Origin of the sequence: Stutzerimonas stutzeri (genome assembly GCF_002890895.1) — a bacterium.
Taxonomy (GTDB): domain Bacteria; phylum Pseudomonadota; class Gammaproteobacteria; order Pseudomonadales; family Pseudomonadaceae; genus Stutzerimonas; species Stutzerimonas stutzeri_AB.
On sequence record NZ_POUL01000006.1, the window covers coordinates 1 to 57,671 of the forward strand.

The 57,671-nt window shown below is 59.5% G+C and carries 54 protein-coding genes and 1 other RNA gene (1 of these 55 running past the window's edge); 23 read left to right on the forward strand and 32 right to left on the reverse strand.

Annotated elements, in window-relative coordinates:
* Positions 1-337: 337 nt before the first annotated feature.
* From msrQ to CXK96_RS12575, 6 genes are all read right to left on the reverse strand, one after another.
* Positions 338-976, reverse strand: a complete 639-nt coding sequence (msrQ, locus tag CXK96_RS12550; protein WP_102836793.1) for a protein-methionine-sulfoxide reductase heme-binding subunit MsrQ — start codon at positions 974-976, stop codon at positions 338-340.
* On the reverse strand, positions 976-1,992 hold the full coding sequence (gene msrP / locus CXK96_RS12555) for a protein-methionine-sulfoxide reductase catalytic subunit MsrP (RefSeq protein ID WP_102836794.1): 1,017 nt from the start codon (positions 1,990-1,992) through the stop codon (positions 976-978). Before msrP ends, msrQ begins: the two co-directional genes overlap by 1 nt.
* 60 nt (positions 1,993-2,052) lie before the next feature.
* Positions 2,053-2,886, reverse strand: coding sequence for a CDP-diacylglycerol--serine O-phosphatidyltransferase (gene pssA, locus CXK96_RS12560; protein WP_102836795.1), 834 nt, complete (start codon positions 2,884-2,886; stop codon positions 2,053-2,055).
* Between the two features lie 149 nt (positions 2,887-3,035).
* Positions 3,036-4,052 (reverse strand): ketol-acid reductoisomerase, encoded by a 1,017-nt coding sequence (gene ilvC, locus CXK96_RS12565; RefSeq protein ID WP_102836796.1) that lies wholly within the window; start codon positions 4,050-4,052, stop codon positions 3,036-3,038.
* 46 nt (positions 4,053-4,098) lie between these two features.
* Positions 4,099-4,590, reverse strand: coding sequence for an acetolactate synthase small subunit (gene ilvN, locus CXK96_RS12570; protein ID WP_073298694.1), 492 nt, complete (start codon positions 4,588-4,590; stop codon positions 4,099-4,101).
* Between the two features lie 2 nt (positions 4,591-4,592).
* Positions 4,593-6,317 carry an acetolactate synthase 3 large subunit gene (locus CXK96_RS12575; protein WP_102836797.1) on the reverse strand — a complete coding sequence of 575 codons (1,725 nt, stop codon included), beginning with the start codon at positions 6,315-6,317 and terminating at the stop codon, positions 4,593-4,595.
* A 403-nt stretch (positions 6,318-6,720) separates the two neighbouring features.
* On the opposite strand from CXK96_RS12575, the gene CXK96_RS12580 reads away from it, so the two are divergent.
* Entirely contained in the window at positions 6,721-7,152 is a 432-nt protein-coding gene (locus CXK96_RS12580; protein WP_102836798.1) for a DUF4124 domain-containing protein, read from the forward strand.
* A gap of 39 nt (positions 7,153-7,191) precedes the next feature.
* Here CXK96_RS12580 and CXK96_RS12585 read toward each other — a convergent pair whose 3' ends face one another.
* Genes CXK96_RS12585 through mrcB form a run of 3 tightly spaced genes read right to left on the reverse strand, consistent with a single transcriptional unit; the run spans position 7,192 to position 10,604 of the window.
* Positions 7,192-7,524: a YqcC family protein gene (locus CXK96_RS12585; RefSeq protein WP_102836799.1), complete on the reverse strand. Its 333-nt coding sequence runs from the start codon at positions 7,522-7,524 to the stop codon at positions 7,192-7,194.
* Entirely contained in the window at positions 7,524-8,237 is a 714-nt protein-coding gene (locus tag CXK96_RS12590; protein WP_102837052.1) for a hypothetical protein, read from the reverse strand. Before CXK96_RS12590 ends, CXK96_RS12585 begins: the two co-directional genes overlap by 1 nt.
* Positions 8,238-8,291: 54 nt before the next feature.
* The gene (gene mrcB, locus CXK96_RS12595) at positions 8,292-10,604 is read right to left on the reverse strand and encodes a penicillin-binding protein 1B (protein ID WP_102836800.1); all 2,313 of its coding nucleotides are present in this window, start codon (positions 10,602-10,604) and stop codon (positions 8,292-8,294) included.
* Between the two features lie 153 nt (positions 10,605-10,757).
* Here mrcB and CXK96_RS12600 point away from each other — a divergent pair, with 153 nt between their 5' ends.
* From CXK96_RS12600 to CXK96_RS12615, 4 genes are all read left to right on the forward strand, one after another.
* The gene (locus CXK96_RS12600; RefSeq protein ID WP_102836801.1) at positions 10,758-12,320 is read left to right on the forward strand and encodes a bifunctional aminoglycoside phosphotransferase/ATP-binding protein; all 1,563 of its coding nucleotides are present in this window, start codon (positions 10,758-10,760) and stop codon (positions 12,318-12,320) included.
* A 151-nt stretch (positions 12,321-12,471) separates the two neighbouring features.
* On the forward strand, positions 12,472-13,224 hold the full coding sequence (locus CXK96_RS12605) for a class I SAM-dependent methyltransferase (protein WP_102836802.1): 753 nt from the start codon (positions 12,472-12,474) through the stop codon (positions 13,222-13,224).
* 8 nt (positions 13,225-13,232) lie between these two features.
* A complete protein-coding gene (locus CXK96_RS12610) occupies positions 13,233-13,505 on the forward strand; it encodes a TfoX/Sxy family protein (RefSeq protein WP_102836803.1) in 273 nt (90 codons plus the stop codon).
* Between the two features lie 105 nt (positions 13,506-13,610).
* Positions 13,611-14,408 (forward strand): cyclic nucleotide-binding domain-containing protein, encoded by a 798-nt coding sequence (locus tag CXK96_RS12615; RefSeq protein ID WP_102836804.1) that lies wholly within the window; start codon positions 13,611-13,613, stop codon positions 14,406-14,408.
* A 237-nt stretch (positions 14,409-14,645) separates the two neighbouring features.
* Here CXK96_RS12615 and CXK96_RS12620 read toward each other — a convergent pair whose 3' ends face one another.
* Genes CXK96_RS12620 through CXK96_RS12630 form a run of 3 tightly spaced genes read right to left on the reverse strand, consistent with a single transcriptional unit; the run spans position 14,646 to position 17,345 of the window.
* Positions 14,646-15,530 (reverse strand): ChaN family lipoprotein, encoded by an 885-nt coding sequence (locus CXK96_RS12620; RefSeq protein ID WP_102836805.1) that lies wholly within the window; start codon positions 15,528-15,530, stop codon positions 14,646-14,648.
* A gap of 10 nt (positions 15,531-15,540) precedes the next feature.
* Positions 15,541-16,308, reverse strand: a complete 768-nt coding sequence (locus tag CXK96_RS12625) for a heme ABC transporter ATP-binding protein (protein ID WP_102836806.1) — start codon at positions 16,306-16,308, stop codon at positions 15,541-15,543.
* Positions 16,308-17,345, reverse strand: a complete 1,038-nt coding sequence (locus CXK96_RS12630) for a FecCD family ABC transporter permease (protein WP_102836807.1) — start codon at positions 17,343-17,345, stop codon at positions 16,308-16,310. The genes CXK96_RS12625 and CXK96_RS12630 overlap by 1 nt, the downstream gene beginning before the upstream one ends.
* Before the next feature lie 131 nt (positions 17,346-17,476).
* Between CXK96_RS12630 and CXK96_RS12635 the strand changes: the two genes are divergently transcribed.
* The 14 genes from CXK96_RS12635 (at position 17,477) to CXK96_RS12700 (ending at position 34,182) form a co-directional block, all read left to right on the forward strand.
* A complete protein-coding gene (locus CXK96_RS12635; RefSeq protein WP_102836808.1) occupies positions 17,477-17,800 on the forward strand; it encodes a Rieske (2Fe-2S) protein in 324 nt (107 codons plus the stop codon).
* A gap of 71 nt (positions 17,801-17,871) precedes the next feature.
* Entirely contained in the window at positions 17,872-19,653 is a 1,782-nt protein-coding gene (locus tag CXK96_RS12640; RefSeq protein ID WP_102836809.1) for a protein-disulfide reductase DsbD, read from the forward strand.
* 152 nt (positions 19,654-19,805) lie between these two features.
* Complete coding sequence (gene aroQ / locus CXK96_RS12645) at positions 19,806-20,249, forward strand: type II 3-dehydroquinate dehydratase (protein ID WP_102836810.1); 444 nt, start codon at positions 19,806-19,808, stop codon at positions 20,247-20,249.
* 79 nt (positions 20,250-20,328) lie between these two features.
* Positions 20,329-20,784, forward strand: coding sequence for an acetyl-CoA carboxylase biotin carboxyl carrier protein (accB, locus tag CXK96_RS12650; protein WP_102836811.1), 456 nt, complete (start codon positions 20,329-20,331; stop codon positions 20,782-20,784).
* Positions 20,785-20,801: 17 nt separating this feature from the next.
* The gene (accC, locus tag CXK96_RS12655; RefSeq protein WP_102836812.1) at positions 20,802-22,151 is read left to right on the forward strand and encodes an acetyl-CoA carboxylase biotin carboxylase subunit; all 1,350 of its coding nucleotides are present in this window, start codon (positions 20,802-20,804) and stop codon (positions 22,149-22,151) included.
* Positions 22,152-22,293: 142 nt separating this feature from the next.
* Positions 22,294-23,175: a 50S ribosomal protein L11 methyltransferase gene (gene prmA / locus CXK96_RS12660; RefSeq protein ID WP_102836813.1), complete on the forward strand. Its 882-nt coding sequence runs from the start codon at positions 22,294-22,296 to the stop codon at positions 23,173-23,175.
* 96 nt (positions 23,176-23,271) lie between these two features.
* Positions 23,272-24,564: a DUF3426 domain-containing protein gene (locus tag CXK96_RS12665; protein WP_102836814.1), complete on the forward strand. Its 1,293-nt coding sequence runs from the start codon at positions 23,272-23,274 to the stop codon at positions 24,562-24,564.
* Between the two features lie 198 nt (positions 24,565-24,762).
* On the forward strand, positions 24,763-25,776 hold the full coding sequence (dusB, locus tag CXK96_RS12670; RefSeq protein WP_102836815.1) for a tRNA dihydrouridine synthase DusB: 1,014 nt from the start codon (positions 24,763-24,765) through the stop codon (positions 25,774-25,776).
* Complete coding sequence (gene fis, locus CXK96_RS12675) at positions 25,773-26,093, forward strand: DNA-binding transcriptional regulator Fis (RefSeq protein ID WP_021208373.1); 321 nt, start codon at positions 25,773-25,775, stop codon at positions 26,091-26,093. Before dusB ends, fis begins: the two co-directional genes overlap by 4 nt.
* 82 nt (positions 26,094-26,175) lie before the next feature.
* Entirely contained in the window at positions 26,176-27,780 is a 1,605-nt protein-coding gene (gene purH, locus CXK96_RS12680) for a bifunctional phosphoribosylaminoimidazolecarboxamide formyltransferase/IMP cyclohydrolase (protein ID WP_102836816.1), read from the forward strand.
* Between the two features lie 88 nt (positions 27,781-27,868).
* Positions 27,869-29,161: a phosphoribosylamine--glycine ligase gene (purD, locus tag CXK96_RS12685; RefSeq protein WP_102836817.1), complete on the forward strand. Its 1,293-nt coding sequence runs from the start codon at positions 27,869-27,871 to the stop codon at positions 29,159-29,161.
* Between the two features lie 115 nt (positions 29,162-29,276).
* Positions 29,277-32,075, forward strand: a complete 2,799-nt coding sequence (locus CXK96_RS12690; protein WP_102836818.1) for a hybrid sensor histidine kinase/response regulator — start codon at positions 29,277-29,279, stop codon at positions 32,073-32,075.
* 321 nt (positions 32,076-32,396) lie between these two features.
* Positions 32,397-33,347, forward strand: a complete 951-nt coding sequence (locus CXK96_RS12695) for a lysylphosphatidylglycerol synthase transmembrane domain-containing protein (RefSeq protein ID WP_102836819.1) — start codon at positions 32,397-32,399, stop codon at positions 33,345-33,347.
* A gap of 88 nt (positions 33,348-33,435) precedes the next feature.
* A complete protein-coding gene (locus tag CXK96_RS12700) occupies positions 33,436-34,182 on the forward strand; it encodes a VC0807 family protein (protein WP_102837053.1) in 747 nt (248 codons plus the stop codon).
* 9 nt (positions 34,183-34,191) lie between these two features.
* Here CXK96_RS12700 and CXK96_RS12705 read toward each other — a convergent pair whose 3' ends face one another.
* Complete coding sequence (locus CXK96_RS12705) at positions 34,192-35,091, reverse strand: AEC family transporter (protein WP_102836820.1); 900 nt, start codon at positions 35,089-35,091, stop codon at positions 34,192-34,194.
* Positions 35,092-35,222: 131 nt separating this feature from the next.
* Positions 35,223-36,149, reverse strand: coding sequence for a dTDP-4-dehydrorhamnose reductase (gene rfbD, locus CXK96_RS12710; RefSeq protein WP_102836821.1), 927 nt, complete (start codon positions 36,147-36,149; stop codon positions 35,223-35,225).
* Positions 36,150-36,524: 375 nt separating this feature from the next.
* Here rfbD and CXK96_RS12715 point away from each other — a divergent pair, with 375 nt between their 5' ends.
* The 3 genes from CXK96_RS12715 to CXK96_RS12720 all read left to right on the forward strand — a co-directional run bounded on the left by CXK96_RS12715 (position 36,525) and on the right by CXK96_RS12720 (position 37,707).
* Entirely contained in the window at positions 36,525-36,923 is a 399-nt protein-coding gene (locus CXK96_RS12715; protein ID WP_102836822.1) for a Rho termination factor N-terminal domain-containing protein, read from the forward strand.
* A gap of 11 nt (positions 36,924-36,934) precedes the next feature.
* Positions 36,935-37,066 (forward strand): hypothetical protein, encoded by a 132-nt coding sequence (locus CXK96_RS20980; protein ID WP_256061618.1) that lies wholly within the window; start codon positions 36,935-36,937, stop codon positions 37,064-37,066.
* A 107-nt stretch (positions 37,067-37,173) separates the two neighbouring features.
* On the forward strand, positions 37,174-37,707 hold the full coding sequence (locus CXK96_RS12720) for a ferritin-like domain-containing protein (RefSeq protein WP_102836823.1): 534 nt from the start codon (positions 37,174-37,176) through the stop codon (positions 37,705-37,707).
* A gap of 81 nt (positions 37,708-37,788) precedes the next feature.
* On the opposite strand, the gene lpxC is transcribed toward CXK96_RS12720, so the two are convergent.
* The 18 genes from lpxC to rsmI all read right to left on the reverse strand — a co-directional run bounded on the left by lpxC (position 37,789) and on the right by rsmI (position 57,182).
* The gene (gene lpxC, locus CXK96_RS12725; protein ID WP_102836824.1) at positions 37,789-38,700 is read right to left on the reverse strand and encodes a UDP-3-O-acyl-N-acetylglucosamine deacetylase; all 912 of its coding nucleotides are present in this window, start codon (positions 38,698-38,700) and stop codon (positions 37,789-37,791) included.
* 111 nt (positions 38,701-38,811) lie between these two features.
* The gene (gene ftsZ / locus CXK96_RS12730) at positions 38,812-39,999 is read right to left on the reverse strand and encodes a cell division protein FtsZ (protein WP_102836825.1); all 1,188 of its coding nucleotides are present in this window, start codon (positions 39,997-39,999) and stop codon (positions 38,812-38,814) included.
* Between the two features lie 47 nt (positions 40,000-40,046).
* Entirely contained in the window at positions 40,047-41,294 is a 1,248-nt protein-coding gene (ftsA, locus tag CXK96_RS12735; RefSeq protein ID WP_102836826.1) for a cell division protein FtsA, read from the reverse strand.
* A 12-nt stretch (positions 41,295-41,306) separates the two neighbouring features.
* Positions 41,307-42,164, reverse strand: a complete 858-nt coding sequence (locus CXK96_RS12740; protein WP_102836827.1) for a cell division protein FtsQ/DivIB — start codon at positions 42,162-42,164, stop codon at positions 41,307-41,309.
* A gap of 3 nt (positions 42,165-42,167) precedes the next feature.
* Positions 42,168-43,112 carry a D-alanine--D-alanine ligase gene (locus CXK96_RS12745; RefSeq protein ID WP_102836828.1) on the reverse strand — a complete coding sequence of 315 codons (945 nt, stop codon included), beginning with the start codon at positions 43,110-43,112 and terminating at the stop codon, positions 42,168-42,170.
* Complete coding sequence (murC, locus tag CXK96_RS12750; protein ID WP_102836829.1) at positions 43,109-44,569, reverse strand: UDP-N-acetylmuramate--L-alanine ligase; 1,461 nt, start codon at positions 44,567-44,569, stop codon at positions 43,109-43,111. Before murC ends, CXK96_RS12745 begins: the two co-directional genes overlap by 4 nt.
* Positions 44,562-45,632 carry an undecaprenyldiphospho-muramoylpentapeptide beta-N-acetylglucosaminyltransferase gene (murG, locus tag CXK96_RS12755; protein WP_102836830.1) on the reverse strand — a complete coding sequence of 357 codons (1,071 nt, stop codon included), beginning with the start codon at positions 45,630-45,632 and terminating at the stop codon, positions 44,562-44,564. The genes murC and murG overlap by 8 nt, the downstream gene beginning before the upstream one ends.
* On the reverse strand, positions 45,622-46,854 hold the full coding sequence (gene ftsW / locus CXK96_RS12760; RefSeq protein WP_102836831.1) for a putative lipid II flippase FtsW: 1,233 nt from the start codon (positions 46,852-46,854) through the stop codon (positions 45,622-45,624). Before ftsW ends, murG begins: the two co-directional genes overlap by 11 nt.
* A complete protein-coding gene (murD, locus tag CXK96_RS12765) occupies positions 46,854-48,197 on the reverse strand; it encodes a UDP-N-acetylmuramoyl-L-alanine--D-glutamate ligase (RefSeq protein ID WP_102836832.1) in 1,344 nt (447 codons plus the stop codon). The genes ftsW and murD overlap by 1 nt, the downstream gene beginning before the upstream one ends.
* A 6-nt stretch (positions 48,198-48,203) precedes the next feature.
* Positions 48,204-49,286 carry a phospho-N-acetylmuramoyl-pentapeptide-transferase gene (gene mraY / locus CXK96_RS12770; protein WP_102836833.1) on the reverse strand — a complete coding sequence of 361 codons (1,083 nt, stop codon included), beginning with the start codon at positions 49,284-49,286 and terminating at the stop codon, positions 48,204-48,206.
* Complete coding sequence (locus tag CXK96_RS12775; protein ID WP_102836834.1) at positions 49,286-50,662, reverse strand: UDP-N-acetylmuramoyl-tripeptide--D-alanyl-D-alanine ligase; 1,377 nt, start codon at positions 50,660-50,662, stop codon at positions 49,286-49,288. Before CXK96_RS12775 ends, mraY begins: the two co-directional genes overlap by 1 nt.
* Positions 50,655-52,118: a UDP-N-acetylmuramoyl-L-alanyl-D-glutamate--2,6-diaminopimelate ligase gene (locus CXK96_RS12780; protein WP_102836835.1), complete on the reverse strand. Its 1,464-nt coding sequence runs from the start codon at positions 52,116-52,118 to the stop codon at positions 50,655-50,657. Before CXK96_RS12780 ends, CXK96_RS12775 begins: the two co-directional genes overlap by 8 nt.
* A complete protein-coding gene (locus CXK96_RS12785) occupies positions 52,118-53,848 on the reverse strand; it encodes a peptidoglycan D,D-transpeptidase FtsI family protein (protein ID WP_102836836.1) in 1,731 nt (576 codons plus the stop codon). The genes CXK96_RS12780 and CXK96_RS12785 overlap by 1 nt, the downstream gene beginning before the upstream one ends.
* The gene (gene ftsL / locus CXK96_RS12790; protein ID WP_200637112.1) at positions 53,845-54,114 is read right to left on the reverse strand and encodes a cell division protein FtsL; all 270 of its coding nucleotides are present in this window, start codon (positions 54,112-54,114) and stop codon (positions 53,845-53,847) included. Before ftsL ends, CXK96_RS12785 begins: the two co-directional genes overlap by 4 nt.
* 17 nt (positions 54,115-54,131) lie before the next feature.
* A complete protein-coding gene (gene rsmH, locus CXK96_RS12795; protein WP_102836838.1) occupies positions 54,132-55,079 on the reverse strand; it encodes a 16S rRNA (cytosine(1402)-N(4))-methyltransferase RsmH in 948 nt (315 codons plus the stop codon).
* Positions 55,076-55,531, reverse strand: a complete 456-nt coding sequence (gene mraZ, locus CXK96_RS12800) for a division/cell wall cluster transcriptional repressor MraZ (protein WP_102836839.1) — start codon at positions 55,529-55,531, stop codon at positions 55,076-55,078. The genes rsmH and mraZ overlap by 4 nt, the downstream gene beginning before the upstream one ends.
* Positions 55,532-55,822: 291 nt before the next feature.
* An RNA gene (gene rnpB / locus CXK96_RS12805) (RNase P RNA component class A) lies at positions 55,823-56,181 on the reverse strand.
* 95 nt (positions 56,182-56,276) lie between these two features.
* On the reverse strand, positions 56,277-57,182 hold the full coding sequence (gene rsmI, locus CXK96_RS12810) for a 16S rRNA (cytidine(1402)-2'-O)-methyltransferase (RefSeq protein ID WP_219807532.1): 906 nt from the start codon (positions 57,180-57,182) through the stop codon (positions 56,277-56,279).
* Between the two features lie 91 nt (positions 57,183-57,273).
* Here rsmI and CXK96_RS12815 point away from each other — a divergent pair, with 91 nt between their 5' ends.
* Positions 57,274-57,671: the start of a penicillin-binding protein activator gene (locus CXK96_RS12815; protein WP_102836841.1), read on the forward strand. It continues 1,369 nt past the right edge of the window; only the first 398 of its 1,767 coding nucleotides appear in the window; the start codon lies at positions 57,274-57,276; its stop codon lies off the right edge, out of view.

Consider the following 57,671-nt stretch of genomic DNA (forward strand, 5'->3'; position numbering starts at 1 on the left):
CATTCTACAGCAGCCTTGTTTCTCGTCAAGCTGTTTTTGAAGAAGTTTTTCTTTCTTCTCAACCGCTTGCGCTTCCGATCAACCTAGCGTCTCTCGTCAGCGGGAGGCGAATCATACAGCGTTCAAAACCGCTGTCAACCACCTCTTTCAACCGCTCCCGATCAACCCGACCGAAGCCACTAACAGAGCCAAACCACCTCCCTGCCAGCCCGGCGCATTCTACTCGAATTCGCCATCCGTGCAAGCCTTGATTTTCGCTAACTTCTTGATTTACAAGAGGTTTCGCCAAAGGCCTGCGCCGGAGAAGGTGCGCATTATAGGCACTCAGATTCCCACGTCAACGGTTGTTTTTGTTTTTATTCGCTAACGGATCGCCATGCCATTTGGCATTGATTCCGACCAAGGCGCGCTCAACTGCCGGAACTCGCGCTGCAAGCAAAATCGCTGCGAGGGTGGCGTACAAGCTCCACTGGCCCGCGTCGGATCTCACAACCCAAAGCATGTGAAGCAATGCGACGACTAACGCCGGATAGACAATGCGGTGCAACTTCTTCCAGCGCTCACCGAGCTTGCGCATGCTCCAGCGCGTTGACGTCAGCGCGAGTGCTGACAGGCCTACCAGGGCGATAACCCCTAACGCTATATATGGGCGCTCAACCAACTCGGCAGCAAAATCGCCAAATTGCAAACCCAAGAGAAAGTATAGATAAGCAGCTAAATGAAGTACGGCGTAACCGAACGCCCAAAGTCCGACCTGCCTTCGAAACACAATCCAGCCGGACCAGCCAGTCAAAGACCTCAACGGCGTCATCGCCAGAGAACACAGCAGAAGAACCAAAGCGCCTTGGCCGAGATTATCAACTAGCACTTTGCCGGGATCCGGGCCCAGCGCGGCTACCGCGGCGAGATACAGCCAGTAGCACGGCACGCTAGCTATGGAACAGAAAAGCAACAACCTCCACCAGGGATAGCGCATCAATAGTGCTTTCTCAGATCCATCCCAGCGTATAAGTGTGCGACGTCCTCTTCGTAGCCGTTGAACATCTGGGTCTCGCGGACATTTGGGCTGAACAGGCTCCCCGGAAGCCGTCGCTCGCGTGCCTGTGACCAACGCGGGTGGGAGACCTTGGGATTAACGTTGGCGTAAAACCCGTATTCCTGCGGAGCCATAGATTCCCAGGTGGTCGCTGGCTGTTCACGAACGAAACTGATTCGAACGATCGATTTGATGCTTTTGAACCCGTACTTCCATGGCACTACGAGACGTAATGGCGCACCGTTCTGGTTTGGCAACACTCTCCCATACATCCCAACGGCTACCAAGCTCAGCGGGTGCATGGCCTCGTCCATTCTCAAGCCTTCAACATACGGCCAGTCGATCAGTGAAAAACCAGTACGCATACCAGGCATCTGTTCTGGACGAGCCAAGGTCTCAAAGCGAACATATTTAGCATCGGATGTCGGCTCCAGACGACTGATCAGATCAGCAAGCGGAACCCCTAGCCACGGTATGACCATCGACCAGGCTTCGACGCAACGTAAACGATAGATACGTTCCTCAAGCGCGGCGTTCTTAACAAGATCTTCAATCGAATATTTGCCCGGCTTCGCCAATTCTCCGTCGACCGTCACGAACCAAGGTTCCGTAACAAGCTGCGGCGCGTGACGCGCTGGATCACCCTTATCCGGGCCGAACTCATAGAAATTGTTGTAATGCGTAGCATCTTGATAGGGGGTAATGGCTTCGTTTTTTACCGTTACCGCTTTCCAATGTGCCTGTCGTAGCTTTTCGTCAAACCAAGCGGGCGAGTCCGCTGGTTCCACGCCCGCATAGCGCGCCGGGCTGGCTTCAGCTTCGGCTATAGCGGGCAGCCCTGCGGCTGCTATTGAGAAAGCCGCTCCCTGAACGAACTGACGACGGTTCAGATAGAGCGCTTCGGGGGTTATCTCTGATTCGAGACAATCACTGCGACGCGGCGTCTTGATAAGCATGATGTACTCCGCTGTCCGAGGCTGTATGAACAAGCACTAGACAGCGGATCATCTCAAAAATCAACTTTCTGCGCGCTTGCGGCGACGCATCAGGAACTGTACCGGTCCAGAAACGGAGTAGGCGAGGAAGATCAGAAGCAAGATACGCGGCGGATCACTGAACACCACGGCGAACACCAATACAACGACCAGTATCGCCACAAAGGGCACCCGCCCTTTCAGATCGAGATCCTTAAAACTGTAGTACTTGATGTTGCTGACCATCAGCAGGCCCGCGGCAGCTACCAGCAGCGCAAACAACATGATTACCGCCAAGGGCAGATCGAGACCGCGGATTCCCGGTTCGTCGAGCGCCCAAACCGCCCAGACCGATCCAGCCACAACCCCTGCAGCGGCAGGACTCGCCAGACCAATGAACCACTTCTTATCCACTTTGCCAATTTGGGTGTTGAAGCGCGCAAGCCTCAAGGCTGCGCAGGCAACGTAGATGAAGGCCACGGTCAACCCGACATTTCCGAGACTCGACAGCGCCCACTGGTAGGCGAGAACGGCCGGAGCTAGACCGAAAGCGACCATGTCCGACAGCGAATCATATTCCGCACCGAATGCGCTCTGGGTGTTGGTCAAGCGCGCGACTCGGCCATCCAGACTATCGAGCACCATCGCGACAAAGACCGTAGCAGCAGCGACGTAGAAGTTGCCATTGATAGCCGTGACAATGCAGAAAAAACCGGCAAACAGATTGGCCGTGGTGAAAAGGTTGGGGAGCAGATAGATGCCCCGATGGCGAACCTTGCGACCTTCGGCGTCCTGGCTCTCTTCGATATGCTCGTCGATCGGCAGAAGACTTTCCGTTTCGATGGATTTGTTCGGCTCTTCGGGATGCTCACTCATGCAAATTCACCTTACAGCAGGTTTGAATAATTTCGACAGGCCCTAGCACAACGGGTTCACCCTAGGCCAAACACCGGTTTATACCAGAGACACACAGCCAAAACGAAAAAACGCGGCCGAGGCCGCGTCCTTTCGAGCAATACCGATGATCAGTTCTTGCTCTTATCAACGATCTTGTTAGCAGCGATCCACGGCATCATGGAGCGAAGCTTCTCACCAACCACTTCGATGCCATGGGCCGCGTTGTTACGGCGATAAGCCGTCATCGATGGGTAGTTCGCAGCGCCTTCAGTGATGAACATCTTGGCGTACTCGCCGTCTTGAATGCGCTTCAGGGCATTACGCATCGCGGCGCGCGACTCGGCGTTGATGACCTCGGGGCCTGTTACGTACTCGCCATACTCGGCGTTATTGGAGATCGAGTAGTTCATGTTGGCGATTCCGCCTTCAAACATGAGGTCGACGATCAGCTTCAGCTCGTGCAAGCACTCGAAATAAGCCATTTCCGGCGCATATCCGGCTTCTACCAGTGTCTCGAAGCCAGCTTTGACCAACTCGACGCAACCGCCACACAGAACTGCCTGCTCGCCGAACAGATCGGTTTCGGTCTCGTCCTTGAAGGTGGTTTCGATAATGCCGGTACGACCGCCGCCGACACCCGATGCGTATGAAAGAGCGACGTTCTTGGCGTTACCGGAGGCGTCCTGGTAAATCGCGATCAGGTCAGGAATACCACCACCTTTAACGAACTCGGAGCGAACGGTATGACCCGGCGCTTTTGGTGCAATCATGATCACGTCAAGATCGGAACGCGGTACGACCTGGTTGTAATGAATGGAGAAGCCGTGGGCAAACGCCAGCGTGGCGCCCTTCTTCAGGTTCGGCTCGATCTCGTCACGGTACAGGCGGCCCTGGAACTCGTCGGGAGTCAGGATCATAACGACATCGGCAGCGGCAACGGCGGCAGCAACGTTATCGACTTTCAAACCATGGGCTTCGGCCTTAGCGACCGACGAGGAACCGGCACGCAGGCCAACGGTTACGTCTACGCCGGAATCTTTAAGATTGCATGCGTGGGCATGGCCCTGGGAGCCGTAGCCAATGACAGCGACTTTCTTGCCCTGAATGATGGAGAGGTCGCAATCTTTATCGTAAAAAACTTTCATGGAATTACCCCTGTTGCTGGCCGGTCGGGCCATTCGATAAGTCGTATTAGATGCTCAGCACTTTGTCGCCACGGGAAATACCCGTAACGCCACTGCGCACCACTTCCAGAATCGATGCCGTACCGATGGCCTGGATGAAACTGTCCAGCTTGTCGGTCGTGCCGGCCAGCTGGATGGTATAAACATTGGAGGTCACATCGACGATCTGCCCACGGAAGATGTCGGTGGTCCGCTTGACTTCGGCGCGCTGTGCGCCGGTTGCCTTCACCTTGATCAACATAAGCTCGCGCTCGATGTGAGCACTTTCGGACAGATCGACCAGCTTAACGACCTCTACCAACTTGTTGAGGTTCTTGGTGATCTGCTCGATTACCTCCTCGTGCCCCACCGTCGTCAGCGTCAGTCGAGAAAGCGTCGGGTCTTCGGTCGGGGCGACGGTCAGGCTTTCAATGTTGTAGTTACGCTGCGAGAACAGCCCGACCACACGCGACAAGGCACCTGGTTCGTTTTCCATCAGCAGAGAAATGATGTGTCTCATGATCAGGTCCGCTCCGTCTTGCTGAGCCACATGTCGCGCATGGCGCCGTCTTTGATCTGCATCGGGTAGACGTGCTCACTGGTATCGACAGCGATATCCAGGAACACCAGGCGATCCTTCAACGCGAAGGCTTCTTCCATCTTGGACTTCAGATCTTTCAGATCGGTGATGCGCATCCCCACATGCCCGTACGCCTCGACCAGCTTGACGAAATCGGGCAACGACTCCATGTAGGAGTGGGAGTAGCGACTGTTGTACTGCATGTCCTGCCACTGGCGAACCATGCCCAACGCACCGTTGTTGAGGTTGATGATCTTGACCGGCAGGTCGTACTGCAGGCAGGTCGACAGCTCCTGAATGTTCATCTGAATGCTGCCTTCACCCGTAACACAGGCGACGTCGGCTTCAGGGAAGTTCAGCTTTGCACCCATCGCGGCCGGAAAGCCGAAGCCCATGGTGCCGAGGCCACCAGAGTTCAACCAGCGATTCGGCTTATCGAACTTGTAGTACTGGCACGCAAACATCTGGTGCTGCCCGACGTCCGATGCCACATACGCATCACCCTTGGTCACTTCACACAGGGTTTCGATAACGGCCTGTGGCTTGATGATGGTGCCGTCACCCTTGTCGTATGGGAACAAGCCTCGGTTGCCGCGCCATTCCTCGATCTGCTTCCACCAGCTGGCAACAGTCTCGGCATTGGGTGCCTGGCCGATCTCCTTGACGATGGCAACCATTTCGGTGAGCACACTGTCGACCGGGCCAACGATCGGAATGTCGGCCTTGATGGTTTTGGAAATGGATGCCGGATCGATATCGATGTGGATGATTTTGGCGTTCGGGCAGAACTTCGTCGCACCGTTGATTACGCGGTCATCAAAGCGCGCGCCTACAGCCAGGATGACATCGGAATGATGCATTGCCAGGTTGGCCGTATAGCTACCGTGCATACCCAGCATGCCGACGAACTGCCGGTCGCTGCCCGGATAGCAGCCCAAGCCCATGAGGGTATTGGTAACCGGCAGATTGAGCATCTTGGCAAGCTCAGTGAGTTGCGAAGATGCATCACCCATGATCACGCCGCCACCGGCGTAAATGATCGGACGCTTGGCAGCCAGCAGAAGCTCTGCCGCTTTGCGAATCTGACCAGAATGCCCACGAACGGCCGGGCTGTATGAACGCAGCTTGGCTTTCTTCGGATAGACGTATTCGAACTTCTCGGCGGGATTGGTCATGTCTTTCGGAATGTCGACAACGACAGGACCGGGACGACCGGATTGCGCCAGGTAGAACGCTTTTTTCATCACTTCGGGAATTTCCGAAGGATGTTTGATCATGAAGCTGTGCTTAACGATGGGGCGGGAAATACCGATCATGTCGGTTTCCTGGAAAGCATCAGTGCCCACCATATTGCTGGCAACCTGCCCCGAGATGACCACCATCGGGATCGAGTCCATATAAGCGGTGGCAATACCGGTGATGGCATTGGTCGCGCCAGGGCCGGAGGTGACTAGCACTACACCCGCCTTGCCGGTGGCACGCGCATAGCCGTCGGCCATGTGAGTAGCAGCCTGCTCATGACGAACAAGGATATGCGTAACTTCCTTTTCCTTGAACAGCGCATCATAGATGTGCAGCAAGGCGCCGCCCGGATAGCCGTAGATGTACTTAACGCCTTCGTCGCGCAAGAAGCGGACGACCATTTCAGCGCCGGATAAAAGTTCCACGTTATTCACCTCTAGAACGCCAGATAGCCGCTCCGCGTCGGACCGGCCAGAATTAGGTTTACTACTAAGCAGTGCATGAGCGACGGTGGTCGCCGACTACGTCAGCTACTGTCAAAGCGAGTACTAGGGAAGCCCCAAAGTGTTGCGGGGCGCCCCTCCCAGCGCGAGGTAACGCGTTGCGGATGTTGCAGGTCGGCGCGGGTATGCACCTCATGATTGAGCGAAAGGCTCGCTTGCGGCGGCCTCTCAGAACAGCAAGCATGGAATTGTTCGGATTAGGCTTGGTCAAGTCAAGTCCGCTGTTGCCCTTCGGCTGCATTCAGCTGTGATCCAGCGCAGAATGAAGCCCCCTGCCTTTTGCGTATAGTACCGGCTTGGTTTTGCATCCACTGAAGGGAAAAGCATGCGTTTGACCATTCTCGCAGGCGGCCTGCTGCTTGCACTGAGCAGCAGCATCATGGCCGGCCAGGTTTACAAGTGGGTCGACGCCAAAGGCGTTACGCATTTTGGAGCACAGCCGCCCCAAGGCATGCCGGCCGAAACGCTTAATACGGCCATCGCCCCGCCAAAGCCAGCCGTGGCCGAAGGCAACGCACCGGAATACTCAGGCGAGTCCGAACAGCGCGACATTGACCGCAAGGTGAAGCAACAGGTTGCAGAGCAGGAAGCCGAGCGGCAACGTTATTGCACTACCCTGCGCACCAATCTGGCACAACTGCAAAACAACCCGCGCGTGCGCGTAGAAGAAGACGGCGGCACTCGGCGCCTGAATGAAGAAGAACGCCAGGCGCGTATTGGCGAAACCCAGCAGAAGATCGCCGACAGCTGTAACTGAACGCAGCGGACAACGCCTGCCTATAAAGGCCGGCGTTGCTTAGCCTTCGCCCCCACTGATTAGGAGATCGAAGGTTTCAAGCGCTTCAAACAGCCCACCCACGCGCTGCGGCTGATCTTGATAAACCATTTCAGCCATCGCCAAAATTCCCGACACGGCTGGCAATGGCTGACCGTGCTCCAGAATGTGCTTCATTCGCGGCAGAAAAATCCACTGCAACCACTGATCGAACGCCAGTGTATCGACGCAGAACGGCTCCTGACTGGCAAGCGCTTCAGGCGCAGGCGGCGACGACGCCCAAACCCCAAGTAACCGAAGCTCGCGCTCAATCAGTAGCAACTGGTCTGCCAACGCCGGCACTCGACTATCCATCACATCGAAACCTTGGCCCGCTCGCGCGCCTGCGCAGCGCCTGCAGCATTTCCCTGACGCTCACGCGCCTGCGCGATCAGCTCCCAGAGGCTTGCCTGCAGGGCTGGCCGGTCGCTCGCATAGCTCAGCCCACGCCGAGACAGTTGTTCTGCCTGAATGGCATCCCCTTGCGCCAGACGGACCTGAGCCAACCGATAGAGCACCTGTGGTTCGCGCGGGGCGATTCGCTGAGCCCGCTCGAGACTGGACGCAGCTCCGTTCAGGTCACCTCCTCCCTGTTGTTGCTGCGCAGTGGTAAGCAACGCCAGCACCGGCCCATCGAGCTGTTCATCAGCTGACAAGGTTCCACTGCTTGACGGGATTCCGCTAGGCATTGGCGGTCGCTGGACCGGGGCGGGCATTGGCGCGGACTGAGCGGGCGGGGTCCACTGTCCAGTCCCACCGGCAGGCGCTTGCGCAGATCCCCCAGAGAAAGCGACATCAGGCGCGCCATAGGTTTGCAATGGCTCGGAGCTTTGCTGGGGCACCATGACCATAACGCCCGAGTCTGCAGGCGCAGATTGCCCACTGGTAACCGGTGCGTTAGCACGGCGGCTGGGCTGACGCGCGGAAACCTCCTCCGATACCGGCGCCCCCGAATCGACGACGGGTATCGCGCCGCGCTTGACCGATGCGCAGCCCGGCAGCAGTGCCGCCGCCAACAATACGATCATCCATTGCTTGTTCACAGTTCAGACCTCTTGATAAACCAACCGGCCAGCCGCCACCTATGGCAACCAGCCACGAACCCAATCCATAACCGATTCAGCCGGGGCCTGGATTCCGCAGCCAGGACCCGGAGCAGGCTCGCTTCCGCGGATATAAGGCATCTGTACGGCGCCCGGGCAATTTTCCAGCGTCCCCTCTCCGGTCCGTGCATCGACCCAGGCCATGGACACATTATCCGGCACGGGCATCTGCAGCGGTAATGGGTCGGCACGACGCATGAAGTCCGCCCATACCTGCAACGCGCCTGTGGCACCGGTTAACGAAGTTTTGCCGTTGTCATCGCGCCCCAACCAGACCACTGCGAGCAGATCCTGACTGAAGCCTGCAAACCAGCTGTCACGTGAATCGTTGGTGGTACCGGTCTTGCCTGCCAGTGCCAGCGATTTAGGAACCTGATTGTAGACAGAACGCCCAGTCCCCTCGACCATCGTTCGCTGCATGGCATATTGGGTCAGGTAAATAGCGCCAGGATCGAATCGCTGTTCGATCTTGAACGGATAGCGGCTAAGGGGTTCGCCATCGGCCGCAACGACACTGCGGATGGCCCGCAACGGAGTATTGAAGCCGCCACTGGCGATCGTCTGGTAGACGCCGGCGACTTCGATAGGGCGCAATCCGCCCGCCCCCAGCAACATCGACGGATAAGCCGGCCAATCGGGCGAAGCGCCCAAGCGCGCCAGCGTCTTTAGCACATGCGGCACGCCTAGATCCAAACCAAGCCGCGCGGTCGACAGGTTGTAGGAATTCGCCAGGGCCTGATAGAGGTAGACCGTGCCATGAGCGGAACGCCCGTAATTCTGCGGCTTCCAAACCTTGCCGTCGGTACCTTTAACCGAAAACGGCTCATCCTCAAGCAGGCTGGTCAAGGTGTATTGGCTGGGCTTTTCAAGGGCAGCAAGATAGATCGCCGGCTTGATCAGCGACCCAATTGGCCGCGATGCATCCAGCGCCCGGTTGAAGCCGGCAAAGCCTGGATGACGACTGCCCAGCATGGCCTGCAGCTCGCCGGTTTCCGGGTTGGTGACCAGCATCGCGCCTTCTACGCCTTCGGCTGCCTTGCCCAGACGCTTCAGCGTATCGGTCATGGCCTTTTCAGCCTTGGATTGAATGATCGGATCAAAGCTGGTGAAAACCCTCAGCCCTTCCTCAGTGAGGTCTTCGTCGCGATAGTCCTCTCGCAACTGCCGCTTTACCAAATCGAGAAACGCCGGGTATGAGCTGTCGGCCAGACTGCCACGCTGCGTCACGCCGAGCGGCGCCTGCCTCGCCTGAGCAGCTTCCTCGGGACTGACCACCTGCTGCTCAGCCAGCAGATCGATGATCAGATTGCGTCGTTCCATGGCGCGCTCAGGATGACGGCGAGGGTTGTAGTAGGTCGGCCCCTTGACCATGCCGACCAACAGGGCCACGTGCTGCAGTTTTAGCTCTGCGAGTGGCCGTCCAAAGAAGTACTGGCTTGCCAAACCGAAGCCATGAATGGCGCGACGACCGTCCTGACCAAGAAAGACCTCGTTCAGATAGGCCTCGAGAATCTCCGGCTTGTCGTAGTGGAGTTCAAGCAGCACCGCCATCATGGCTTCGGTAGCCTTGCGGCTGAGACTGCGCTCGTTGGTGAGATAGAAATTCTTCACCAATTGCTGCGTCAGTGTGCTGCCTCCCTGACGCACCTCCCCGGCGGTAAGGTTGACCCATACGGCACGCGCAATGGACTTAGGCGACACGCCAAAATGATCAAAGAACTCCCGATCTTCGACCGCGACCAGTGTTTCCACCAGATACGGCGGCACTTGATCGAGCTTGATCAGAATCCGGTCTTCGTTGTGCGCAGGGTAAAGCCCACCCACGACCAATGGCTCCAGCCGCGCCACCGGCAGCTCGCCGCCGTCCATGCGTGCCAGTCCCGCAACGAAGTCCCCGGAAAAACGCACCCGGATACGCTGAGACTCTTCTGCGCCCTCATAAAAGCGGAAGCCTCGTGTATGCATTTCAACCGCGTTACTGGCGACCGAAACAGTTCCTGGCCCACTCACCGATTTTTCTCGGCGGTAGCCCAACGCATCGACCTCGGTGAGAAAGTCATCCTTATCGAGTTTTTGCCCGACAAACAATTCCAGCGGCCGGGCATAGACCGTCGCAGGAATCGTCCAGCGCTTGCCAGAGAATTTCTCCTGCACCACGGCATCGAGATACACCGCAACACCGGCCAGCAGCACCAGCGCAACGATGGAAAGTTTGATAATCCAGCCTAGCCATGGGCGAGAGGCACCGGAACGGCGTCTGGAGCGGGAACGAGACGAGCGTGATTTAGTCATGGCGGCGCATTATACGCACTTTGATTTGCGCCGAAGACGGCCTCTTGGCGGTTTGCACGCTTACCGTGGATGGACATAATGGAGCGTTTCCGACTGTGTGAACTGTCTCCCAAGTGCTCACACACCCGTCCAACAAACCTACAAGGAGTGACCGTGAGCCAAGCACTGATTGCTGCACTGCAGAATCCAGCCCTGTACCCTCACCCGGTCGACGGCTTCAAAGTCATCGAGACCCATATTTCCTGGGTCATCCTTACCGGAACGTACGCCTACAAGATGAAGAAACCGGTTGATTTCGGCTTCCTCAATTTCACCGACCTCTCGGCTCGCAAACATTACTGCGAGGAAGAGTTGCGCCTGAACCAGCGCATGGCGCCAGAACTGTATCTTCAGGTCCTGCCTGTCACCGGCAGCGTCGAGCAACCGGAGATCGGCGGGAATGGCGAGCCAATCGAATACCTGTTGCAGATGCGCGAGTTTCCACAAACGCAACTGATGGCAGAGGTACAGGCCCGGGGTGAGCTGACGGACAATCACATCGACGCCCTCGCCAAGCAAATCGCCGAGTTCCACCTGAGCATCCCTCAGGTGGCTGCGGATCATGCGCTGAACAGCGCCGATGGGATCGTCGCGCCGATGCGGCAGAACTTCGAACAGATTCGTCCGTTGCTCACCGAACAAGCAGACCTGCAGCAACTCGACGCCCTGCTGGACTGGACCGAAACCAGCATCGCCCGCCTGCAGCCCTTGCTCGAGCAGCGCAGCCAGCAAGGTTTCATCCGCGAATGCCACGGCGACCTGCATTTGGGCAACGCTACGATCATCGAAGACAAGGTAGTGCTGTTCGACTGCATCGAATTCAACGAGCCATTTCGCCTGATCGACATCGCTTCCGACGCAGCTTTTCTGGCGATGGACCTGGAAGATCGTGGTTTGAAGTGTCAGGCACGGCGCTTTATCAACGGCTGGCTGGAACGCACCGGAGACTATGCCGCGCTGCAGTTGCTCAACCTCTATAAGGCGTATCGCGCGCTTGTTCGGGCCAAGGTAAGCCTGTTCCGATTGCATCAGGAAGAAGACGCCGTTCAGCGCCGGATCGTCCTGCGCCAGCATCGCAGCTACGCCAATCTGGCCGAAAGTTATAGCGCCATTCCATCCCGCTTCCTTGCCATCACCCACGGCGTATCGGCGGTCGGCAAGAGCCAGGTTGCGCTGCGCCTGGTCGAGGCTCTGGGAGCGATCAGGATTCGTTCGGATGTTGAACGCAAACGACTCTATGGCCAGCAGCCAGAGTCACAGGCTTCTGAGCTAAACGCCGGCATTTACGATGCCGAGGCCGGCGATGCGACCTATCAGCGACTGCACTCGCTGGCTGAGAACGCGCTTAGCGCAGGCTTCTCGGTGGTGATCGACGCCACCTATCTCAGACATCAGTATCGCCAAGCCGCCTGGCAGGTCGCAGAGTCGACCGGTGTGCCCTTTATAATTCTCAGCTGCGAGGCGCCTGACGCAGTCATCGAACAGTGGCTCACCCAGCGCCAGGCTGAGGGTGGCGATCCGTCCGATGCCACACTGGCCGTAATCAAAGCACAACAGTCTTCTCGCGAGTCGCTGAGCGAGAGCGAGCAATTGCTCAACCGGCAGATCAGCACACCCGAGGCGGGAAGCCTCGACGCCTTGGTCAGTGACATTCGTCAACGCCTGCCGGGCCTCTGACAACCGGGCTGACTGACATCTGTACAGAAAAGTGTCATCCAGGCACCGCTGAGGGCAGAACCCGGCGGTGCTTCTATACTTGTACAGGTCTGTCAGCGGAAGTCGGCCATGCCTCACAGTGTTCTGCCTTTGACGCCGCTGGACCGTTGCCATGGGTGACAGCGTCCAGCTCTTTTCAATTCGTTCTGACGATTACGCGCAGTTCCGCCCAGCGTATCCCAACAGTCTATTCAATTGGCTCGCCGAACAGTGCTCGACGCCCCGCTGCGCGATTGACGTTGCGTCGGGCACGGGTCAGGCCGCGCGCGCACTAGCAAGCCATTTCGACCGAGTGGTGGCATGCGACGCCAGCATTGAGCAACTGACCGGCACTGCCGACTGGCGATCTGCGGAGCGATTTGCTGCGCAAGCCGAGCGCCTACCGCTGCGCGATGGTGTGGCCGACGTGATGGTGGTCGCACAAGCTTTGCACTGGTTCGCTACGCCGGCCTTCTTTGCCGAAGCAAAGCGGGTTTTGTCAACAGACGGTCTGTTCTGCGCCTGGTGCTACAGCTTGCTTCATATCGAACCGTCGCTGGATGCGCTGATCGGGCAGCTGCATAGCGATACGCTTAGCGGTTACTGGCCCCAGGGACGCGCCAGCGTCGATGCCGGCTACCGAGACATTCAGGTGCCATTCGAAACTTTTCAACCTCCGGCATTCGCTATCGAAATCCACTGGAGCCTGCGACAGCTACTGGGCTATCTGCGTACTTGGTCGGCAGTGAAGCGGTGGCAGCAGACCCACGACCAAGACCCAGTCACTGAACTGGAATCTGAGTTCAAGCGCCTGTGGGGGAACCCAGAACGCGTACGCCGGGTTCGCTGGCCGCTTCATTTCCTCGCCGGCTACCCAGGCCGATAGGAGCAATCATGCACGACGAGCTGTTGACCTTGAGGAATCTCGGCAAAACATCCGCGCAGTGGCTGCACGCCTCAGGCATCCACACGGCCGATGATCTGCGTCGGCTCGGCGCGGTCAGCGCTTACAGTGCGGTTAAATCCAGAGGCTTCAGCGCATCAAGAGTGCTGCTATACGCCATCGAAGGCGCATTGCGTGACGTCAACTGGAAGGAACTGCCGGACACCCTGAAGACCGAGCTGAACCAGCACCTGGCCCGGCACGATTACCGAGACAAGAGCTAGCTCACAATGCGCGCCGGACGAGATTTACTCTCGTCCGGCGCGGCCTTATGGTGAGCGCGCGCATCGCTCCAACTCAGTGAGCCCGCTTGTCCAAGGATTGCCGACATGTATCTACTCGGGGAACAACCGGCCTATGCCGATCAACTGATCAACCGCTTGCAGGGGATCCCCGCGCAACTGCTCGAAGGCCTCGCCCCCTCAGCACCTACTATCGAGATCAAGGGTTCCAACGACCTGGCGCAGGATCTACCCGAGCAGCACCTGTTCATCATCGACAGCGGGCTGCTGCATGCACTGGTCGATGAAAGACCGCTGTTTTACATGCAGGAAGGCGACCTGCTTGGGCTGCGTCAAGGAATGGAACTGCCGCTTTGTCGTTACCGCAGCGAGGAAGCGATTCGCCTGATTCCCTATTCGCGCAGCGAGGTGTTTCGCCACATTCATACCGACCAGCGTCGTCAGGAACTTTATACCCAGTACCTGATTGGGCAGACGGCGCTGTTGTCAGACGCATTGGCGCGCCTTAAGCAACCCGAGATCCACCCCACAACCGGTTTCCAGCATTTTGCCGCGGGCGACGAGTTGATTCGCCAGGGGGACGATGCGGACAACGTGTTCATCATCATCGATGGCCACGCCGAGGCTTTTGTAGATGGCCAGAAGGTTGGCGACGTGCAGCGTGACGAGATTTTCGGGGCGATGGCCGTCTTCACTCAAGAGAAGCGCAGCGCGACCGTCGTCGCCACCGCCGCCTGTACCGTCATGCTTATTCCCAAGGATCAGTTTCTCGGCTTGATGCAGAGCAACCCCAAGATTGCCCACAGCCTGATAGAAAGCATGGCCAGGCGCATCGACTTGCTGAATAAAGAGGTCACCCAGCTGCGCATGCCCCTTTCTGCCTAGCGCCAAGAGACCCCGACGAAAGCCGAGAAGATTTTATTTGAATTCCCCTATTGACCAATGAATGAGAATTGTTATTATTAGCACCACTGGTCGCAAGATCAGCCGGTAAGCTGAAAGAACGGGCAGTCGGACTTTCAGGTTATCTCCTCATCAGGCTAATCACGGTTTTGACCCGGCTCTTGCCGGGTCTTTTTTTGTCCGCGCAAAAACATTGGCTCCGCGTAAGCGTTATGCCAACTACTCGGTCGCTTTCTGAAGTCCGGCACAATGGTCCTGCTGCGGCTGAGCGGGGGTATACCAGACGAAATCTGCATGACCGGCGCGAACCACATCCTCCACCTCCGCAAGTATCAGTACACGGGTGGTCACTCGACCGTCATGGCTCTCAAGATGCAGCGGCACGCCGAGATCTCGCCGGACGTGAAAAGCACCGGCCAACAACATCGCCGGCTTCGGCGCAGCATCCAGCTGGTCAGCCATTCGCTGGTCGCGCTGCTGCTGCACCGCCAGCATGGCAGGCAGCTGCGTCTCGGGCAGCATGCCGCAATGTGAAATCCGAATCTGCTCAAGCAAGGTCCGCTGCACCTCATTGTCAGCGGACGCACCGGTCAGCGTGGGTATACGGCGATAGACCCGCATGATCTCCGCTCTGTCGAGATTGGCCGACATCAACGGATACGGCTGCGCCAGCGCATGCCTGACCACCGGTGCGTACTGCTTCCAGTCCCAGCCGTTTTGCCAGTCCAGCGCAGCCGCCAGATCCGCCGGCCATTTCCCGCGGTCAATCAATGCCTTCACCTGCACAACATCATCCTGCTGATCCGGATTCAGCATTTCCAGCAACAGGCTGCCCTGACCCCGATGCTGCGCCAACGCCTGAAGAAGCCAGAGCTGCAGAGCATGATGGTCCGGGTTGTCATGTCGCTCTCCAACCAATACCTGATCGACCTTGGCCAGCTCGTCAATCAACCGTTTCGGCGAGATATGCTCGCCGCTTCGCAAATCGACAATCCGCCCCAGATCGGGATGTTCACGCCCCTCCGGGCTTTGCCAGGTCGGCAAGAGCGGCTGCGATTGGCAGGCAGTGAGCAGAAGCATGACGAGGAGCAATAGCAATCGCATGGGGTAATCCTCAGCGGGCAATAACTAGCGGATGGCCTCGTTCCGGGTGTCGCTGGATCAGCACATCGAGACCGAACACCGACTTCAGCGGGGCGGCCTGCAACACCTGCTCGGGCGTACCGCTCAGTTGCACATGTCCGTCAGCCATCAACAACAGGCGATCGCAGTAGCGCGCCGCAAGATTGAGATCATGCAGGATAACCAGTACCGCGCCGCCCAGCTCGGCAAACTGGCGAATCGCGTGCAAGGTGCTGTGCTGATGCTGCGGATCGAGCATGGCTGTAGGCTCGTCGAGCAACAGTACCTGCCCGGTACGACCAGGCCAGAGCTGGGCGAACACCCGAGCGAGGTGCACGCGCTGCTGCTCGCCTCCGGACAGTGACAAGTAGCTCCGCTGCGCCAGATGCTGCGCATCTGCCGCACGAAGCGCAGCCGCCACGATCGTCCGGTCGGCTTCAAAACCCGTGTCATGGGGTAAACGCCCCAGGCCAACCACTTCATCGACACGAAAACCAAAACTCAAGGTTGAGCTCTGCGGCAGTACTGCCAGGCAACGGGCGCGCTCGGGGCCATGCCAGTCGTGCAAAGGCTTCTGATGCAGCAGCACCTCGCCAGCGTTGAGAGGCAGCTCTCCACTCATCGCGCCAACCAAAGTGCTTTTACCTGCACCGTTTGGCCCCAGCACCCCTAGGACCTCGCCCTGTTCAAGCCTGACGTCAACGTCAACAAGAACGTTGGATGCTCCTCGCCGAACGCAGCCCCCCTGCAAACTGAGCATCAGTGAGGCTGCCGCAATAGCAGATAGAGAAAGAAAGGCGCACCCAGCAGCGCAGTGACAATCCCGATCGGCAGCTCCGCAGGCGCCAGCATAAGCCGAGCAAGAAGATCGGCAAGGAGCAGCAGACTGCCCCCTGCCAACGCCGAAGCCGGTAACAGCAATCGGTGGTCGGGGCCAATCAGCAGCCTGACAAGATGGGGAACCACCAAACCAACAAACCCGATCATTCCTGCCGCCGCTACCGCTGCGCCGACGCTGAGTGCCGTGCAGAACACCAGCTCGCGCTTGAGGCGCTCGACATCAAAGCCCAGATGACGCGCCTCCGACTCACCCAACAAAAGAGCGTTTAGCGCCCGCGCCCGGCGAGGTAGCCAGAATGCCACGGCCGCTGTCACCAGCAAGAGTGGCCAGAGCCGTGCGTAGCTTGCGCCGTTAAGGCTGCCCAGATTCCAGAAGGTCAAGGTACGTAACGCATTGTCGTCAGCTACATAGGTGAAAAGCCCAATCACTGCGCCCGCCAGAGCAGTCAGCGCAATACCGGCGAGCAGCATCGTCGCGACATGGGTACGCCCATCCCGCCGACCGAGGCGATAAACCATCCAAGTGACACCTAGGCCACCGAGAAATGCGCTGACCGACAACAGATAGGGCTCCAGCAAGGGAGAGATCCCGCCGACCAGCTCACCCCCGACGATGGTGGCCGCGGCGCCTAGCGCGGCACCGCTTGAAACACCGACCAACCCGGGGTCGGCCAGTGGATTACGAAATAAACCCTGCATGGCGACGCCGGACAACGCCAGCACCGCGCCCACGCTCAAGCCAAGCAAGGCGCGTGGCAATCTGATCTGCCCTAGGATCAGCACAGCCTGGTCGGCGCCCTCATCTCCCGTCGATAAGCCAAACAGCTGCAATAGAGCTTGCAGGATGTCCACCAGCGGCAGATGGACCGGTCCAAGCGCCAGCGACAACCAGAAAGCGATCAGCCACACGAGGCCCAGCGAAAAAAACAAAGGGCGTGCAGATAGCACTGGGCTCATCAAAAGTTTCGCCAGTTGAGGTTCGAGCCGAAGGATAAAAGCCAGCCACTCACTCCGCCAGCGCTATCAGCTGTTCGCCACCCCTGTCGCAACCGATTGGGTGATAATCCTTCGCAAATCAGGAGGGCCCGATGATTCGATTGTGTGAGACCACAGACGTGATGGAGGGGCAAAGCAAGGGTTTCGAACGAGAAGGACAGCGCCTGCTGGCGATTCGCAAGGATGGGACGCTATATGTCTACAAGAACCGTTGCCCACATCGCGGAATCCCGCTGGAGTGGCTGCCAGACCAGTTTCTTGACAGCAGCGGCAGCCTCATCCAATGCGCGACCCACGGCGCGCTGTTTCTTATCGATAGCGGCGAGTGCGTCGCTGGCCCCTGCGCTGGACAAGCACTGCAGGCACTGCCGTACGTCGAGCAAAACGGCACCATCTGGTTACAGAACGTGCGCTAGTGCGACGTTGCGTACGAGCGACGATTGGCCGCGTTGGGTATCATGCGGCCACTGCTTCTCGTGAGATGACCATGCGCCGTTTGCTGAGTCTGCTGATCCTGTTGTTCGCCCTCCCCGCTGTTGCCGGCCTGTTCGACAGCCGCCCCAGCTCGACGCTTGGGGGGCTGAACAACAGTGCTGACTTCCTGCCGGTACGCGAAGCGTTTCGCCTGAACCTGGTCGATTCATCGCCGGAACAGGTCAAGCTGCGCTTCGTCGCAGCGGAGGGCTATTACCTCTACCGCCACCAGTTCAAATTCAGGACCAATACGCCCGGCGTTGTTATCGGCGAAGCGAACCTGCCCGCGGGAGAGCAAAAGACCGACGACTACTTCGGCGAAGTCGAAGTCTATTACGGCGTACTCGACGTCGAACTACCAATTCGCAACCCGCAGAACCAGCCCTTTTCCTTACTGGTGACCTATCAAGGCTGTGCAGACAAGGGTTTGTGCTATCCGCCGGAGACCGAGTCCATCGATATTGGCGGCACGCCGAAGGCCGCATCTGCGGCGACGGATACAAGCATTGCAACTGAGACCACTGCCGGGCTGTCCTGGCGCTCGCTGGCGTTGTTCTTTCTCGCAGGACTGGGGCTGACGTTCACGCCCTGCGTGTTGCCCATGTTGCCGATCCTTTCCGGTGTCGTTTTGCGCGGGCAGATCGGAGGAATGCGCAGCTTTGGTCTGTCGCTCGCGTACGTCCTGCCAATGGCGGCCGGCTTCGCCGTGCTTGGCGCGCTGATGGGCATGTTCGGAGCTGAACTGAATCTGCAGGCCCGCTTGCAGTCGCCCTGGATTCTGGTGCCGTTCGCGCTGTTTTTCGTCGCCTTTGCCTTGGCCATGTTCGGACTGTTCGAGTTACGTTTGCCGCAAGCGATGGGCCACCGCCTCGAGCGCATTGCTGGCAATGCCAGAGGCGGTTCATTCCTCGGTGCCGCGGTGCTCGGTACGGTTTCCAGTCTGCTGGTTTCGCCATGCGTGTCGGCACCGCTTGCGGGCGCCTTGCTGTATATCAGCGCCAGTGGCGATGCGCTGGGTGGCGGCCTCAAGCTGTTCGCCCTTGGCTTAGGAATGGGCACGCCACTGATTCTGTTCGCCATTGGCGGCGGCGCCCTGCTTCCCAAGAGCGGCCCATGGATGGTCACGGTACGCAACGTCTTTGGTGTGATGCTCTTGGCGGTTGCCGTGTGGATGCTCGAGCGAGTATTGCCAGGCCCGCTAGCGCTGGCGCTGTGGGGCTTGCTGGCTGCCGGCTCGGCACTGTTCCTAGGCACACTGGAATTTGGTCTCAAGACACCCCGACAGAAACTCGCACAGCTGCTGGGCCTGGTGCTGCTGGTCTATGCCCTGGCGGCCTGGGTCGGTGCGCTGCAGGGAAACTCCGATCCGCTGCGACCGCTGCCTCGCTCCACCTCAGTTGCCGCCGGTGGCTCCGCCAGCGAAACAGAAGCCTGGCGCACAGTGACTACCCCGGCTCAACTCGACGCCCAACTCAGCGCGGCGCAGGCAGCAGGCCAACTGCTGATGCTCGATTGGTACGCTGACTGGTGTATCAGCTGCAAAGTCATCGAGCGCGAAGTGTTCGCCGCTCCAGAGATTGCGCCACGTCTTGCAGACTACCGCCTGGTTCGCTTCGACATTACCGACAGCAACCCGGAGCAGCGGGCATTGCTCGACCGCTATAAGCTCTTCGGCCCGCCAGCGGTTCTGTTCTTTGATCGCACCGGCAAGGAGCTGACCGACGCAAGGGTCGTCGGCGAAATCGATGCCGGTCAGTTCATGGAGCGACTGGACCGCGCCGAAGCCTCTCTGTAGACAGTCCCTGCAGCAATCTCCAGCCATAATGTCGGCATTTACGCCGATCAAGACATGACTGGACAGTCAGCCCTCGCTTCGTGCATAGTTTTTCCCCTCACCGATGGCCGCTCGCTCAAGCGCCCGTCTGGACAGAACAACAAGGAATACTCATGGCGACGTTTCTGGTCCTCCACGGCCCGAATCTGAATATGCTTGGCACCCGTGAACCCGGCGTCTATGGCGCCACGACGCTGGCGCAGATCAACCAGGATCTGGAGCAGCGAGCCCGTGATGCCGGCCACCATCTGCTGCATCTACAGTCCAATGCCGAGTACGAGCTGATCGAGCGCATCCATGCCGCACGCAGCGAAGGCGTGGACTTCATCCTGATCAATCCCGCCGCCTTTACGCACACCAGCGTTGCGCTACGTGACGCGCTGCTGGCGGTGAGCATCCCATTCATCGAAGTGCACCTGTCAAACGTGCACAAGCGTGAACCTTTCCGCCATCACTCTTATTTCTCGGATGTCGCGGTAGGGGTGATCTGCGGTCTTGGCGCCAGCGGCTACCGCCTGGCATTGGAGGCCGCCCTGGAACAACTCGCTGCTTCCTGACAGGACCGCGCGCAACCCGCGACGGCCTCGAAGAAGCGAGCAGCAATGCCCTTTGAACTTACCTGGGAGTCACTGCTTCATGGATATTCGCAAAGTCAAGAAACTGATCGAGCTGCTGGAAGAGTCTGGTATCGACGAACTGGAAATTCACGAAGGCGAAGAGTCCGTTCGCATCAGCCGTCATAGCAAGCAGGTTGCAATGCAGCAGCCTTATTATGCGCAAGCACCAATGCCGGCCCCCGCAGCCGCTCCGGCCGCCGCACCAGCCGCCGATGCCGCGCCGGCACAACCGAAACTCAATGGCACTGTAGTCCGCTCACCGATGGTCGGCACCTTCTACCGCGCCTCCTCGCCGGAGTCGGCCAACTTCGTTGAAGTCGGCCAGAGCGTTAAGAAAGGCGACATTCTCTGCATCGTCGAAGCGATGAAGATGATGAACCACATCGAGGCCGAAACCAGCGGCACCATCGAATCCATCCTGGTGGAGAATGGTCAGCCGGTCGAATACGACCAGCCGCTGTTCACCATCGTTTGAACCGCGGAGAGCCAGCGATGTTGGAAAAAGTACTAATCGCCAACCGCGGTGAAATCGCCCTGCGGATTTTGCGAGCCTGCAAAGAGCTGGGGATCAAGACCGTCGCGGTTCATTCCACCGCCGATAGGGAGCTGATGCACCTGGCCCTGGCCGACGAGTCCGTCTGCATCGGCCCGGCCCTCGCGACCAACTCCTACCTGCACATCCCCTCGATCATTGCCGCAGCGGAAGTGACCGGCGCTACCGCCATTCATCCCGGCTATGGCTTTCTGGCCGAAAACGCCGATTTCGCCGAACAAGTGGAAAAATCCGGTTTTGCCTTTGTCGGCCCGAAAGCCGAAACCATTCGCCTGATGGGCGACAAGGTCTCGGCCAAGGACGCAATGATCAAAGCCGGAGTACCTGTGGTACCGGGCTCTGACGGACCGCTTCCGGAAGACGAGGCCGAAGCGCTGCGTATCGCTCGTGAAGTGGGCTACCCAGTTATCATCAAGGCCGCTGGTGGCGGTGGCGGCCGCGGCATGCGTGTCGTTCATCACGAAGAAGACCTCATCAAGTCGGCCAAACTGACACGCACCGAAGCGGGCGCGGCGTTCGGAAACCCGATGGTCTATCTCGAGAAGTTCCTCGGCAACCCACGCCACGTGGAAGTTCAGGTGCTGTCCGATGGCCAAGGCAACGCCGTACACCTGGGCGATCGCGACTGCTCGCTCCAACGTCGTCACCAGAAGGTCCTGGAAGAAGCGCCTGCACCGTACATTGATGAAAAGGCACGTGCCGAAGTACTCAAGCGCTGCACTGACGCCTGCGTAGAGATCGGCTATCGGGGCGCCGGTACCTTTGAGTTCCTGTACGAAGATGGGCACTTCTACTTCATCGAGATGAACACCCGCGTTCAGGTAGAGCATCCGGTCACCGAGATGGTGACGGGCGTCGACATCGTCAAGGAAATGCTCAGCATTGCAGCCGGCAACAAGCTGTCGATCAAACAGGACGATGTGGTCATTCGCGGCCATTCCCTGGAATGCCGGATCAATGCCGAAGATCCTTCGAACTTCCTGCCGAGCCCGGGCAAGGTCAAGCACTTCCACGCGCCTGGCGGCTTTGGCGTACGGGTCGATTCGCACCTTTACAGCGGCTATTCGGTACCGCCGAATTACGATTCGCTGATAGGCAAGCTGATCACCTACGGCGCCACTCGTGAAGAAGCCATGGCACGCATGCGCAATGCCCTGGACGAAATCGTCGTCGACGGCATCAAGACCAACATCCCTCTGCACAGGGATCTGGTGCGCGATGAAGGCTTCTGCAAAGGCGGCGTGAACATCCATTATCTGGAAAAGAAGCTGGGAATGGACAAGCACTGATCCAGTGCTGACATCAGCAAGGGCTGCCAAACGGCAGCCCTTGTCGTTTCTGGCATCGCCAAGATGGAAGCCTCCAACACGCTCCAGTAAGATCCCGACTTTTGCGACCGGCTATTCCGATTGCTCGCTCCGAGAGGCCACAATGCCCTGGTTACAACTTCGTCTTGCCATTTCCCCAGAACAGGCAGAAGCCCTCGAAGACGCGCTCCTGGGCGTTGGCGCAGTGTCAGTGACGTTCATGGACGCCGAAGACCAGCCCATATTCGAACCCGACCTCAATACGACGCCACTGTGGTCACATACCCATCTGCTGGCATTGTTTGAAGGCGATGCCGATGAAACTAACCTACTGGCCCACCTGCGGTTGCTAACCGGCGGGGAGTTGCCTGAATACCAGCTTGAGCGCATCGAAGACCAGGACTGGGAACGCAGCTGGATGGACAATTTTCACCCGATGCGTTTCGGCAGCCGTCTCTGGATAGTACCGAGCTGGCACGCTGCTCCGGAGCCGGATGCAGTGAATCTTTTGCTCGACCCCGGGCTGGCCTTTGGCACCGGCACTCACCCAACCACGGCGCTTTGCCTGGAGTGGCTTGATGCTCAGCCATTGGAGGGTCTGGATGTACTCGATTTCGGCTGCGGCTCGGGCATTCTAGCCATTGCTGCCCTGCTCCTGGGTGCGAAGCAAGCGGTCGGAACTGACATCGACGTGCAGGCCCTTGAAGCATCACGCGACAATGCCGGGCGCAACGGCATCGACCCGGCACGCTTCCCGCTGTATCTGCCCGAGCAGCTACCCGAGGGTCAGGCTGACGTGGTGGTCGCCAACATTCTGGCCGGCCCGCTGGTGGCATTGGCGCCGCGCATTATCGAAAGGGTCAAGCACGGCGGCCGTCTCGCCCTGTCGGGAATATTGGCCGAGCAGGCTGAAGAGGTGCGTGCCGCCTATGCCAACCAGTTCGAGCTCGACCCGACGGCGGAAAAAGACGGCTGGGTCCGCATCACCGGTATCCGTCGATTCTGAGCATTGCCTTAGACGCAGCAATCAACTCGGCCGTCCGCCACTGCTGCTTCCAGGCGAGCATGCGCTAGACTACGGCCATTTAAGCCGGACCAACGCATGACCAGCTTCGTCACCCAATGCCCCCATTGCCAGACCAGCTTCCGCGTCAGCCGCACCCAGCTCGGCGCAGCCCAGGGTGTGGTGCGGTGCGGCGCCTGCATGGAGCTTTTCAATGCCGCCCGCCACCTGCAGGACGCAGACACAGCTGGCAGCAGGGAAGCGACCACGGACGCCACCGCCCTAGCTCCTGTCAGCGGAGCATCGAGCGGGCGTGCAGCGCAGGGCAAACCTGCGGGTCAAGACGACACTTTCTGGATCCACGACGATCTGGACCTGGATAGCCTGGACCTCGATGAGGAGCTGGCGAAGCTTGAGCGACAGGAGCTGGAGCTTTCCCGCGAGTTTCTGGAACTGGAGCCGCAACCCGGCGAGCAACAACTCCACCCGCACGCCGATCATTCGACTGATGATGACGAAGCGTGGGCCGAGCAACTGCTGAGTGAGGACTCAGAGCCTCAGGAGCGCAACGAGCCGCCACAAGCGCAACCAGAACCTATTGCCGAACACCCTCGTGACACCGCAGAGATTCGCTTTACTCCGGTGAGTGCCAAACATCCCGCCCCGCCCAGCCCGCTCGGGGCGCCTGGTGATCCAGTGATCGGGCAGCTCAACGCTACTGAACGCGCCGAACCGGTAGTCAATCTGACTACTGACGCTGACGGCGACGATGGGCAAACAACGCTGGCAGCGCGAGACAGGATCGGTACCGAGCGAGAATCGCCGCGCCCGACACGCCAAGACCGCGAGGAGCGTTTGTTCGACCTGGACGATGAACCCTTGCAGCTTGCTTGGCAGGCGCGCCGGCGCCCCTGGGGCCGCTGGCTGGGCTGGGGCTTGTTGAATCTGATAGCGCTGCTGGGATTGGCGACCCAGTATGTGATCTATAACTTTGACGAGCTGGCACGACAGGACGAGTACCGCCCTTGGCTGGAGAAAATCTGCCCTGCGCTGGACTGCAAACTACCGCCCCGAGTCGATATCAGCCAGATCAAGAGTAGCAATCTCGTAGTGCGCAGCCACCCGGATTTCGCTGGAGCACTGGTGGTCGATGCAATCATCTACAACCGTGCGTCATTTGCCCAACCTTTCCCGCTGCTGGAAGTGCGCTTCGATGACATTCGGGGCAACACGCTGGCGCGACGAACCTTCAAGCCGGGCGAATACCTCTCCGGAGAGCTCGCGGGACAACGGGAAATGCCCTCGCAGGTTCCTATCCACATTGCGCTGGACATCTTGGATCCTGGCACAGAGGCGGTGAATTACAGCCTCGCCTTTCGCTCTCCTGACTGACGCCCACTGTGCCCGAGACGACGGGCGGCGCTTACCGCGCGCCGTTTCAGTGCGCCATGCTACCGCTCGCTATAAGTCCGGAGCTGTTCAGATTTTGTTCAGAACAGCCTTTAACCCGTCATCCGTAGCGGGTATTATGCACACCCTTTTTTGCTGTCCCGATCTACCTAACAAGCAGGCTCCAGGCAGGGAATCTTCATGTCAGCGGTACGCATCGGCCCCTACATCCTTCCGAATCGATTGATCCTCGCGCCCATGGCCGGCGTGACCGATCAGCCGTTCCGCCAGTTATGCCGACGTCTGGGCGCCGGCATGGTGGTGTCGGAAATGGTGACCAGCGATGTGCGCCTGTGGAACAGCCGCAAGTCGCGCCTGCGCTTGCTGCATGAGGGGGACCCGGAGCCACGCTCGGTGCAGATCGCTGGGGGCGATCCACAGATGCTGGCCGAAGCGGCCGCTCGAAATGTCGAACTGGGCGCGCAGATTATTGATATCAACATGGGCTGCCCAGCCAAGAAGGTGTGCAACAAGGCTGCCGGCTCCGCACTGATGAAGGATGAAAAACTGGTATCGGAGATACTTGAGGCGGTGGTCGGAGCAGTTGATGTGCCGGTCACGCTGAAGATCCGAACCGGCTGGGACAGGCAGAACAAGAACGGGCTCTCCATAGCGAGAATTGCTGAAGAGTCCGGAATCGCTGCACTGGCCGTACATGGTCGCACGCGTGCCGACCTCTACACCGGTAATGCGGAATACGAGACCGTTGCAGCGATCAAGCAGGCCGTCGCAATACCCGTGTTTGCCAATGGGGACATCGACACGCCAGAAAAGGCCCGCCTGGTACTCGACAAGACCGGTGCGGACGGATTGCTCATTGGCCGTGCGGCCCAGGGTAAGCCGTGGATATTTCGCGAGATCAACCACTACCTCGCGACAGGCGAGTTAATGGCGCCGCCGACGCTGGTTGAGGTCGAAGACATTCTGCTGCAGCACCTTGAGGCGCTGCATGTGTTCTACGGCGATGTGATGGGCGTACGTATCGCCCGCAAGCACGTCAGCTGGTATCTGGCAACACTGCCCGGCGCGCAGGAGTACCGCGGTCGGTTCAATGGTTTGGAAGACAGGGATGCGCAATGCGCCAGCGTTCGGAGGTTTTTCGCCGAGCGCCGTACAAGCCCTGATTCGGGGGAAGGAAAAGGGGTGGCTGCATGACGCTGTTGAACGAAACCTTGTTAACTGGAACAACATCCGTGAGCGACAATGTGAACCTCAAGCAACACCTCAACACGCCCAGCGAAGCAGGCCAGACCTTGCGAGGCAGTGTAGAAAAGGCGTTGCATAATTATTTCGCCCACCTGGAAGGCGCGGACGTTACCGACGTTTACAACCTGGTGCTCTCTGAAGTGGAGGCACCGCTGTTGGAAACCGTGATGAATTACGTCAAAGGCAACCAGACCAAGGCCTCGGAGCTGTTGGGCCTGAACCGCGGCACCCTCCGCAAGAAACTCAAGCAGTACGACCTTCTCTGATCAGCGGCGCGCTCCGATGGAACGGTGCATGCCGGTTCCCAAGGAGTTGCCGCTCGCAGCCTGTAGCTCCTAGGAAATGTCTATGACCGACCAAAGCACCCGCCTTCCCGTCCGCCGCGCGCTGATCAGCGTGTCCGACAAAACCGGCGTCATTGAATTCGCACGCGAACTCGTTGCCCTGGGCGTCGAAATTCTCTCGACCGGCGGCACCTTCAAGCTGCTGCGCGAAAACAAAATCGCCGCGGTCGAAGTGGCCGACTACACCGGTTTCCCAGAAATGATGGACGGCCGGGTCAAGACGCTTCACCCAAAGATCCATGGCGGCATTCTCGGTCGGCGTGATCTGGACGGCGAAGTCATGACCGAGCATGGCATCAATCCGATCGACCTGGTTGCGGTCAACCTGTATCCGTTCGCTGCCACCGTCGCCAAGCCTGGCTGCACGTTGCCGGATGCTATCGAAAATATCGACATCGGCGGCCCGACCATGGTCCGCAGCGCGGCGAAGAACCACAAGGACGTCGCCATCGTTGTCAACGCCGATGACTACACCAGCGTTATCGAAAACTTGAAGGCCGGCGGCCTGACGTATGCGCAACGCTTCGATCTGGCGCTTAAAGCCTTCGAGCACACGGCCTCCTATGACGGCATGATCGCTAACTACCTGGGCACGGTTGATCAGAGCGCCGAGACACTTTCCACCGAAGGCCGCAGCCTGTTGCCGCGCACCTTCACCACCCAGTTCGTCAAGGCGCAGGACATGCGCTACGGCGAGAACCCGCACCAGATTGCGGCGTTCTACGTGGAAACCGCCGACGAAGCCTGCGTTGCTACCGCGCGCCAACTGCAGGGCAAGGAATTGTCCTTCAACAATGTCGCCGATACCGACGCTGCTCTCGAATGCGTAAAAAGCTTCGTCAAGCCAGCCTGTGTCATCGTCAAGCACGCCAATCCGTGCGGCGTCGCCGTGGTCCCGGATGCCGAGGGCGGCATCCGCCAGGCTTACGAGCTGGCCTACGCCACAGACAGCGAGTCCGCGTTCGGCGGCATCATTGCCTTCAACCGCGAACTGGACGGGGAGACGGCGAAAGCCATCGTTGATCGCCAGTTCGTCGAGGTCATCATTGCGCCAAGCATTTCGGCACAAGCGCGTGAGGTAGTCGCAAGCAAAGCCAACGTACGCTTGCTCGAATGCGGCCAGTGGCCAGCCGAGCGTGCGCCGGGCTGGGACTTCAAGCGCGTCAACGGCGGGCTTCTGGTTCAGAGCCGCGATATTGGCATGATCAGCGAAGCCGACCTCAAGGTCGTCACCCAGCGCGCCCCGTCTGAACAGGAAATCCACGACCTGATCTTCGCGTGGAAGGTGGCCAAGTTCGTCAAGTCCAACGCCATCGTCTACGCCAAGAACCGGCAGACCGTCGGGGTCGGCGCCGGCCAGATGAGCCGGGTCAACTCCGCGCGTATTGCGGCGATCAAAGCCGAGCATGCCGGCTTGCCAGTGCCCGGCGCAGTGATGGCCAGCGATGCGTTCTTCCCGTTCCGAGACGGCATCGATAATGCCGCCAAAGCCGGCATCACTGCAGTCATTCAACCTGGCGGGTCCATGCGCGACGCCGAAGTGATTGCCGCAGCAGATGAAGCCGGCATCGCCATGGTGTTCACAGGCATGCGCCATTTCAGGCATTAAAAGCTCGAAGGTGAAGCTGGAAGACTGAAGCCCTGCTGCTTCCGACTTTCAGCTTTCGGCTTCCAGCTCTCAGACGAGAGAATCGAGTATGAAGGTTTTAATTATCGGCAGCGGCGGCCGCGAGCATGCCCTGGCCTGGAAGGTCGCGCAGGATCCCCGCGTAGAGAAAGTGTTCGTCGCGCCCGGCAATGCAGGCACGGCAACTGAAGCAAAGTGTGAAAACGTCGCCATCGATGTGCTGGCCATCGAGCAACTGGCGGACTTCGCCGAACAGAACGTGCAGCTGACAATCGTCGGCCCCGAAGCGCCGCTGGTCAAAGGTGTGGTCGACCTGTTCCGTTTGCGCGGGCTCGACTGCTTCGGCCCGACGGCCGCGGCAGCCCAACTGGAAGGATCCAAGGCATTCACTAAAGACTTTCTCGCTCGTCACAAGATCCCGACCGCCGATTATCAGAACTTCACCGAAGTTGAACCGGCACTCGCTTATTTGCGAGAAAAAGGCGCGCCGATCGTAATCAAGGCCGACGGCCTGGCCGCCGGCAAGGGGGTCATCGTTGCCATGACTCTGACCGAAGCGGAAGAAGCCGTGCGCGACATGCTCTCCGGTAACGCTTTCGGCGATGCGGGCGCGCGGGTGGTGATAGAAGAGTTTCTCGAGGGTGAGGAAGCCAGTTTTATCGTCATGGTCGATGGCGCCAATGTATTACCAATGGCCACCAGCCAGGACCACAAGCGCGTCGGCGACGGCGACACCGGCCCGAACACGGGAGGGATGGGCGCTTATTCCCCAGCGCCAGTGGTAACTGCCGACGTTCACCAGCGCGTGATGGAAGAAGTTATCTGGCCGACCGTGAATGGCATGGCCGCCGAGGGTAACGTTTACACCGGTTTTCTCTACGCCGGCCTCATGATCGACCGCAACGGTGCGCCGAAAGTCATCGAGTTCAATTGCCGCTTCGGCGACCCGGAAACCCAGCCGATCATGTTGCGCCTGCAGTCCAGTCTGGTACTGCTGGTCGAAGCAGCCTTGGCCAAAGCGCTGAACAAGGTCGAAGCGCAGTGGGATTCGCGTCCGAGCCTCGGGGTGGTAATCGCTGCGGGAGGCTATCCGGGTGATTACAGCAAAGGCGCCGTAATCCACGGCCTGGATGCAGCCGCCCAGTTGAACGGCAAGGTCTTCCACGCCGGTACCGCATTGGCGGACGACGACGCGGTGACCACCGCAGGCGGTCGTGTTCTCTGCGCCACGGCGCTTGGCGAGACGGTCTCCGCGGCCCAGCAAAATGCTTATGCACTGGCTGCCCGTATTGAATGGGACGGGCATTTCTATCGCCATGACATAGGCTATCGTGCGATAGCGCGCGAGCAGGGCGAAAGCTAAGCGCCAAAATCGGAGCGATGCGCGCAACGGCAGCTCTTATTGATCGTTGCGCGCATTACTGAGCGCCTGTGCGGTGGTTATAATCCACCGTCACACACATGAAGGGACTTCAATCGTGCGTCGACTCAGGGTCGCCATTGCTTTTACCTTCAGTCTATTGCTGGCTGCGCTGGTCGCATGGCCTGCATTAGGCGCCGCTCCGGAAGCTGCGGCCCTTCCTGTATCGCCAGAAGCCATACCGGCGACAGAGTCCAACTGGCGATTGCTCGTCGATCAATCCGGTCTGCTCACGCTTGATGAGGTTGTCGCCCAGCGCAGCCTGTTCCAGCGGATCGACAAACGCGCCTACGCCGCTCCAGCCAGTGAAAACGCCGTCTGGCTACAGGTAAACCTTCCCGCGCTCGCCGACCCGAACTGGTTGTGGATCTTTGCCCCACGCGTGCAGTACCTCGATTTCTATCTGCTGCGCGACGGGCAGCTGGAACGCCATATCGAGACTGGGGAGCTCCGACCACTCGAGTCGCGCCCGCTGCCTACCCGCGCATATCTGTTTTCGCTGCCCAATGACGATATGCCTCGCGAAGCCTATATCCGCCTGCAGTCGTCACACCCGATCATGGCCTGGTTCAGTACCGTGGATGAGGCTGGGCTGGTCGCGCTGGCGCGCCCGGCTTACCTGTTTGGTGCCTTGTTTGGTGCCTTGGCGCTACTGACGATCTACAACCTGCTGCGTTTCGCTTACACCTTGAGCTACAGCCATGTATGGCTTGCGCTGCTCCACTGCGCCCTGCTCACCAGTGCAGTCGCGAATCTGGGTTTGCTTGCGGTCTGGTCGCCCAAGCTGATCTATAGCCAGCCACTGATCGCCGATTTGGCGGCATTGCTGACCTGTATTTCCTTGCTGGCCTTCACCTACGGTTTTTTCCATCACCGCAAGATAGCTTGGGCGACAGGAGTACTTGCGCTGGAAACAGGCCTGGTCAGCGCGCTTGCAGCCACCATACTGTTCACCGGTCAGCTCTGGTTCAGCTGGTTGATATATGCGCTGGTGCTAGTCACCGCCGTCAGCGTCACCGTCGTGGCTGTTCATCACTGGCGGCAGCGCTACGAGCCCGCCCGGCTGCTGGTCGCGGGGATGCTGTTGTTCGATGGCGGTTTCGTTCTGGTCCTGCCCGTTCTGCTGGGTTTCAATCAGTTCGACCCGGATTGGCTGACTGGCATCATGTTCAGCGTAGCCACCTGTTCCGGGCTGATCCTCAGCTTTGCGCTGCTCGAGCGGCAGCGCCAGATTCAGTCCGACAGCCGCAACCAACATACTGCTGAAGCCGTTAATAGCGCCGAGCTGCGGACCAAAGCGGACTTCCTGGCAAAGATCAGCCATGAGATCCGTACGCCGATGAACGGAGTGCTCGGCATGAGCGAGCTGCTGCTCAGCACCTCGCTATCAGCCAAACAACGTGACTATGTTCAGACGATTCACAGCTCCGGTAATGAGTTGCTCAACCTGATCAACGAAATTCTCGATATTTCCAAGCTGGAGTCAGGACAAATCGAGCTGGACGATGTGCAGTTCGATCTCAACGCCCTCATCGAAGACTGTCTCAGTATCTTCCGCGCCAAGGCCGAACAGCAACGAGTCGAGCTGATCAGCTTTGTCCAACCGCAGATGCCGCACGTGGTGGCTGGCGACCCGACTCGCCTGCGCCAGGCGCTGCTCAACCTGCTCGAGAATGCCTTCAAGCAAACCGAAGAAGGCGAGGTGCTACTGACCGCAGCGGTGGATGAGCGCGAAGGACAGCCCCGTCTGCGCATAACCGTGCAGGACAGTGGCCGTCCGCTGGAGACACAGGAGCGCGACGCCCTGCTCAACGCTGCGCTTGATAGCCGAGACTTTCTCGCCGCGACCCGCCTTGGCGGCCGCCTTGGCCTGATTATCGCCCGGCAGCTGATTCACCTGATGGATGGAGAATTCGGCATTCAGACCGGGGGCATTGCCGGCAACACGCTATGGATGAGTCTGCCACTGGCGGCTGAAATTGCCGAACCCGCCAGCGATCTCGATAACCAGCTCAAAGGCGCCCGGCTGCTGGTAGTGGATGACAACGATACTTGCCGCAAGGTCCTCGGCCAGCAGTGCAGCAGCTGGGGCATGGAGGTCAGTGCGGTGGCCTCAGGCAAAGAGGCGCTGGCGCTGCTGCGGACCAAGGCGCACTTACGCGACTATTTCGACGTGGTTTTGCTGGATCAGGACATGCCCGGCATGACGGGCATGCAGCTGGCGAGCAGAATCAAGGAAGACTTCAGCCTCAATCACGACATCCTGCTGATCATGCTGACGGGCATGAGCAGTGCGCCAAGCAAGATCATTGCGCGCAACGCTGGCATCAAACGCATCCTGGCCAAACCCGTTGCCGGTTACACGCTGAAAACCACCTTGGCAGACGAGCTTGCCCGACGCACCAGCGCGCTCGCACAGTCCTCAGCGACTCAAGCCAACGAGCCTCTATCCGTGCCAGAAGATTTCCGAATCCTGGTCGCCGAAGACAACAGCATATCCACCAAAGTGATCCGCGGCATGCTCAGCAAGCTCAACCTCAAACCGGATACCGCCAGCAATGGCGCGGAGGCGCTCGCACTGATCAAGATGCATCCATACGACCTGGTGTTGATGGACTGTGAGATGCCGGTGATGGACGGCTTTGAAGCCACTACTCAGCTACGGGCGTGGGAAACATTCGAGGCCCGCCCGCGAACGCCGGTGGTTGCGCTGACCGCGCATATTCTCAGTGAGCACCGGGAGCGAGCCCGCGATGCCGGGATGGATGGGCACATGTCCAAACCTGTCGAAATGTCCCAGCTACGCGAGCTGATAGAGCACTGGGCCAGGAGCCGAGCAGCCGCTGCGGATCGCTAGACCCTGGTCATACCCGCCCTACTGATGATCAGCAGGCTTTCAGATCAGGCCGGCATCCGGAACGTTTGGCCCCCAAGGACTTGCTGCCAAAGCCTGATTTCCGCGAGAAATAACTGGCATGAGCGCATCTCTGTTGAGCTTCCCCGCGCATGGCCCCAAGGCGGGGTACGGGTGCCGTGGCCAACGGCATTTAGTCGGACAATGAACAAAACGTCCGGCCCGCTGCCGATAAAAGACCGCCCGAATTATTCCGCGACGCAGCATGACCCATTGTCCGAATCTTCGCTTCGAGGCATAAGCCGTCGCCAAGGAGCCCACGTAATGATGAAGAGGAGCGATGTCGCCTGGACGCTTGTAGGTATCACCGCGGTAGTCCTGTCCGGCTATCTGCTCTATCAGGAAATCCGTAATCTATCGCTGGCGGAATTGACCGACAGTCTCGACGCGATCAGCCAGCGCAGCTGGGTGCTGGCCGGGCTGGCAACGCTGGGCGCTTACGTGGCGCTGGCGTGGTACGACCGGATCGCCATAGCGCACCTCGGTAAACGCATTTCATGGTGGTTCATCACACTCTGTTCATTCACGACCTATGCCCTTGCGCATAATGTCGGTGCCTCGGTGTTCTCCGGCGCGGTGGTGCGGTACCGCGCATATCGCAGCAAAGGACTGACACCCCATGAGATCGGCGTACTGATCGTATTCTGCTCACTGACCTTTTTCCTTGGGACGTTACTGGCGAGTGGTTTCGTGTTGATTGTCAGACCCGAACTGCTCAACAGGCTCGTGGATGTCGATCCGTGGCTATCGATTGCGATAGGCACTTCGCTGCTATGTGTTATCGGACTCTATGTGATCGGTGCCTGGCGACACTTCCCGCCGATGCATGTAGGCAAATGGCACATCACCTACCCGCGCCTGCCTATCGTCGGGCGGCAGCTCATTGCCGCGCCTCTCGAGCTCGCGTGCGCTGCGGCGATCATCTACTTTGCTCTGCCGGACGAAGGCAATCCCGGCTACCTGGTCGTACTTGGCGTATTTCTGGCCTCTTTCTCCCTGGCGTTGCTGTCACATGCGCCCGGCGGACTTGGGGTGCTCGAAGTAACGTTCCTTGCCGCAATGCCAGAGCTGCCCACGGCTGATGTGCTGGCCGCGCTGATCGTATTCAGAGGCTTCTACCTGTTACTGCCGCTTGCCCTGGCTATCTTGGTCGTCGCATTGTTCGAAGCGGGACAGTGGTCGCAGCGACGACGCATTGGCTCGAGGCGCCTCTGAACGAGTCACGAAACGACACTATTGCCCTATGGCTATGCGCGCTTCGCCGCGCGATCATTCGCCCTCTTACGAGACGAAATCGAATCACATGAACAATACCCAACCCAATCGACCGAGCTCTGATCTGCCGGCTGCGCATAAACCGCGCCCGTTGATGGACTTGGCCATCAGCATCGTCATCCCATCACTGATCCTGATGAAGCTCAGCGGGGAAGAACGACTGGGCGCGGATGGCGCACTTCTGCTGGCGCTGGCCTTTCCGCTCAGCTGGGGGCTGTTCGAGCTGGCGAAATACCGCAAGTTCAACTGGATTGCGCTGCTGGGCCTGATAAGCGTGCTGCTCACCGGGGGGATCGGCCTGCTACAGCTCGATCCGCAATGGCTGGCAATCAAGGAAGCTGCGATTCCCGGCATTATTGGGGTCGCCGTGCTGGCGTCTACTCGCACCCGTTTTCCATTGATCCGTACCTTGCTGTACAACCCGAAGGTACTAAACGTCGACAAGGTTCACGAGCAACTTGAGCGCAACGGGCAAACCGCTCACTTCGAGACGCGACTACTGCGAGCGACCTACTTTCTCAGCGTCACCTTCTTTTTTTCGTCATTCATGAATTACGTACTGGCCAAATGGATTGTCCACAGTCCGGCCGGTAGCGAAGCATTCAATGCCGAACTGGGGCGCATGACCTTACTCAGCTACCCCATGATCGCCATCCCGAGCATGGTGATGATGATGGCGATTTTCTACTACCTCTGGAAAACCATTCACGGCCTGACCGGGCTGCGGCTGGAAGACATCATCGCCAATCATGCGCAGACGGATAAGCGGACGTGATCTACGCAGTCAGCTCGACAGCAGCAGCATCCACAGCGGCAAGCTGATCACGGCCAGCAGCGTCGAGAGGAAGACTGTCGAGCTGACCACGCGGGTGTCTTCCGGATTGAACACGAAGGCCAGTACGTTGACACCGCTTGGGCAGGCAGCCAGCAGTACCAGCACGCTCAGGGCTTCATGACTGAGACCTGGTAACCATCCGCCGACATACCAGACCAGCGACGGAAACAGACCCAACTTCACCAGTGCCAGGCCCAGCGCCGGTGCGCTGGGTCGCAGTCGGTAACGCGACAGACTGATGCCCAACACCATCAACGCACATGGCAATGCGGCCTGGGCGAGCCAATCGGCCACACGCCAGATTGGCACTGGCAGGTCCCAACCGGATGCATTCAACAGGGCGCCGAGCAACAGACCGACAATCAAAGGGTTGGCCAGATTCTTCAGCAATGCCGAGGCACTGACCTGTTGCCCTGAACCGAAGGCGTTATAGAAGCTCTGTAGGGAAAACAGGATCAGGCTGTGAAACACAAGAATGGCAAATACGTATACCAGACTCTCCGGCCCCAACAACGTAGTTACCAGAGGGATGCCGACCAGCACGTTGTTTGAGTAGGCTGCCGTCAAGCCGAGGGGGGAGGCTCGTCCGAGCAATCGGTGAGCAAACAGCGAAACCAGTACGAAAACGGTAACCACCGGCCCAAAGTAGGCCAGCAACAGCGTTGGTGACATCCCATCACTCAGCTGGGCCCGAGCAATACCGGTGAAGAGGACCGCCGGCATGAACAGCTTGAAGGTGATGTTGGCGAGTCCGGCTGCCGCTTCCCCTGCCAACCATTTCCGCCAGCCCAGCAGGTAGCCAAGCATGATCAAGCCGAAGATTGGCAATATCGCCTGAAACACCACCACGCGGCTTCTCCAGCAAACGTTGCGGCTTCATGCCGCCTCGTAAAAGGCCCGACAGAATACCTGAGAGACGCGTCAGATCACCACATCAGGCCTAGCTGCATGCGCTAGAGCCGGTATTGCGGATTGGATGCTCAAGCCTGGGTGTGCTGCGCGGCGCCAGCTGCGACTAAGGCTGCAGCCCTGGCCAGCGAGTCGAGCACAATGGAAAGCTCGTCATGCCAGTCCCGGGTGTCTATACCGAACGTAGTCTCGAACTTCGAGCAATCGAGCACCGACCAAGCCGGACGGCGTGCGGGAGTGGGGTACTGAGCGGTGGTAATGGGCGATACCTTTGGGCGAGTAGCAAGCATGCCCTTGGCTTCTGCCTGACGGAAGACTTCATCGGCGAAATCGAACCAGGTGCATGGAGATCGTCCACTGTAGTGATAGAGCCCCCATTTCAATTCGCCGTTCTGGGCATAGCGCTGCGCCAGCTCCAGCAACACATCGGCAATGCTGCCGGCCTGAGTGGGGCAACCGAACTGATCGGCAACCACCGACAGCGCGTCACGCTGACATCCAAGGCGTAGCATGGTCTTAACGAAGTTGTGACCATGCGCCCCATAGACCCAGCTGGTGCGCAAAATGAGGTGCTTATCCAGCACAGCCTGGATGGCCGTTTCGCCCGCCAGCTTACTAGCACCATAGGCCCCCGTAGGCTCGACCCCATCGTCCTCGTTATAAGGCGCTCGGGCATCACCGGAGAACACGTAATCGGTGGAAATATGCAACAGCGGGATAGAGGCTTGACGGGCTGCTTGCGCCAGCCGCTCCGCACCGTCACGGTTGACACTGTAAGCCTGTTCGCGGTGCGTCTCGGCGTTGTCAACGTGCGTGTAAGCGGCCGCGTTGATGATAAGCCCCGGCTTGAGCCGGCGGACCAGATCAGTGACCTGCTCCGCATCGGTGATGTCGAGATGGTCGCGAGTCATGCCGAGCGCTTCGAGACCGTACCCACCGGCACGGTTTATCAACTCGTGACCGACCTGGCCACCGGCTCCGCATACTAGGATTCGCATCTGGTTAGCGCCTCGTTCAAGGCCCGCCGTAAACGGCTGGCATGGATTTGTAACAGACTCGATACACGCGTCACTCTGCAGCTACCGAGATAGCGCAGCCCGCGCTTGGTTCAGGCCAACTTAAATGTGTTTTGTTCCGCCCGTTTGAGGCGTAGCAGAAATTATTGTCCTCGTGCAGGCCTAACATGCCAGCTCGGGTGCGAAAAGGATGTTCCTTCTTGAGCTCCTCGGACCGCTTGCAGCAGCCGGCAATGCTAACACGAGTGAAACTCGAGGCCTGCCATGCGGACCAAACAGGATAGAAGTCGCAGCTAATTCGCCACGATGCCATGTCCAACAGGGGCCACATCGTTGCATCACCAAGAGGACGCCGTCATGCCCAGAGGTGAGAAATCCAAATACACCGATAAACAACAACGCAAAGCGGAACATATCGAAGACAGTTACGATGAGCGGGGAGTACCCGCTGAAGAGGCGGAAGCCCGAGCATGGGCCACCGTAAACAAGCAGTCCGGCGGGGGCGAACGCAAAGGTGGCTCAGGGCAGGACAAAAGCGAGACCGCCAAGCGAGCGGACCGCAAGGACTCAGAACATCGAGCAGCCGAGTCGCGCTCCGGCAGTTCACCAAACAAGGGCTCGGCACGTAGCAATCGCTCAGGCAGCACGTCCCTTAGCGACCTGACCCGCGACGAACTGATGGACAAAGCTCGAGAGCGTGACGTGCAGGGCCGCTCCAAGATGCGTAAGGACGATTTGATAAAGGCACTCAGTTGATGGAGCTTAAAATGCAAGAACCTGATCCTCGGGATGACGGCACGCCGAGTCCAGTACCGGAGCCTGAACGGCAGGACCCCGGCGAACCAATCCCTATCGAGGAGCCGGCCAAGCCCGAACGCCCCAACGACGGGCGCGGTTAAACTTTCCGTGCCCTCGCCTATCACAGCTTATGGCCCTGCGAGACGCCGACAGGCGCGACGGCCATACGGCGGCGCAATACCGCACGCCCCATACCCAGGAGACCGTGATGAGTTATGTGCAATTGAGCGACAAACATACTTTGCGTGAGCGCGCGCGCCAGCATGTCGAAAACGGCGCGGTGACGGAAAGCTATTCGGCGGATCGCGAGACGGTGATCAATCTGCTCAATGAGGCGCTGGCGACCGAACTGGTCTGCTACCTACGCTACAAGCGCCACTACTACATGGCCACTGGCCTCAAATCGAGCGTTGCCGCCGACGAGTTTCTTGAGCACGCCAACGAAGAACAGGAACATGCTGACCGCTTGGCCGAACGTATCGTGCAACTTGGTGGCGCTCCGGATTTCAATCCCGACAGCCTCACCGAGCGCGCTCACGCGCAATATGCAGAGGGTAACGGACTGCGCGACATGGTATTCGAGAACCTAGTGGCCGAACGGATAGCTATCGACAGCTATCGAGAAATCGTCCAATACATTGGCGATAAAGACCCGACAACACGGCGCATCTTCGAGGACATCCTTGCACAGGAAGAAGAGCACGCCGACGACCTGGCTGGCTTGCTGGACGGCATGAACTGACAAGCTCACTCAGCCAGCAGCATTGTCGTTAAAAAAAAGGCCACCCAAAGGTGGCCTCAAAAAAAGGAAAGAGAGTACAGCTCAGCCGGCTGCTGCCGGGCGCATGTAGGAGATCGGTGCGGTCTGGGACTCTTCGAATGTGACCATTTCCCACGCATCCTTCTGATCCATTAGGGTGCGTAGCAGACGGTTGTTCAAAGCATGTCCGGATTTGAAGCCGCGGAATTCGCCGATCAGGCTGGTGCCCAGCAAGTAAAGATCACCGATTGCATCGAGAATCTTGTGCTTCACGAACTCGTCCTCATAGCGCAGGCCGTCTTCGTTGAGCACATGGTCTTCATCGACCACGATGGCGTTTTCGACGCTCCCACCCAGGGCCAGGTTGTGCGAGCGGAGGAATTCAATGTCACGCATAAAACCAAAGGTTCGAGCACGACTGACTTCCTTGACGAAGGAAGTACTTGAGAAATCCACGCTGGCGGTCTGGGTACGACCGCGGAACACCGGATGGTCGAAATCGATCTCGAAACTCACCTTGAAGCCCTCGAATGGCAGGAACGTGGCGCGCTTGTCGCCGTCCTCCACCGAAACCTCGCGGATGATTCGGATGAACTTCTTGGGGGCGTCCTGCTCCTGCAGTCCGGCCGATTGAATCAGAAATACGAAGGGACCAGCACTACCGTCCATGATCGGCACTTCCGAAGCGGAAAGCTCGACGTAGGCGTTATCGATGCCTAGCCCAGCCATCGCCGAGAGCAAGTGCTCAACCGTATCGACTTTGACGTCACCGCTGACCAGCGTAGTCGACATGGTCGTCTCGCCAACGTTCTCGGCCCGTGCGGCAATCTGCACAGGCGGGTTGAGATCGGTGCGACAGAACACGATTCCCGTGTCCACGGGAGCCGGCTTCAGGGTCAGGTAAACCTTTTCCCCCGAATGCAGGCCGACGCCTGTGGCGCGAATGATGTTCTTCAAGGTGCGTTGTCTGATCATGGCTCGTTTTCGCTAGTGCGCTGTTGCGAATGGTTTCCAACAAAGGTGGCGATCATAGCAGAACCCCACTTTGCTGAATACCAATCACCCCGATAGTCCTGATACATCCAATCAATCAGCCTGACGGCGCAGAAACGCAGGAATATCCAAATAATCCAGATCTTCCTGTGGATTCATCTTCGCTGCAGTAGCCGCCGCGTGAGCCTGATTACGCATCACGGTTGGGCGGTCGAGGTCGCGATAGTTCACGGCCCCCTGGTCCTGACGCGCTGCTGGAGCGGGCTGCGGCGCCACGGCTGCGGCCTGCAGAGTGTTGTCTACAACCTTGACCGGTTTCTCGTTGCGCGGTCCGAGACCAGTCGCCACAACCGTGACGTGCAGCTCATCGAGCATGTCTGGGTCGATTACGGCACCCACCTTCACCGTCGCCTCGTCGGACGCGAACGCCTCGATGATCTCGCCCACCGCAGCGTACTCGCCCAGGGAAAGATCCAGACCAGCGGTAATATTGACCAGAATGCCACGCGCACCCTGTAGGTTGACGTCTTCCAGCAATGGGTTGCGGATCGCCGCCTCGGTAGCCTCGCGAGCGCGGTTCGGGCCAGTAGCACAACCAGTCCCCATCATGGCCATGCCCATCTCGCCCATGACGGTTTTGACGTCTGCAAAGTCGACGTTCATCAGGCCCGGACGCTGCATGATGTCAGAGATACCGCGCACGGCGCCGGTCAGCACGTCGTCAGCCTTGGCGAACGCGGAAAGCAGGCTCGCATCCTTGCCGAGGATGGTCAGCAGCTTTTCGTTGGGGATAGTGATCAGCGAGTCGACGCACTCGGACAGCTGACGGATACCTTCGTCGGCGACCTGCATGCGGCGGCGCCCTTCGAATGGGAACGGACGGGTCACCACTGCAACGGTGAGAATGCCCATTTCCTTGGCCACCGAAGCAATGACTGGCGCTGCGCCAGTGCCGGTACCACCGCCCATACCGGTAGTGATGAATACCATGTCGGCGCCCTGCAGCACCTCGGCGATACGCTCACGGTCATCCATCGCAGCCTGGCGACCGATATCGGGATTGGTGCCTGCACCCAAGCCCTTGGTAATGGCGGACCCCAACTGCAGTACGGTCCGCGCTTCGATTTTCTTCAGCGCTTGGGCATCGGTGTTAGCGCAGATGAATTCCACGCCTTCAACGCTGTTGCGCACCATGTGATTGACAGCGTTTCCGCCGCCTCCGCCCACGCCAATGACCTTAATCACTGCATTTTGCGGGGTATGATCTACGAGTTCGAACATTTCCCTCTCTCCTTCCAGCTTTCTAGTTTTAGGTACAGCCGCACTGCTCAGAAATTGCCCTGGATCCAGCTCTTGAGCCGGTCCACGACAGACGTCTTGGGTTCTTCGACAAAGTTGCCGAGACCGGACATGGAGGTGCCTTCGGTCTGCTTACGCATCCCGTAGAGCAGCAGGCCCACGCCCGTTGAATAGATGGGATTGCGGACCACGTCCGCGAGTCCGTTGACGCTATGCGGTACGCCAAGGCGCACCGGCATGTGGAAGATCTCCTCGGCGAGCTCGACGGCACCTTCCATCTTCGCTGTACCGCCTGTGAGGACGATCCCTGCCGGAACCAGATCCTCGTAGCCGCTGCGACGCAGTTCGGCCTGAATCAAGGTGAAGAGCTCGTCATAACGCGGCTCCACGACTTCGGCCAATGCCTGACGCGAGAGTTCCCGCGGCGGCCGATCTCCGACGCTCGGTACCTTGATGGTCTCGCCGGGGCCGGCCAACTTGGCCAGCGCGCAGGCGTAACGAATCTTGATCTCCTCCGCGTACTGAGTCGGAGTACGCAGCGCCATGGCAATGTCGTTTGTGACCTGATCGCCCGCAATCGGGATAACGGCGGTATGCCGGATAGCGCCTTCGGTGAAGATGCAGATGTCGGTCGTCCCGCCACCGATATCCACCAGGCAGACGCCCAACTCTTTCTCGTCATCAGTCAGCACGGCATGTGCCGAGGCCAGCTGTTCGAGGATGATGTCGTCAACCTCAAGACCACAACGGCGTACGCACTTTTCAATGTTCTGCGCGGCATTGACCGCACACGTTACGACGTGAACCTTGGCTTCCAGGCGCACCCCGGACATGCCCAGCGGCTCGCGAACGCCTTCCTGGTTGTCGATCACATAGTCCTGCGGCAAGGTGTGCAGCACACGCTGATCTGCCGGAATAGCCACGGCCTGGGCAGCATCAAGCACACGTTCGAGGTCAGCAGTGCTGACTTCACGGTCGCGGATGGCGACGATCCCGTGCGAGTTCAGGCTGCGGATATGGTTGCCGGCCAGGCCGACGAATGCCGAGTGAATGCGGCAGCCTGCCATCAGCTGTGCCTCTTCAACGGCACGCTGGATCGACTGAACGGTGGACTCAATATTGACCACTACGCCCTTTTTCAAGCCACGCGACGGATGCGTGCCGATCCCGACAATCTCCAACTCGCCATCCGGCGTCACTTCGCCGACCAGCGCCACCACCTTCGAGGTGCCGATATCGAGACCGACGATCATCTTGCCGCTTTGCACGTTAGACATGTGTTTCATTCCTCAATTCTTCGCAACGACGGCTTCATCCGTCGTGGTCGGGCTCGGCTCCCGCCACGCAACGGCGAGGCCATTGGCGTAGCGAAGGTCGATCCGCGCAATTTTGTCGCTCTCCTGCGCCAGCTCTTGCTGGTAAATGGCAGTGAAGCGCCGCATTTTTTCGATTATCTGGTCCCGTCCCAACAGCAGCTCGACGCCCTGGCCGGTCGTCACAAACCAGCTGCCCCGCGCCCGCAGTTCCAGGCGAGCGATGGAAAAACCGAGTGGCCGCAGCATCTGGCTGAGAACCTGGTACTGCTGCATCACCCGTTGCTGGGCCCGCTTCGGACCATACAACTGCGGCAAGTGTTCATACCGAGTCAGATTGTCTGGCGCGAAGGCCTGACCGTTATTGTTCAGCAGCGATTCGTCACCCCAGCGAGCGATCGGCAGCTGCTCGTCAAGACGCACCATGACTTCATCCGGCCAGATTCGGCGCGCTTCGACATGGGCTATCCAAGGCATCTGTTCAAGGTCGTGACGCAAAGCGTCGAGATCAACCTTGAAGAAGCTGGCTTCGACGAATGGCGCCATGCGTGCTTGTACCGCCTGCTGATCGACATAGGTCAGTTCACCCCGCACGCTCACCTTGGCAATCGGCCGATCGGCATAGGGGGCGAGCTGGTCACCCAGCTGATAAAGCCCCACGGCAAGCCCCGCGAGCAGTACCGGCCATAGGGCACGCTTGAGCGAACCCAGGCTCGGCCGTGGCAAGCGCGCCGAAAGCGGCTCGCGCTGCACCAGGCGGCTCGCGCCCCGCTGTGCCGGCTTGCGTGAAGCACGGCCGGTAGCGGGTTGAGAGTGACGCAGCGTGGTGATCATCGATCAGTTCCCCGTCGCCATGCTGGCATCCAGAATCGCGAGGACCAACTGCTGGAAGTCCAGCCCAGCTGCCCGCGCGGCCATCGGCACTAGGCTGTGGTCAGTCATGCCTGGAACGGTGTTCACCTCCAACAGCCAGAAAGCGCCGCTGTTGTCCTGCATGACGTCGACACGCGCCCAGCCCTGAATGCCCACGGCTTCACAGGCACGGGCGGACAGGTCCTTCAATTCCTGTTCTTTTGCAGCGTCGAGCCCGCAGGGAATCCGGTACTGGGTGTCGTTGGCGACATACTTGGCGTCGTAGTCGTAGAAAGTGTGCGGCGTGCCCAGACCAATCGGTGGAAGCACCTTGCCGCGCAATGTGGCAATCGTGAACTCCGGACCCTGGATCCACTGTTCGACCAGCACCTGCGAGTCGTAGAGACTCGCGGCGCGCCAGGCCGCAATCAGCTCATCGATACCTGCGACTTTGGCCATCCCGATGCTGGAGCCCTCATGCGCTGGCTTGACGATCAGCGGGAAACCCAAACCATCAGCTGCGGCGCGACAATCGGCCTCGCTCGCCAGAACGGCGTGCCGCGGAGTCGGTAGGCCAAGGCTCTGCCAAACCTGCTTGGTACGCAGCTTGTCCATGGCCAGAGCCGATGCAAGGATGCCGCTACCGGTATAAGGGATACCGGCACACTCGAGCAGACCTTGCATGCTGCCGTCTTCACCGCCACGCCCATGGAGCACGATAAAGGCGCGATCAATCCGTTCGCTGCTCAACCGAGTCAACAGCTGATCATCAACATCGATACCGAACGCATCAACGCCAGCCGATTGCAGGGCCGCGAGCACCGCCGCTCCAGACTTCAGCGAGACCTCGCGCTCAGCGCTCTTGCCGCCGTAGAGCACGGCGACCCGGCCGAATGCCTGGGGGTCGCGGGTCGATTGGAGGGCCGTCATTCGCTCTTCCTCGCGGCGCTCACAGCGCCAGCAAACAGGGGACTATTGATGAGTTGCGGGGCTAGCCCGCCGATGTCGCCGGCGCCCTGGCAAAGCAGGATGTCGCCCGGTCGTAGCAGCGGTTTGACCAGCGGAGCCAAATCGACGCCGCGGTCGATATAGATCGGGTCGAGCTGGCCGCGTTGACGGATGCTGTGGCAAAGATGGCGGCTGTCAGCACCTGGAATGGGCTCCTCGCCGGCTGGATACACTTCCATCAAGAGCAAAACATTCGCATCGTTCAGCACCTGTACGAAGTCGTCGTACAGATCACGGGTTCGGCTGAACCGATGGGGTTGATAAACCATGACCAAGCGGCGATCGGGCCACCCCCCTCGGACAGCCTGGATCACAGCGGCCACTTCACGCGGGTGATGACCGTAGTCGTCAACGAGCATCACGCTGCCGTCTTCAACCGGTAGTTCTCCGTAAACCTGAAAGCGCCGGCCGACCCCACCGAACTGAGACAAGCCCAGAACGATCGCCTCGTCGTCGATCCCTTCGTCGGTGGCGATGGCGATCGTTGCCAGGGCGTTGAGGACGTTATGGTTGCCCGGCATGTTGACCGACACATCGAGCGCGTCGAAGCCATCGCGCAGCACCGTGAAATAGGTGCGCATACCTTCCTGGCGAACATTGATGGCCCTGACATCGGCATCTTCATGCATACCGTAGGTGGTGATCGGACGCCCCACCTGTGGAATGATTTCACGCACGACCGGATCGTCGACGCAGAGTACCGCCAGCCCGTAGAACGGCAGGTTGTGCAAGAACTCGACAAAGGTCTTCTTCAGCTTGCCGAAATCGCCGCCGTAGGTGCTCATGTGATCGGCGTCAATGTTGGTGACGACCGCGACCATCGGCTGCAGGTGCAGGAAGCTGGCGTCGCTTTCATCGGCCTCGGCAATCAGATACCGACTGGAACCCAGCTGAGCATTGGTGCCGGCTGCAGTCAGGCGGCCGCCGATAACAAAGGTTGGATCGAGCCCACCCGCAGCGAACACCGAAGCCAGCAAGCTGGTAGTGGTGGTCTTGCCATGGGTGCCTGCCACGGCTATGCCATGACGGTAGCGCATCAGTTCGGCAAGCATCTCGGCGCGAGGCACCACCGGTATCCGCTGCTCGAGGGCAAACGCGACCTCCGGGTTGGACGCGTTTACCGCGCTGGATACCACCAGCACGTCCGCCCCGGCGACGTTTCCAGCCTGATGGCCGATGTAAATCTGTGCGCCGAAATTTTCCAGGCGCTCGGTGCTGGCCGAGGTTTTGAGATCCGAGCCGGACACGTCATAGCCGAGGTTCAACAGGACTTCGGCGATGCCACACATGCCAACACCACCCACCCCGACGAAGTGAATCCGGCGGATGCGACGCATACGCCTTACTTCTGCCTTGACCGCCGCTGGGGATTTAGCCATGGGCCACCTCCAGACAGATATCGACGACGGTTCGGGTAGCGTCCGGCCGAGCCAGACGACGTGCCGTGGCTCCCATGGCCTTGAGTTTTTCCGGCTGCATCATTACCTCGGTCAGCTGCGCGGCCAGCGCTGCAGCATCGGTCGTTGCTTGAGGGAGAAGAACGGCCGCGCCTTCCTTCGCCAGATATTCGGCATTACGGGTCTGGTGGTCATCGATTGCGTGGGGTAGCGGCACCAGAAACGAAGGCAAGCCGGCAGCCGCCAGCTCGCACACCGTCAAGGCGCCGGAGCGACAGATGACCAGGTCGGCCCAGGCATAGGCCCGCGCCATGTCCTTTATGAAAGGTGCAACCTCAGCGTCGACACCCGCCGCCACATAACGCTCTCGCGTAATCTCGGCGTGCTGCTTGCCGGCCTGATGGAACACCTCGGGGCGCAGATCGCCAGGCAGTTGACCAAGCGCCTCCGGCAACAGCTTGTTCAGCGGCTCAGCACCCAGACTGCCGCCTAATACCAGCAGCCGAGGGCGGCGGCCAAGCAAGGTCTGTCTTGGCGTCTCGAGAAACAGCTCATGGCGCACCGGATTGCCAGTGGTTCGCCGCTTGTCGCTTGCGGCGAAGGTATTCGGAAACGCCTCGCAGACGCGCTGCGCGAACGGCACCAGGCTGCGATTGGCAGTTCCAGCGACAGCGTTTTGCTCGTGAATGATCAAAGGCGTTCCGGCCAGCTTCGCGGCGAGACCGCCAGGCCCCGTCACATAGCCACCAAGCCCAAGCACGCAGACCGGCTGGAGGGTACGAATCACCCGGCGGGCCTGACCCAGCGAGCGCAGCAACTGGAACGGAGCCTTCAGCAAGGAAGCGAAACCTTTACCGCGCAGCCCGCTCACCTGAATCAGGTGCAGCGGCAATCCAGCCGCAGGAACCACCTCATTTTCGATGCCTCGCGGCGTACCCAGCCAGTGCACGCTATAACCGCGACTCTGGAACTCGTGCGCGCAGGCCAGCGCCGGGAAGACATGCCCCCCGGTTCCGCCGGCCATGATCAAGACGTTACCGGCCATGCACGACCCCCTTGCTTTGGGGCACAGGCGTTTCGGCAAAATCGTCCTCGCTGAACTCGGCATCTTCGCTGCCAAGCACCGTGCGGCTTTCCCACTCGATGCGCAGCAGCAAGGCCATACTGGCGCAGGTGACCACCAGCGAGCTGCCGCCATAACTCAAGAACGGCAAGGTCAGGCCTTTGGTTGGTAACAGTCCGATGTTCACACCAACATTGATCAGGAACTGACCGAGCCAGAGGAACGCAACGCCCCAGGCTATATATGCAGCAAAGAACTGGCGTGCTCGCTCGGCTGCAAGTCCGATGTACAGGGCGCGAACACCCACGAATGCGAACAGAAGGATGGTCAGCAGCGCACCCACCATGCCCAGCTCTTCGGCGAGCACGGAAAAGACGAAATCGGTGTGCGCTTCAGGCAGGTAGAACTGCTTCTGGACGCTGTTGCCAAGCCCGACACCCAGCCATTCACCACGCCCAAAAGCGATCAGGGCCTGAGTCAACTGATAGCCGGCGCCGTACTGATCAGCCCAGGGATCGGTAAAGGTAATCAACCGCTGCAGCCGGTACTCCTGCGTCTGTACCAGCACGAAGACCGCGCCGACAGCGAGCAGAACCAGCAAGCTAAATCGAACCAGGCCGACGCCGCCTAGGAACAGCATGGCAACTGCCGCGCCCATCATCACCACAGTCGCACCGAAGTCCGGCTCGAGCAGGAGCAACATGGCCATTGGAAGCAATACAAGAAACGGCTTGAGGAAGCCCCATAGGCTTTCCCGCACCTCTTGCTGGCGGCGCACCAGATAACCGGCGAGATAGACCACAACGAAAAGCTTGGCCAGTTCCGACGGCTGTACGTTGAAGGCACCGAAGCCGATCCAGCGCATCGAGCCGTTCACCTCCCGCCCAATGCCGGGAATCAGAACCAGAATCAACAGCACGAACGCAGCAATCAGCAGCATCCAGTCCAGCCGCTGCCAGACGGACAGCGGCACCAGAAGAACCAATGCCGCCGCGCCAATACCGAGCAGGACGTAAATCAGATGGCGGATCATGTAGTACATCGGATTATCGGCATTCACGGCCGCGACTTCGGAAGAAGCCGAGGTGATCATTACCAATCCGAGGCCTAGCAGCGCCAGACAGCCGGCGAGCATAGGGAAATCGAGGTCGAGGCCGCGCCGACTGAACAGAGGTGACGGTGCGCTGCGCAGGAAAGCGATCATCAGCTCAGCGCCCCCACCGCAGCGGCGAACTGACGTCCGCGATCTTCGAAATTCTCGAACATGTCCAGGCTGGCACAGGCCGGCGACAGCAATACCGCATCGCCGGGTTGGGCCAGTTTGGCTGCCAACTGGACAGCGTCCTGAAGCGTCGGAACACGGTGGATCGGCGCTGCGCCTTCAAGCGCCGCCGCCAGTTGCTCGGCATCGCGGCCAAGCAAGACGACCGCGCGGCACTGATGCGAGACCGGGCTGTGCAAGGCGGAGAAATCCGCACCCTTGCCATCGCCGCCGGCGATGAGCACCAATTCACCGGTGATATCGCTACCCAGCCCATCGATTGCTGCAAGGGCAGCTCCGACGTTGGTTGCCTTCGAATCGTCGTAGTAGGTCACGCCTTTGCGCTCCCCCACCCACTGGCAGCGATGGGCGAGCCCGGCAAAATTGCGCAAGGTGGCGAGCATCGGCTCGAACGGAAGACCCACGGCATGGCCGAGCGCCAGGGCGGCCAGCGCATTGGACTGGTTGTGAGCCCCGCGCATCTTCAGTTGGTTAGCCGGCATCAGAGCGTCGAACTGGAAAGCGAGGTACTTCTCCCCGCTTTCTTCGAACAGTCCGAAGCCCTTGAAATCGGGCTTGCCGAGGCCGAAGGACCAAGTTGGAAGGTCGTCGGCAACCAGCGGGCGGCTAAGGCGGTCGTCACGATTGACTACAACCTGCCGAGCACCCCGAAAAATGCGGTGTTTGGCCTGATGGTAGGCAGGCAGCCCATCATAACGATCCATGTGATCTTCACTGATGTTCAGGCAGGTGGCGACCTCCGCATTCAGCTGATCGGTTGTTTCCAGCTGGAAGCTCGACAGCTCGAGGACATAGAGCTCGACATCGTCGCTGAGCAGATCCAGGGCCGGCGTTCCCAGGTTTCCGCCAACCGCCACTTTGCGTCCGGCCGCAGCAGCCATCTCGCCGACCAGGCTGGTCACAGTGCTTTTTGCGTTCGACCCGGTGATAGCCACGATTGGCGCTTTGGCTTCGCGCGCGAACAGCTCGATATCCCCGGACAACTTCACTCCGTTAGCAGCGGCTGCCTGCAATGCTGGCATGCTGATCGGTAGGCCCGGGCTTACCAACAGCTCGCTTGCGCGGCTGAGGAACTGGGGATCGAGCTCTCCACAGTGAACCTCGATATTTGGGTACTGCGCTTTCAGAGTGGCCAACTCCGGTGGGTTCGCACGCGTGTCGGCGACGGCAAACGGCACTCCGCGGCTCGCCAGATGGCGAACCAGAGACATGCCGCTCTTGCCGAGACCTACGACGATGCGGAACTGATCGGAAGCGATGAGCACTCTTTGTTACCTCAACTTCAATGTGGCAAGACCAACCAACACAAGGATCACCGTGATGATCCAGAAGCGCACGATCACGCGGGGCTCTGGCCAGCCCTTGAGTTCGAAGTGGTGATGAATCGGAGCCATGCGGAACACCCGCTTGCCGGTCAGTTTGAATGAGGCGACCTGGATCATCACCGACAGGGTTTCCATCACGAATATGCCACCCATGATGAACAGCACGACTTCCTGGCGGACGATCACAGCAATAGTGCCAAGGGCCGCGCCAAGGGCCAGCGCGCCCACATCACCCATGAAGACCTGGGCGGGGTAGGTGTTGAACCAGAGAAAGCCAAGCCCGGCACCGATCAGCGCACCGCAGAACACGATCAACTCACCGGCTCCGGGGATGTATGGAATCAGCAGGTAATCGGCGAAATTCACGTTGCCCGACAGGTAGCAGAAGATGCCCAGACCACCGCCCACCATCACCGTCGGCATGATTGCCAGGCCATCCAGCCCGTCGGTGAGGTTCACAGCATTGCTGGAGCCGACGATGACGAAATAGGTCAGCACGATGAAGCCGACCCCCAGCGGAATCTCGATGTTCTTCAGCAGCGGGAGGATCAACGTGGTTTCGACCGGTGTCTGCGCGGTCAAGTAAAGAAAGATCGCAGCACCGAGGCCGAAGACGGATTGCCAGAAATATTTCCAACGGCTTGGCAGACCGCGGGAGTTTTTTTCGATCACCTTGCGGTAGTCATCAACCCAACCGATTGCACCGAACAGCAGGGTCACGGCCAGCACCACCCACACATAGCGATTGGACAGATCCGCCCAGAGCAAGGTGCTGATGGCGATCGCGCTGAGGATCAGGGCGCCACCCATGGTCGGCGTGCCGGATTTCGACAGATGCGTTTGCGGCCCATCTGTCCGTACCGCCTGACCGATCTGACGCAGCTGCAGCGTACGGATCAACCAGGGCCCCAGCCACAGCGATAACACCAGCGCGGTCAGTACGCCGAGAATCCCACGAAGCGACAGGTACTGAAAGACTGCGAAGCCCGTGTGGAACTGTTGCAGGTACTCGGCGAGTAGCAGCAGCATCAATGTTTCTCCATGCCGGACGCGGAAAGTGCTGCAACGACGTTATCCATCGCTGCGCTCCGTGATCCCTTGATCAAAATGGTGGTCGCATTGCCCTGCTCCAGACGCAGCGACTCGATCAGGCTCTGCTGATCGGCGAAATGGCGCGCGCCATGACCGAAGGCCTCCACGGCATGCTTCATGAGCGGTCCGACCGCGAACAAAGTGTCTACTTTGCCTCGGGCGTAACTGCCGACTTCGCGGTGGCCCTGCTCGGCCCAGGAGCCCAGCTCCCCCATGTCGCCCAGCACCAGCACCGTGCGGCCGGCAAAGCCGGCCAGCACATCGATGGCGGCACAGATCGACGCAGGGTTGGCGTTGTAGGTGTCGTCTATCAGGCGAACGCCGTTGCTCAGCATCTGCGCAACGCCTCGGCCCTTTACGGGCTGCAGACTTTCAAGCCCAGCGACGATGTGCTCTGCGGCAACACCCAGCGCCCTGGCGGCCGCAGCGGCGGCCAGCGCATTGGCCACGCTGTGGCGACCGAGAAGATTCAGTTGGACACGCACGGACCCGGTCGGGCCGGTCAGGACGAAATTGGGACAGCCACGAAGATCGTAAGCAATCGAAGCGGGGTGAAAGTCGGCCAGCGGGCTCGTGACGGCAAAGCTCACTACTCGCTTGCCTGCCACTCGGCGCTCCCACACCGAATAGGCGCGGTCGTCACGATTGAGCACGGCGACGCCTTTGGCGCCGAGACCATCGAGAATCTCGCCCTTGGCCTCGACGATTTTTTCCGGCCCACCGAATTCGCCAACATGAGCCGTGCCCGCGTTGGTAATCAAGCTGACATCTGGCCGAGTCAGGCTGACGGTATAGGCGATTTCGCCAACGCGTGAAGCACCTAGCTCAATCACCGCAGCCTTATGCTGAGGACCTAACTCCAGCAGCGTGAGCGGTGCGCCCAAATCGTTGTTGAGATTGCCGCGTGTGGCGAGAACCGCATCATCGCCATAGGCGGCGCGCAGGATACTGGCCAGCAGTTCCTTGACGCTGGTCTTGCCGCTGGAGCCGGTGATCGCCGCGACCGGACCGGTGAACGCGTCGCGATTGAGCGCTCCCAGCTGACCGAGGGCGACACGGCTATCGGCAACAACAAGTTGAGGTAACGAGACCTCTGGCATATGGCGCTCGACCAAAGCGGCGACAGCGCCCTTGGCGGCAACTTCCGCAAGGTAGGTATGGCCGTCGAAGCGAGGCCCGGTGAGCGCAATGAAAAGCTGCCCCGGCTCGATTGCGCGGCTGTCGGTGCTGACAGAGCTAAAGGTTGCATCGGCATTGATCAGCTTGGCTGACAATGGCTCGACCAGATCGCTAAGACGCTTGGCTTCAAGCATGGGAACCCCTCCAGCCAGCCAGGGCCGTCGAGGCCTGATCGAGATCGGAGAATGGCAGACGCTCGCCCTTTATTTCCTGGTAGTCCTCATGCCCCTTGCCGGCCAGCAACACCACATCATCAATGCTGGCGTTCTCGATACAGCGGGCAATGGCCGCGGCGCGCCCTGGCACAAACAGCGCTTGTTCGGGCGCGCTGAAACCTGCATGGATCTCATCGAGGATCTGCTGCGGATCTTCATGGCGCGGGTTGTCATCGGTGACTATGACGCGGTCCGCCAAACGCTCGGCAACCTGAGCCATCAGCGAGCGCTTGCCGCGGTCTCGATCACCACCGCAGCCGAACAGGCACAGCAACTGACCGCGGGCATGCGGGCGAAGAGCGACAAGAACCTTTTCAAGCGCATCCGGCGTATGGGCGTAATCGACCACCACCAACGGGCGATCGCCACCACCTAACCGCTGCATGCGGCCGACCGGGCCATCAATCCCCTGCAGCACTGCTAAAACTTCGTCGAGCGCGTAATTCATGCCCAGCAAGGCGCCCACCGCCGCAAGCACATTGCTGACATTGAACCGGCCGAGTAGCGGGCTACGCAGCGAGCGCTCCCCTTGCGGGGTCACCAGCCGTGCGTGGATTCCGCTGTCGTCCAGCCGCGCCTCTGGGCAGTAGAGGTAAGCCGAGGCATCCTCCAGGCTATAAGTGATCAAGCGCGATTCCGGGTGCTCTTGCGCGAGCGATCGGCCCAGCGCGTCGTCCAGATTGATCACCCGACACCCAAGCCCCGGCATATTGAATAGCCTCGCCTTGACCTCACCGTAGGCTTCCATGGAACCGTGGTAGTCGAGGTGGTCTCGGGACAGATTTGTGAACACCGCCACATCGAACGCGAGCGCGGCAACCCGGCCCTGCGCCAGGCCATGCGAGGACACCTCCATCGCAACAGCGCGCGCGCCCTGCTTCCGCAGGCTCGCCAGATTGGCCTGTACGCCGATGGCATCAGGTGTGGTGTGCTGACCAAGGACCAACTCGCCGTGAAAGCCGGTCCCGAGGGTGCCGATGATCCCGCAACGCTCACCCAAACGATCCAGAGCCTGGGCAATCAAGTAGGTCACGCTGGTCTTGCCGTTGGTTCCGGTCACGCCGACCAGATGCAGACCGCGGCTCGGTTCACCGTAGAACCGTCCGGCAATAGCTGAAAGCTGTCCCGCCAGGTTGCGAACCGGGACCAGCTCAGCGCTAGCCGCGGTCATTTTCGCAGCCCCTTCGGCTTCGTAGGCGATTGCGGCTGCGCCGTGAGCAATCGCATCTGCAATGTGCACGCGGCCGTCTTGCTGGTAACCGGGCACAGCCAGAAACAAATCGCCTGGACGAACCTTGCGGCTGTCCAGCGTCAGCTCTCGAATGAGGGTATCGCTGGCAGCTTGAGGCAGTAACTGATTCAGCGGCATCGGCATCAGATACGCCCTCCCTTGGTCTTGTCAGCGTCGGCGGTCTTGACGTCCTCCGGAGGAAGATTGTCAGGAGCCACATTCATCAGACGCAGCGCGCCGGACATCACGCGACTGAACACGGGGGCCGATACCAGGCCGCCGTAATAGCCGCTCTTGCTGGGCTCGTCGATGACCACCGCGATGGCGATGCGTGGATCTCGCATCGGCCCGAAACCGGCGAACATCGACCGATAGGCATTTTCCTGATATCCGCGACTGTTAGCCGAGGCCTTGCGCGCGGTACCGCTCTTGCCCGCCACGTGATAACCCGGCACCTGGGCGCGAAATACGCCACGCGGGGCTTCGATTACTTCCTGAAGCATGCCCTGAAGGGTTTTGGCAACTTCCGGCGACACCACTTCTACGCCTTCTGGCTTGTGGTCCACCCGGACCAATGACATCGGCACCAGGCGCCCGTCATTGGCCAGTGCGCCATAGGCGTGAGCCAATTGCACAGCGGTCACCGACAGGCCATAGCCATACGAAAGCGTGGCAGTTTCGGCCTGGCGCCACTCGCGGTGGGTAGGAAGATTGCCGACTCGCTCACCTGGGAAGCCCAAGCCGGTGTCCTGGCCGAAACCGATCTTGCGCATGACCTCATGAATCGCAGCGCCGCCAATATCGAAGGCGACCTTGCTCATTCCGACGTTGGAAGAGTTGATGAGAATGCCCGTCAGGCTAAGCTCACGCCCTTCGGTTCTGGAGACGTCTCGGATCGTGTAGCGACCGATGCGCAGCGATCCTGGCCACACCTCGACCAGGTCGCTGGGCTTCCAACGTCCTGTTTCGAGAGCCGCGCTCATAGAGATTGGTTTCATCGTCGAACCCGGCTCGAACAGGTCCGTCATGGCCCGGTTACGCATCGCTGCTGGCTGCAGATTTCGGCGATTGTTCGGGTTATAGGTTGGCTGATTGACCATGGCCAGCACTTCGCCCGTTTTCACGTCGAGCACGACCAAGCTGCCAGCCTTGGCGCCAAACTCCAACAGCGCGTTACGCAGCTCGCGATGCGCCAGATACTGCAGACGCAGGTCAAGGGACAGTGCAAGCGCCTTGCCGGCCTTGGCGTTCTTGACCACCTGAACATCCTTGATCAAACGGCCGCGACGGTCCTTAAGCACCTGCCGCTTACCCGGGACACCGGCCAACCATTCGTTGTAGGCGAGTTCCATACCTTCACGACCGTGGTCGTCGATATCGGTAAAGCCGACCACGTGAGCGGCCACCTCACCGGCGGGGTAGAAACGGCGAAATTCCTCTTGCGCGTAAACGCCCGGTATATCCAGATCCAGAACCCGCTGCCCCTGCTCAGGGGTCAGGCCGCGCACCAGGTACATGAACTCTCGCTCGGCCTGCGCCTTGAGGCGCTGCTGCAATCCGGCGGGGTCCTGCCCCAGCGCCTCAGCCAGTTCGGGCCAGCGAGCCTGTGCGCTTTGCATTTCGCGCGGGTTCGCCCAAAGCGTAGTGACTGGGGTACTCACAGCCAGGGGCTCGCCGTGACGATCGGTCATGAGTCCACGATGCGCGGGGATTGGAATGTGGCGCACGCTGCGCGCATCTCCCTGGCCCTTCAGAAACCCCTGATCCAGTACCTGCAGATCAACGATGCGCCATGCAATGGCGCCAACCATCAATGCCAGCAGAGCCAGCACGATGCGAAAACGCCACGGATAGAGCGCGCCCTGAAGCTTCATGGCGCCACCAGCCTGACAGCTGCCGCTTCAGGGATGTGCATCTTCAACTGCTCGGAAGCCAAGGTCTCGATCCGGCTGTGAGCAGTCCAGGTGCTCTGTTCAAGAATAAGACGACCCCATTCAGCCTGCGCCTTGTCGCGCACACTTAGCTCACCGTAAAGCTCATTGAGTAACTGCCGGTTCCAGTGCGCGCTATAGGCGACGCCAATTGCCGACAACAGCACGGCAATAAACAGCACCAGCATCAGCAGGCTGCCGTTGGGCATGGCGCGACGCAGCTGAGTCACCGCAACTTCTCCGCCACACGCATCACGGCGCTGCGCGAACGCGGGTTCGCCTTAACCTCTTCGGCGGAAGCGTATTGCGGTTTGCCCAGCAGCTTCAGCCGAGGCACGAATTTTTCAGGGATGATCGGCAGGTCACGCGGGAGCGTGTCGGCCTCGCCTTTCGCATGCCGACGCATGAACTGTTTGACGATGCGGTCTTCCAGCGAGTGAAAACTGATCACCACCAGCCGGCCACCCACATCAAGCCCCTCGAGAGCGGCCTCGAGCCCTGTTTCCAAGTCGCCAAGTTCGTTGTTGATAAAAATGCGCAACCCCTGGAAGGCCCGTGTGGCGGGGTTCTTGCCTTTCTCCCAAGCGGGATTGGCCACGGTAATGACTTGTGCAAGATCAGCCGTACGCTCAAAAGGCTGCACCGCACGACGTTGCACTACGGCACGAGCCATGCGCTTGGCAAAGCGCTCTTCACCATATTCCCGGAAGACTCGGGCGATATCGTCTTCGTCGGCGGTTGCGATCCACTCAGCAGCACTGACCCCTCGACTGGGGTCCATGCGCATATCCAGAGGGCCATCGTTCAGAAAGCTGAAGCCGCGCTCGGGGTCGTCCAGCTGCGGCGAAGATACGCCAAGATCCAGCAGGACACCGCTCAACGTACCGGTCCAGCTGCGCTGCTCAAGCTCCGCGCCAAGCTCTGCGAAACTTCTCTGTACAACGACAAAGCGGCCATCCTCGGCCGCCAGTGCTTGCCCCGTAGCGATTGCTAGCGGGTCTTTGTCGAATCCTAGCAAACAGCCATCAGGCCCAAGCTGCCGTAGCAGCAGGCGGCTATGTCCGCCGCGACCGAAGGTCCCATCCAGATAGCGACCGTCGGGACGCACGCCAAGGGCCGCGACGGCCTCGTCGAGCAAAACGGTGACATGGTTATAGTTGCTGGTCGGGCTCACAGGATTAGATCACGCAATTCTTCCGGCAAAGCACCGGGTTGTTTGATGGCCGCCAGGTCCGCATCTGCTTGTGCGTTCCAGTCGTCCTCGTTCCACAAGCTGAACTTGTTCAGCTGACCGACCAGCATGGCCCGCTTGTCCAGCCCGGCGTATTCACGCAAACGCGGCGGCACCAGAACGCGGCCATTGCCGTCCATTTCCAGATCGACCGCATTCCCGATCAGCAAACGCTGCAGTCGGCGACTTTCTTCTCTTAAAGATGGCAACTCACGAAGCTTGGCTTCGATCAGCTCCCACTCAGGCAATGGGTAAATTCCCAGGCAACGGTCCACAGCATCGATGGTGATGATCAGCTGCCCCTCGCAACGCGAAACGAGCTCGTCACGATACCGGCTTGGCATCGCTAGCCGGCCTTTGGCATCGAGACTGATGGCGTTTGCTCCGCGAAACACGGCTGCGCTTCCCCTGATTTAGCTATCCATGCCCATAAATACCCACTTCATTCCACTTTTTACCACTTGTGCGCACTATAGAAATGCAGCAGCCCCACCGTCAAGGTACGCCGGACGGGAAAAACCCTTATGTGACGGGAATTTAGCAAGCGAAGCGGAGATAAACGGTAAACCGGAAGGGGTAGCGAATAGAGATATTCAGCAAACGCAAAAGCCTGCACTTCGAAGTTAAAGTACTTTATGAAGAGCAAGAATTTTTTGGTCTAAACAGGAGGGGTGTTTCAAGAGAATTCGGAGAGTCGATCTGTAAGCCGGGTTCTGTCGAGGACAGTCATTCCTCTACGACAGCCATCACTGACTGCCTCTAGCAACCTACCCGGATCCAGCGCGGGCCACGCCAATGGATCCCTATTTGGTCTTGCTCCAAGTGGGGTTTACCTAGCCACGGACTGTTGCCAGCCGTGCGGTGCGCTCTTACCGCACCTTTTCACCCTTACCGGCACCGAAGCGCTTAGGCGGTTATTTTCTGTGGCACTTTCCGTAGGCTCACGCCTCCCAGGCATTACCTGGCACTTCGCCCTATGGAGCCCGGACTTTCCTCCCTCCCTTCTTGCGGAACAAAAAGAGACAGCGACTGTCCGATCGACTCTCCGGCAGCCAGAGTACTTGTATACAGCGAGAGCTGCAAGCTGCGGCTAGCCGGCCACCGAAGCGGCAGAACCACCCCACCGATCATCCGACAGCTTTATTGGCTCGCATCCTTTTCTTGTAATGCGAGTTGATACAACAGGTTCTTCCTGACCCCCGTGATCTCCGAGGCAAGCGCCGCGGCACGCTTAACCGGCAGCTCGGCCAATAGCAGACTCAAAACCCGACGGGCATTCACATCGACTGTGTCATCCTCGTTCGGCGCTTGCCAACCGCCCACTACAAGCACGCATTCGCCCCGCTGCTGATTGGGATCTGCCTCAACCCAAGCGCGCAGCTCGCCCAACGGAAGGCCCTTCAGCGTCTCGAAGGTTTTGGTCAACTCGCGCCCCAGCACCGCAGGCCGATCGGGACCGAACACAGACTCAAGGTCCACCAGCGCAGCAAGGATTCGATGCGGCGCCTCATAGAAAATCAGCGTACGCGGCTCATCCCGCAGATGATTCAGACGAGCAAGTCGCGCGACCTGCTTAGCAGGCAAAAATCCCTCGAAGATAAATCGATCAGACGGCAGGCCTGCGGCGCACAGCGTCGCGATAAGCGCACAGGCGCCAGGCAGCGGAACGACCCGCACCCCTGCAGCTCGCGACTGACGAACAAGATGGTAGCCAGGGTCGGATATCAGCGGTGTACCTGCATCGGAGATCAGCGCCACATCGTCACCGGCCAGTAGTCGCCTGATAAAGCGTCCACCCTCCTCTCGCTCGTTATGCTCATGGCACGCCGCCAAGGGTGTAGTGATGCCGAAGTGCTGTAGCAGGCGAGACGAATGCCGGGTGTCTTCCGCCGCAATCAGCGCTACCTCGGATAGAACGCGCAAAGCCCGCGCACTGATATCTTCGAGGTTACCGATTGGCGTGGCGACGACATAGAGCGTGCCCACCGCGGAATTCACATCACCTGTCGCAGTCACAGAGCTTACCTCAGCTACTAAAACGCGCATTGTAGCCCGTTTACGGGCGGCGACATCGCGACCCCGCCAATGCTTGGGTACAATCCGCCGACACCCGCCATCGCCTTTCAGGAACGAACACATGACGGCCCGCTTTCGCCCGCTTATCTTTTTATGCATTGCCGCTCTGCTCTCGGCTTGCGCCAGCTCGCCGTCGTCCACTCTCGGTGAATTACCTAAAACACCCCAGGCATCGACGCAGCAGTTATTGAAAGAAGCCGAAGCCAGCGAACCCGCCAAGGCAGCATCGCTGCGACTGTCTGCGGCCGACCAAAGCATGCAGCAGGGCAATCAGGCTCAAGCTCGAGAGATCCTCGGTCAAATCGACCTCACTCAGTTGATGCCTGCTCAGCAAATGTTCGCGAAGACACTGGAAGCAGAGTTGGCCTTAGCTGCAGGCGACGCCAAGAGCGCCCTGCAGGCGCTTCAGCACCCAGCGTTCGATCGCCTCGCAGAACTGCCCGTAGACCAGCAGCTACG

Coding starts and splice junctions, on each gene's coding strand:
- murC (WP_102836829.1), bottom strand. CDS start 44,569: ATGGCTAAATCCCCAGCGGCGGTCAAGGCAGAAGTAAGGCGTATGCGT.
- purD (WP_102836817.1), top strand. CDS start 27,869: ATGAAGGTTTTAATTATCGGCAGCGGCGGCCGCGAGCATGCCCTGGCC.
- CXK96_RS12620 (WP_102836805.1), bottom strand. CDS start 15,530: ATGCGATTGCTATTGCTCCTCGTCATGCTTCTGCTCACTGCCTGCCAA.
- ilvC (WP_102836796.1), bottom strand. CDS start 4,052: ATGAAAGTTTTTTACGATAAAGATTGCGACCTCTCCATCATTCAGGGC.
- msrP (WP_102836794.1), bottom strand. CDS start 1,992: ATGCTTATCAAGACGCCGCGTCGCAGTGATTGTCTCGAATCAGAGATA.
- CXK96_RS12695 (WP_102836819.1), top strand. CDS start 32,397: ATGATGAAGAGGAGCGATGTCGCCTGGACGCTTGTAGGTATCACCGCG.
- rsmI (WP_219807532.1), bottom strand. CDS start 57,182: ATGCGCGTTTTAGTAGCTGAGGTAAGCTCTGTGACTGCGACAGGTGAT.
- CXK96_RS12785 (WP_102836836.1), bottom strand. CDS start 53,848: ATGAAGCTTCAGGGCGCGCTCTATCCGTGGCGTTTTCGCATCGTGCTG.
- fis (WP_021208373.1), top strand. CDS start 25,773: ATGACGCTGTTGAACGAAACCTTGTTAACTGGAACAACATCCGTGAGC.
- ftsA (WP_102836826.1), bottom strand. CDS start 41,294: ATGTCTAACGTGCAAAGCGGCAAGATGATCGTCGGTCTCGATATCGGC.
- CXK96_RS12635 (WP_102836808.1), top strand. CDS start 17,477: ATGATTCGATTGTGTGAGACCACAGACGTGATGGAGGGGCAAAGCAAG.
- ftsW (WP_102836831.1), bottom strand. CDS start 46,854: ATGATCGCTTTCCTGCGCAGCGCACCGTCACCTCTGTTCAGTCGGCGC.
- CXK96_RS12720 (WP_102836823.1), top strand. CDS start 37,174: ATGAGTTATGTGCAATTGAGCGACAAACATACTTTGCGTGAGCGCGCG.
- prmA (WP_102836813.1), top strand. CDS start 22,294: ATGCCCTGGTTACAACTTCGTCTTGCCATTTCCCCAGAACAGGCAGAA.
- CXK96_RS12775 (WP_102836834.1), bottom strand. CDS start 50,662: ATGCTTGAAGCCAAGCGTCTTAGCGATCTGGTCGAGCCATTGTCAGCC.
- CXK96_RS12590 (WP_102837052.1), bottom strand. CDS start 8,237: ATGATCGTATTGTTGGCGGCGGCACTGCTGCCGGGCTGCGCATCGGTC.
- accC (WP_102836812.1), top strand. CDS start 20,802: ATGTTGGAAAAAGTACTAATCGCCAACCGCGGTGAAATCGCCCTGCGG.
- CXK96_RS12665 (WP_102836814.1), top strand. CDS start 23,272: ATGACCAGCTTCGTCACCCAATGCCCCCATTGCCAGACCAGCTTCCGC.
- CXK96_RS12605 (WP_102836802.1), top strand. CDS start 12,472: ATGGGTGACAGCGTCCAGCTCTTTTCAATTCGTTCTGACGATTACGCG.
- ilvN (WP_073298694.1), bottom strand. CDS start 4,590: ATGAGACACATCATTTCTCTGCTGATGGAAAACGAACCAGGTGCCTTG.
- dusB (WP_102836815.1), top strand. CDS start 24,763: ATGTCAGCGGTACGCATCGGCCCCTACATCCTTCCGAATCGATTGATC.
- CXK96_RS12580 (WP_102836798.1), top strand. CDS start 6,721: ATGCGTTTGACCATTCTCGCAGGCGGCCTGCTGCTTGCACTGAGCAGC.
- mrcB (WP_102836800.1), bottom strand. CDS start 10,604: ATGACTAAATCACGCTCGTCTCGTTCCCGCTCCAGACGCCGTTCCGGT.
- CXK96_RS20980 (WP_256061618.1), top strand. CDS start 36,935: ATGCAAGAACCTGATCCTCGGGATGACGGCACGCCGAGTCCAGTACCG.
- murG (WP_102836830.1), bottom strand. CDS start 45,632: ATGGCCGGTAACGTCTTGATCATGGCCGGCGGAACCGGGGGGCATGTC.
- CXK96_RS12640 (WP_102836809.1), top strand. CDS start 17,872: ATGCGCCGTTTGCTGAGTCTGCTGATCCTGTTGTTCGCCCTCCCCGCT.
- accB (WP_102836811.1), top strand. CDS start 20,329: ATGGATATTCGCAAAGTCAAGAAACTGATCGAGCTGCTGGAAGAGTCT.
- purH (WP_102836816.1), top strand. CDS start 26,176: ATGACCGACCAAAGCACCCGCCTTCCCGTCCGCCGCGCGCTGATCAGC.
- ftsZ (WP_102836825.1), bottom strand. CDS start 39,999: ATGTTCGAACTCGTAGATCATACCCCGCAAAATGCAGTGATTAAGGTC.
- CXK96_RS12700 (WP_102837053.1), top strand. CDS start 33,436: ATGAACAATACCCAACCCAATCGACCGAGCTCTGATCTGCCGGCTGCG.
- aroQ (WP_102836810.1), top strand. CDS start 19,806: ATGGCGACGTTTCTGGTCCTCCACGGCCCGAATCTGAATATGCTTGGC.
- msrQ (WP_102836793.1), bottom strand. CDS start 976: ATGCGCTATCCCTGGTGGAGGTTGTTGCTTTTCTGTTCCATAGCTAGC.
- mraY (WP_102836833.1), bottom strand. CDS start 49,286: ATGCTGCTGCTACTCGCCGAGTACCTGCAACAGTTCCACACGGGCTTC.
- rfbD (WP_102836821.1), bottom strand. CDS start 36,149: ATGCGAATCCTAGTATGCGGAGCCGGTGGCCAGGTCGGTCACGAGTTG.
- CXK96_RS12745 (WP_102836828.1), bottom strand. CDS start 43,112: ATGACGGCCCTCCAATCGACCCGCGACCCCCAGGCATTCGGCCGGGTC.
- ftsL (WP_200637112.1), bottom strand. CDS start 54,114: ATGCCCAACGGCAGCCTGCTGATGCTGGTGCTGTTTATTGCCGTGCTG.
- CXK96_RS12585 (WP_102836799.1), bottom strand. CDS start 7,524: ATGGATAGTCGAGTGCCGGCGTTGGCAGACCAGTTGCTACTGATTGAG.
- pssA (WP_102836795.1), bottom strand. CDS start 2,886: ATGAGTGAGCATCCCGAAGAGCCGAACAAATCCATCGAAACGGAAAGT.
- CXK96_RS12740 (WP_102836827.1), bottom strand. CDS start 42,164: ATGATCACCACGCTGCGTCACTCTCAACCCGCTACCGGCCGTGCTTCA.
- CXK96_RS12715 (WP_102836822.1), top strand. CDS start 36,525: ATGCCCAGAGGTGAGAAATCCAAATACACCGATAAACAACAACGCAAA.
- lpxC (WP_102836824.1), bottom strand. CDS start 38,700: ATGATCAGACAACGCACCTTGAAGAACATCATTCGCGCCACAGGCGTC.
- CXK96_RS12615 (WP_102836804.1), top strand. CDS start 13,611: ATGTATCTACTCGGGGAACAACCGGCCTATGCCGATCAACTGATCAAC.
- CXK96_RS12610 (WP_102836803.1), top strand. CDS start 13,233: ATGCACGACGAGCTGTTGACCTTGAGGAATCTCGGCAAAACATCCGCG.
- CXK96_RS12630 (WP_102836807.1), bottom strand. CDS start 17,345: ATGAGCCCAGTGCTATCTGCACGCCCTTTGTTTTTTTCGCTGGGCCTC.
- CXK96_RS12625 (WP_102836806.1), bottom strand. CDS start 16,308: ATGCTCAGTTTGCAGGGGGGCTGCGTTCGGCGAGGAGCATCCAACGTT.
- CXK96_RS12780 (WP_102836835.1), bottom strand. CDS start 52,118: ATGCCGATGCCGCTGAATCAGTTACTGCCTCAAGCTGCCAGCGATACC.